The sequence below is a fragment of the Bradyrhizobium sp. 215_C5_N1_1 genome, from assembly GCF_052075935.1.
GTDB classification, from domain to species: domain Bacteria; phylum Pseudomonadota; class Alphaproteobacteria; order Rhizobiales; family Xanthobacteraceae; genus Bradyrhizobium; species Bradyrhizobium barranii.
Genome location: NZ_CP197228.1, coordinates 3348197 through 3402419, shown reverse-complemented (window position 1 = coordinate 3402419; position 54223 = coordinate 3348197). Strand labels below are relative to the sequence as shown.

Genomic DNA, 54223 nt, shown 5'->3' with positions numbered 1-54223 from the left:
AGCGGACCGTCGAGCTTCTCCTGCCAGAACGCCAGGAAATCCTTCAGCGCCGGAAATTTCGGAAACATGTCGTAGTTCTGCCAGACGTAGGTCTGGAGAAGCGAGGGATGATCGGGCATCCGATAGAGAATTTGCGCCGTCGTCAGCCCGTAACCCAAAAGCTGTTTCCGGAAATCTTCGGAAACGCCCCCACTCCGCAAGCCCATGCCAACCTCCTTTGCAGGAGCGCATTCAAAGGGCGGCTTGGTCGGTGTGCGCCTTACGAGCCACCCGGTACTGATGCGCTCACATGAGAGAAATGTGACGCAAACTGACAATCCATCTCAAGCCCAAAAGTTTAACAAGCTGTTGAAATTCAATGCTTTAGCAGCAGAGACGGCTCCGTGCTAATACGGTCACCGAGCGGGTTAACGATGGTAAAGAGATTCTGGCACCCGGGCCTTCAGAGTGCCGAATTTTCTGCTAGAAGCCCTTGCCCCCGCAAAATTCCTGTCCTATTTCAGCTTCGCCTGTGCTAGCACTCGCGGGCACAGACTGCTAACGCCAAAAAATTCCCATACCGTGCAACTACTTAGGAGGACTGCATGAAATTCCGTCCGCTTCACGACCGCGTCGTGGTCAAGCGTATCGACGCAGAAGAGAAGACCGCCGGCGGCATCATCATTCCCGACACTGCCAAGGAAAAGCCCTCGCAGGGCGAAGTCGTCGCCGTCGGCCCCGGTGGCCGCGACGAAGCTGGCAAGCTGATCCCGATCGACCTGAAGGTCGGCGACCGCGTGCTGTTCGGCAAGTGGTCCGGCACCGAGGTCAAGATCGACAACGTCGACCTGCTGATCATGAAGGAAAGCGACATCATGGGCGTCCTCGACGTCCCCGCTTCCAAGAAGAAGGCGGCCTAAGAGCCCCCTCTCCCCACCAGCTAAACACCTAAGGAAAAATCCAGATGTCAGCTAAAGAAGTCAAATTCGGCGTCGATGCACGCGACAAGATGCTGCGTGGCGTCGACATCCTCGCCAACGCCGTCAAGGTGACGCTCGGCCCCAAGGGCCGCAACGTCGTCCTCGACAAGTCGTTCGGCGCTCCCCGCATCACCAAGGACGGCGTCACCGTCGCCAAGGAGATCGAGCTCGACGACAAGTTCGAGAACATGGGCGCGCAGATGGTGCGCGAAGTCGCCTCCAAGTCGGCTGACGCGGCCGGCGACGGCACCACCACCGCAACCGTGCTCGCGGCTGCGATCGTTCGTGAAGGCGCAAAGTCGGTTGCCGCCGGCATGAACCCGATGGACCTGAAGCGTGGTATCGACCTGGCCGTGGAAGCCGTGGTCGCCGACCTCGTCAAGAACTCCAAGAAGGTCACCTCGAACGACGAGATCGCCCAGGTCGGCACCATCTCGGCGAACGGCGATGCCGAAATCGGCAAGTTCCTCTCCGACGCCATGAAGAAGGTCGGCAACGAGGGTGTCATCACCGTCGAGGAAGCCAAGTCGCTCGAGACCGAGCTCGACGTCGTCGAGGGCATGCAGTTCGACCGCGGCTACATCTCGCCCTACTTCGTCACCAACGCCGACAAGATGCGCGTTGAGATGGACGACGCCTACATCCTCATCAACGAGAAGAAACTCTCCTCGCTGAACGAGCTGCTGCCGCTGCTCGAGGCCGTGGTGCAGACCGGCAAGCCGCTGGTCATCGTCGCCGAGGACGTCGAGGGCGAAGCGCTCGCGACCCTCGTCGTCAACCGTCTGCGCGGTGGTCTGAAGGTCGCGGCCGTCAAGGCTCCGGGCTTCGGCGATCGCCGCAAGGCCATGCTGCAGGACATCGCGATCCTGACCGGCGGCCAGGCGATCTCGGAAGATCTCGGCATCAAGCTCGAGAACGTCACGCTCAACATGCTCGGTCGCGCCAAGAAGGTGATGATCGACAAGGAGAACACAACGATCGTCAACGGCGCCGGCAAGAAGGCCGACATCGAGGCGCGCGTGGCCCAGATCAAGGCGCAGATCGAGGAGACCACCTCGGACTACGACCGTGAGAAGCTCCAGGAGCGTCTCGCCAAGCTCGCAGGCGGCGTCGCGGTGATCCGCGTCGGCGGCGCGACCGAGGTCGAGGTGAAGGAGCGCAAGGATCGCGTTGATGACGCGATGCATGCGACCCGCGCGGCGGTCGAGGAAGGCATCGTCCCGGGCGGCGGCGTCGCCCTGCTCCGTGCCTCCGAGCAGCTCAAGGGTCTGCGCACCAAGAACGACGACCAGAAGACCGGCGTCGAGATCGTGCGCAAGGCGCTGTCGGCTCCCGCTCGCCAGATCGCGATCAACGCCGGTGAAGACGGTTCGGTGATCGTCGGCAAGATCCTGGAGAACAAGACCTACGCTTACGGCTTCGACTCCCAGACCGGCGAGTACGTCAACCTGGTCACCAAGGGCATCATCGACCCGACCAAGGTGGTCCGTACCGCGATCCAGAACGCAGCCTCGGTTGCCGCGCTCCTGATCACCACGGAAGCCATGGTCGCCGAGCTGCCCAAGAAGGGCGGCGCCGGTCCGGCGATGCCCCCGGGCGGCGGAATGGGCGGCATGGACTTCTGATCCAGCCGTTCAGATACGATACGGAATGCGAAACCCCGGCAGCGATGCCGGGGTTTTTGTTTTGGGGCGGCGCCCCGATGCAACGCCTTGTGGCGACCTGCGAGCGCACCTACAATTCAAAGGTGTATCCTTCGGATCACTAATGCTGCAGGATCCCGTGGAGCCCTGACGAGAATTGCAATGCCGCACCGCAAGATACGTCCGCTGCTGGCAGCCCTTGTCATCATCTCCGCTGCGGGCCTTTCCGCGCCGACGCCCGTAGACGCGGCGGACAACAATGACGCGATTGGGAAGATGGAAGGGACATGGCCGGATTGGCTTCCGCGAGCCGAGCAATGCCCCGCTGACTCCATGCCGGCGAACGCGGGCGCACCTGCTTTTTCGATCGAAGGATGCTCGGCTGCGGCGGAGCAGTGCCTTGATCGCTGTCGGGCGGGCAACGCGAGCGACTGCTACGCAGCCGCACTCGTCGTCCAGCGGATGATCAAGACCGGGCCGCTCTCCGATGCGCTGTTTCTGAGGGCCTGCAAGCTCGGCGTTGCTTCAGGCTGTACGAACGTTGCCGCCAGCATGGAAGACAGCGGCGACTATGCCTGTCCCAATCGGACGTATGAACTGGCATGCGGCCGAGACGATCCCTGGGCATGCACGATGATGGGATTTCACTTGATCAAAGGTATCGGCGTCGAAAAGAACAACGCCCGGGCGCGGCGTTTCTTGGCGAAATCCTGCCGCTTTGGCGACACGGACGAAGCCTGCGCAAACGCGAAGGCCTTTCTGAAAGAGATTGGCGACTGAAGGGCTCGGCCCGACGACCTTCGGAAAACGAACCTTGCGGACGAATGAATTCCGGGCTCAGCGCTACGCGCCCCCCCGGAATGACGGCGGCGCCCCTCACCACACCTTCCCCAGCCGCTCCATGTGCGGCTCGCCGTCTTCGTCGAGCGACCAGATGATCCGCGTCACCCGCCCGACGAGGTTGTCCATCGGGATGAAACCCATCGTTGCCATCACGCGGCTGTCGCTCGAGTTGTCGCGGTTGTCGCCCAGCACGAAGAAATGGCCGGGCGGCACGGTGTAGACATTGGTGTTGTCGTAGTAGCCGTTCTCGACGCAGTCGTAGGTGATGTAGGAATTGCCATTGGGCAGCGTCTCGCGCCAGCGCTTGACCTTGACGCTGCCATCCAGATCCGCAGGCGGTGCCGGCGAGCCCGTTTGCGAGCGCGACGCGCGTCACCGGTCTGTCATTGAGGACAAGCTGTCCCTGCCGCATCTGGATGCGGTCGCCGGGCAGCCCGACCACGCGCTTGACGTAGTCGACCGAGGTGTCCTTTGGCGCGCGAAACACGACTACGTCACCGTGCTCGGGCTCGGCCGCAAAGACACGGCCCGAGATCCAGGACGGTGCGAAAGGAAAGGAATAGCGGCCGTAGCCATAGGCGTATTTGGCGGCGAAGACGTAGTCGCCGACGACCAGCGTCGGGGTCATCGAGCCGGAAGGAATGTTGAACGGCTGATACAGGAAGAAGCGAAACAGGAACGGCGGCGACCACAGCACCGGGATCAACAGGATCAGGACGACGATCGCTTTCCATTCCCGCGGCCGGGCCGTAGGGCGGATCGTTTGCTGAAGAGTGGTCATTCGCTTGCCATGATCGAGATTGTGGTCGTCACCGTGAGATTACGCAACCTTCGCGCGCGTGCAATACCCACTCATGGTTTTGGTCGCACGGGCGCGCGCACGCGTTCATCGCAAGCGTCGACAATGGAGATGTGAAGGGCCGCCCGTGGGCGGCCCTTCTGCTTCATGCGCTCTCGGGCGCCTTCAGGCGCACGAGCCGGGTCAGGAGGGCATCGAGGCCCTCGCCGTTGCCGGCATGGAGGTCGATGCGGCCGACCTTCTCGACCAGCCGCTCCAGCGACTCCAGCTCCTTGAGCCGCAGCAGCAGGGGGTTCTCCTCCATCAGGCGGGCGGTGTTCAGGAGTGAACGCGTCGCCGCGGTCTCCTCCTGCCGGCGGATCAGGTTCGCCTTCGCGACCCGCTCCGCCTCCACCACCTTGTTCACCAGCTCCCGGATCTCGCCGGGCAGGATCACGTCCTTGACGCCGAGCTCGGTCACCTCCATGCCGGACTCCGCGACGCGTGCACGCACATAGTCGCGCAGCTCCGCATCCAGCGCCGCCTTCGCAGACAGCACCTCGTCCAGCGTCCGGCCCGCCACCGCCTCGCGGATCGCGAACTGCACCAGCCGGTACAGCCACGCATCCACGTCGGGCACGGTCGCAACCGTGCGCTCGGGATCGACGATCCTGCGGAACGCCGTCAGCGTCACCCGCAGCGCGATGCGATCCTTGGTCAGCATCTCCTGCGCGGTGATCTCGACCGCCTGGGGCCGCAGGTCGAGGCGCTTCACCTCGATCTTGCGGCCGACGGTCCAGAAGGCGTGCCGGCCGGGCGCAAGCCGCTCCACGAGCCGGCCCTCGACATAGAGCAGGCCCGCCTCGTGGTTCTCGACCACCGCTTCCATCACGACGGTCGAGCGGTTGCGCTCGATCATGGTCAGGTGCCGCGCGCCAACCCGAGGATCGGCGGAAACATCGATGCGCTCGACATCGATGCGGGTCGCGACCTTCCAGTAGACGCGCGCCTGCCAGGGCGTCATCAGATGCACGGGCCGGCCGTCGAGGCTGACGATGGCGATCTCGTCCGCCTTGGTCTCGATCGCCTCGAACAGCTCAGCGGCCAGATCAGGCCGCGCGGCCTTCAGTACCGCGTAGCGATCCGCGGGGAATTCGCTGCGCACCACGTCGAGCACCTCGGCCTTCAGCTCGTGCAGGGGATCGAACAAGCGATGCTTGCCGGGCGCGAGCACGCGCACGAGCTGTCCGTTGCGCGTGAGCAACGCACGCTCGCCATCCTTCACCGTCACGTTCAACATCAGCAAGTGCCAGGTCATGGCACGCCTCCTTCGTTTGCGCCCGGCCGGATGCCGGACAGCAGGTTTCGTTTGCAAAGGACGTGAGGACGCGGACGACGCTTCCCGGGAAATCAGCGGGCCGGGGCTTGAACTTGCATGATGACGGGCGCACGCGCGCGATCGCTCGACGCGTGTCGAGCGGTCATGCGGAGCCACCCGGCATCAGCGCAAGCGGTATCGACCCGCGGCGCAAAGCCGGTCTCACAGTGTCTAGGTTCGGACGGTAAGCCTTTCGGCAAAACGGCCGGACTGCGACTGAAGCGCGCGTCCGGTCCTCGTCAGAGGTATCAGCTTTTCAGGCTGAAACGGAGCGCTGGAGCGGGATTCGAACCCGCGACAGGATGAGTAACAGTCATCTGCTCTACCAAACTGAGCTATCCTTTGTGCAAGAGACCGGAATCGAACCGATGCCTTCGGGTGTTCAGCCCGACGCTCTCCATGAGCTACGTCCTGCGTTTGCCCTTCATTCGGCGGAACACGAAACCGCAGAGCGGCTCGCGCCAGTCGGGATCTCAGAGAGCCCGAACCCATGGCCTAGCGAAGGAGGGCGCTAATAGACGAAGCACGTTCGGGTTGCAAGGGGGTGGTGCGAGATTTTTTTTGGTTTGTCATTCCGGGGCGCGGCGAAGCCGCGAGCCCGGAATCCATAACCACAGGCCCTAATTGGAGATGCCGCTGTAGAGATCATCCCAATTCGGATTCTGTTCATCGATCAATCGCGTCTTCCAATCCCGCCGCCATTTCTTGAGCTCTTTCTCGCGAGCGATTGCGCTTACGGGGTCATCGAAAGTCTCGAACAGAACCAGCTTGTCGATCCCGTATCGCTTGGTGAAACCCGGGACGATCTTGGTCTTGTGCTCGTAGACGCGTCGAACGAGGTCGCTCGTTACACCGATGTACAACGTGCCGTACTTCCTACTTGCCAGGATGTAGACGTAGTAGGCCATTCCTCCAGCCTGTGGTTATGGATTCCGGGCTCGGCGCTTCGCGCCGCCCCGGAATGACGACCGGATGTTAGAATCACGCGAAGACAATCTCAACCAAAAGATGCAACAAGAGATCTTGCTGTCGAATGACTGAAGCGTGACGTCAACCGCGCGACGTTTCCTGAAAACACGCCCTCACCCAGTCGATCGTCACACGCGTCGCGGGATCGCGCTTGAGGTGGTTCTGCACCAGCAGCCAGGCGTCGCGCCGCTTCGGCAGCAGCGTGGCGCGCAGGCGGCGATCGCCGAGCAAGTCCGCGCAAACATACTCCGGCAACACGCCGGCGGCCCGATGCGCGCGGATCAGGTTACGGATGACGCGAACGTTGTCGGTGACGCAGCGCGCGCGGGCTTGCTTCATGCGCAGGAATTGCATCTCGGGAATGGCACCGAGTTCGTCCGGATAGGCGCACAGCACCGGCTCGCCCTCGGTCGCAACAGGCTCGAAATAATAAAGCTTGACGTCGCCGAGCCTGGAGATCGCGAAGTCACCCTTGTCGGGTTTGCGCAGCCGGATGGCGAGATCGGCTTCCCAGCGCGAGAACTTGACGTTCTCGCTCGAGGTGAGGAATTGCAGCGTCAGGCCGGGATTGGCGCGCAGGAAGTCGCTCGCGCGCGGCGACAGCACCTCCTCAGCGAACGTGTTGGTGGAGGCGATGCGCAGGCGTCCCACCGGACCTGCCAGGCTCGCGCCGACGCGACCGATCTCGGCGGCATGTGCGGCCATCGCCTCGACATGCGCCAGCACCGCCTCGCAACTCCGCGTCGGCCTGCGGACGCCGTCGGCCGCCTCGAACAGACGCAAACCGAGTGCACGCTCGATGCGCGACAGCCTGCGCCCGACCGTGGTTTCGTCGATGCGCAGCCGCGCGCTGGCGCCCGCGTAGGTGCCCTCGTCCCTGACGGCAGCGATGATGCGCAGATCGTCCCAGTTCATTGCGTCAGGTTATACCGGCCGGGAGCAGCCTGCAATATCGCAGCCACCCGCTGCAATATCCCTGCATATCGGCAGGCATTCCCGAGGCTATGTTTGTGCAGCCTCTTGCCCCGGAGATTTCCAGACCATGACGACCGCAAAGACCCTGCTGCAGCTCGCCGGTGCCGATCTCAACCCGCCGCGTCTTGGCGACGCCGCGCTGGTGCTGATCGATATCCAGAACGAATATCTCGCGGGTCCCCTCGCTCTGCCCGACGCGGGACCTGCGATCGCGCGGGCGGCTGCGCTCCTGGCACGGGCACGCGAGAGCGGAGCCGCGATCATCCATATCGCCCATCGCGGCAAGGCCGGCAGCCTGTTCGATCGCGGCGCCGACCGCGGCGCCATCGTCGCCGAGCTGAGCCCCCGTGCCGGCGAGCTGGTGATCGAGAAGGAGTTGCCCAATGCATTTGCCGGCACTGATCTGCAGGCGCGCCTTGCCGCAACCGACAGGAAGAACATCGTACTGGCCGGCTTCATGACGCATATGTGCGTCAGCTCCACCGCCCGTGCCGCGCTCGACCTCGGCTTTCGCACGACTGTTGACGCCGATGCCTGCGCCACGCGCGACCTGCCCGACGGCCGCGGCGGCACGCTGGACGCCCGGACCATCCACGAGGTTGCACTCGCCGAGCTATCCGACCGCTTCGCGATCATCGCGCGCGGCGATGCGCTGAAATAACGGAGCAACGCGATGCTGCAGCTCTATTTCTCGCCGATGGCCTGCTCGCTTGCGAGCCGCATCGCGCTGATGGAGGCCGGCCTCGATGCGCGTTATCATCTGGTGCATCTCCGGACCAAGACGGTCGCCGACGACGACGGCGATTTCCGCGGCGTGTCGCCGAAGGCCGCGGTGCCGGTCCTGGTGCTGGAGAACGGCGAACGGCTGACCGAAAGCGCGGCGGTGCTGCAATACATCGCCGATGCGAAGCCGGAGGCGGGCCTGGCGCCCCGGTTCGGCGATCCCGACCGCTACCGCCTGCAGGAATGGCTGAGCTTCATCGGCGCCGAGATCCACAAGGCCTTCCTGTTTCCGACCTTCTGGTACAAGGACGACGGCTCGCTCGCCAAGCCGCGTGCGAGGATCACGCAGACATTGGCGGTGCCATCAGCACATCTCGCCGACCGCGAATTCCTCGTCGGCGACCGTTTCACCGTCGCAGATGCCCACCTCGCCTGGGCCCTGCTGCTGCTCCGTCCCGCGGGCGTCGACATCGCGCAATGGCCAAGCCTGTCGGCCTATCTCGCGCGCATGCAGGGGCGGCCCAGCGTGCGGGAGGCGATTGCGACCGAGATGGAGCTGCGCAAGACGGTGGCGGCAAACCCGGCGTGACAGGATGTCACGGTCGCTAAATCTGACGGGTCCGCAGCGAGGGCATTGATACCGACGCGGCATGCGCTAATCTGGGTGAATATTTTTCGATATTTCCCTGGAAGGCATTCATGCGTGCTCCTTCTGGAATTTTGCGTCATTTTTTCCTGCCCCTCCTCGCCCTCTGGCTGAGCCTTGGCCCCGCATCGGCGGACACGCGGGTTGCGCTGGTGATCGGCAACGGCGCTTATGTCTCTACGGCGCAGCTACCCAACCCGTCGCACGATGCCGAAGACGTCGCAGCCTCGCTCAAGCGCAGCGGTTTCGAGGTGTTCCAGGGTATCGACCTGCGCCAGGCCGACATGCAGGACCTGACCATCCGCTTCGCGCGCGCCGCGAGCCGGGCCGATGTCGCCATGTTCTACTACAGCGGCCATGCCATGCAGTACAACGGCGTGAACTATCTAATGCCTGTCGACGCCGTGCTGACGGATGAAGCAGACCTCAAGCGCTTCGTGCGGGTCGACGACATCGTGAACGATCTGCAGCAGGCCAAGAATTTGCGAATCCTCGTGCTCGATTCCTGCCGCGACAATCCGCTGGCCGAAACCTTGAAGCGCTCTGCCGGCTCGACGCGCGCCGCCTCGATCGGACGAGGCCTGTCGAAAGTCGAGGCGCCGCGCGGCACGATCGTGTCGTTCTCGACGCAATCAGGGCAGGTCGCCGCCGACGGCACCGGCCGCAACAGCCCCTACACGACCGCGTTCCTCAAGCACATCGAGGAGCCGCAGGAAATCGGCGACGTCTTTCGCGACATCAGCAGCGACGTCTATGACTCCAGCGGCAAGACCCAGCTGCCGGAGCTGTCGCTGTCGATCATCGGCAAGTTCTACCTGAACGGGCCTGTAACGGTCACGGTCGCGCCGGCGCCCCCCCAAGCTGCACCGAAGGCCGATCCCTGCGCGGCCGCCGAGGCGCACTGGAAGGCTGCTGAGGGCATCGGCACGCTGGGTGCCTTTGAGGATCATCTCGCGAGATTCCCGAATTGCATCTTCGCCACCCTCGCCAAGGCACGCATTGAAGGCCTGAAGCAGAAAGTGGCGGTCGCGCCGAGCGGTAACGCCAGAACCACCGGCAGCAAGGATTTTGACGGCAGCTGGGACGTGACGTTGAACTGCCCGGCTTCCGGCAAGGCGCAGGGCTTCACCAGGCCCCTGGTCGCCACCGTGACCAATGGCGTGTTTCACGCCGAGGTGCAGGGTCCGGGCGGTGTCAATCGGCTGGAGATCGACGGCCAGATCCCCGCGGACGGCAAGACGACCTTGAGCGCGCGCGGCACGACGGGGGCGAGCACCTACACACTCAACAACCTCGCACCCGGCTCGCCTTACGCCTTCACGGTCGACGCGCAGTTCGATCGCACCCGAGGCAGCGGCAAGCGCAACGAGGCGCGGGCCTGCAACCTGGTTTTCGTCAAGCGCTAAGCCGCGCGATGATCGCGCGGCCTCGCATGCAACGCCCGCTCACACGCCCGTCTGGCTGATGAACTTGGTGTTGAAGTAGCCTTCCATCGCCTCGGTGCCGCCTTCCGAACCGTAGCCGGAATCCTTGATGCCGCCGAACGGCACCTCGGGCAGCGCCAGACCAAAGCTGTTGATCGACATCATGCCGGCCTCGACCGCCGCGCCGATCGCAGCCGCCGTCTTGGCCGAGCTGGTGAAGGCGTAAGAGGCAAGACCAAAGGGCAGCCGGTTCGCCTCCTCGACCACGTCGTCGAATGACGAGAAGCGGGAGATCAGGGCGAGCGGGCCGAACGGCTCCTCGTTCATCGCGCGCGCATCCTTCGGCACATCGCTCACCACGGTCGGCTCGAAGAAATGGCCCTTGTTGCCGACACGCTTGCCCCCGGTCTCGAGCCTGGCGCCCTTGCCGACGGCATCCTGCACCATGCCTTCGATGGCGGTGACGCGGCGGGGATTGGCGAGCGAACCCATTTTGGACTCGGGATCGAGGCCATTGCCGACCTTGAACGCCTTGGCGCTGTCGACGAATTTGTCGACGAATTCGCGGAACACGTCGTCCTGCACCAGCATCCGCGTCGGCGAGATGCAGACCTGGCCGGCGTTACGATATTTCGCCGCCGCCAGGATCTTCGCGGCCGAGGTGACGTCGGCATCCCCAAAGACGATCGCCGGCGCATGGCCGCCGAGCTCCATGGTGGCGCGCTTCATGTGCAGGCCCGCGAGCGCGTTGAGCTGCTTGCCGACATGGGTCGAGCCGGTGAAGGAGATTTTCCGGATCACCGGATGCGGGATCAAATATTCGGAGATATCCGACGGCACGCCGTAGACGAGGTTGATGACGCCGTCGGGCACGCCCGCGTCTGCAAACGCGCGGATCAGTTGCGCGGGCGAAGCTGGTGTCTCCTCCGGCGCCTTGACGATGATCGAGCAGCCGGCGGCGAGCGCTGCGGAAAGCTTGCGCACGACCTGGTTGATCGGGAAATTCCACGGCGTGAACGCGGCGACCGGGCCGACCGGCTCCTTCATCGCGATCTGGTAGATGCCGGGGCCGCGCGCGGGGATCAACCGGCCATAGGCGCGCTTGGCCTCCTCCGCGAACCACTCGATCACGTCAGCGGCGGCCATTGCCTCCATTTTGGCTTCGCCCAGCGTCTTGCCTTGCTCCATCGTCAGCAGCGGCGCGATCTCGTCATTGCGCTCGCGCATGATCGCGGCGGCCTTGCGCATGATCCGGCAGCGCTCGAACGGCGCGACATTGCGCCAGACCTTGAAGCCGGCGGAAGCGGCGGCCAGCGCCTCGTCGAGATCGGACTGGCCCGCATGAGCGACGGTGCCGATTACCTCCTCGGTCGCGGGATTGCGCACCTCGATCACTTTGCCAGAATGGGCCGGGCGCCATTTGCCGGCAATGAAAAGCTGCGTGTTCGAATAGGCCAACGGAGTCTCCTTTTACGTCGAGCTGTGACAGATGGCATCCGCGGCGCGCGTCATCTCCGGTCCGAGATAGAGGCGGAAGCGCGGCTCGGCGGCGAGCGTGCGGAAGTCCGCCATCCGCGTCACCCCGCCGCCGGCGACGAACAGGAATTGCCCGGCGATTTCGGCGAGGATGTCGAGGTGCCAGCTGGCTGTCGGATGCATGCAGAGGATGACCAGCCTGCCCTCGTCGCGCAGCTTGCGGAAGAAATCGAGCATGAAGCCGATATAGCCGTCCTGCAGGTTGAACTGCGGTTCGTCGAACAAGTGAACCAGCGGCGTCCGGGTCGGCGACGGCGCCAGCAAGGCGGACGGAACGCGCTTGCGAAACCGCCGGACCTGATAGGACTGGTGATAGTGGATCGCGAGCCGGTCGCGCTCGCGATATTTGACGCCATGGATATCGGTGCCCGCGACCAGCACGCGCCCCGAGGTCGGCGCGTTGGAACCGGTCATCATCTCGAACAAGGTCGTCTTGCCGGCGCCGTTCGGCCCGACCACGCCGACGATACCCGGCTCCTCCAGCGACAGGTTTGCCTGAAGCGTGAACGTCGGACGGCGGATGACGCGGCCCCTTGTGTAGACCTTGCGAACGTCATCGAGGACGAGCAGCGGTGCGGCCACTTATTGTACTCCCAGCAAGCGCTGACGAAGGGCGCGGTCATCGCGCAAGGTCGCGGCCTCGCCGGTCCAGACGATCCGGCCGCGATCGATCACCGCGGCATGGTCGGCCACCGACAGCGCGATCTCCGCATTCTGTTCGACAACCAGCGAGGCGATCCCCTCCTCTTTCATGCGCAAAATGGTGGCGAGCACGTCGCCGACGATCTTTGGCGCAAGACCCTGGCTCGGCTCGTCGAACAGGACCAGTCCCGGCGAGCCGACCAGCGCGCGCGCAATGGCGACCATCTGCATCTCGCCACCCGACAGGTTCTCGCAGTCGCGCTCCATGAGATATTCGAGCGGCGAGAAGATCGCGGCGGCCTCCTTGACGCTCCAGTTGCGAAAGCGCGTGCGCTTCTGCGCGATGGTGAGGTTGCGCGCCACCGACAAGGTCGGGCACAGCCGCCGGTCGTCGGGCACCCAGCCGATGCCGGCGCGCGCGATCTCGTGGGTCGGATCGCGCGTCACGTCATGCCCGTCGAAGCGAACCGCGCCGCGGCGCGGGCGGGTCAGCCCGAGAATCGAACGGAGCATGGTGGTCTTGCCGGCGCCGTTCGGCCCGAGCAGTGCAAACACCTTGGCGTGCTCGATAGCGAGCGAGGCGCCGAACAGCGCCTGGGTCTCGCCGTAGAAGGTATCGACCCCATCCACTTCGAGGATCATGCGAATTTCCCGAGATTGGAGCGACGCACCCATTCGTTCTGCTGCAGCTCGTGCGGCGTGCCGCGCGCCACCACCTGGCCCCAATGGATGACCGAGATGCGATCGGCGAGCGAGAACAGGAACTCCATGTCGTGCTCGATGGCGACGATGGTCAGCCGGCCCTTCAGGCGCGCCACCAGAGCGGCCAGCCGCTGCACGCCGTCGGAGCCGAGGCCGGAGGTCGGCTCGTCCAGGCACAGCACGCGCGGGGCCTGCGCCAGCGCGACCGCGATCTCGAGTGCGCGGCGGTCGCCATAGGACAGGTCCTTGGCACGGACATCGCCCTTGTCGGCAAGCCCGACCGCGGCGAGCGCTTCGGATGCCTGCTCGGCAAACCTGCGATCTCCAGCTGCCGCCCGCGCGATATCGAGGCCACGGGCGCGAAACGCGGGCAAGCCCATCATGACGTTGTCGCGGGCGGAGAATTCGTCGAACAGGGTCATGATCTGAAACGAGCGGGCGATGCCCTTGGCGGCGATGCGGTGCGGGCTCAATCCCGTGACATCCTCGCCGCCGAGCAGGACTCGGCCGCGGCTCGGTTTCACCCGGCCGGTGAGGACGTTGAAGAACGTGGTCTTGCCCGCGCCGTTCGGGCCCATCACGCCGTGAAACTCGCCCTCGGCAACCGCGAGATCGACGCTTTCCAGCACGACGCGATCGCCGAAGCGAACGTGCACACCTGCGGCCTCGATCATGCTCATCGCCCGCCCCCGACCAGCAGTCGCATCGCGGACGTGCCGCGCCGCCGCAGCGCGTTGAGGGAATGCTGCTGCGCGGCGGCCGAGAGCGCGCCCGCGATGCCCTCGGGGCGGAACAGCACGATCGCAATGAACAGCAGACCAAAATAGAGCATCCAGGCATTGGTCAGGGCGCCGATCACGTCGCGCGCGGTGAGGAAGAGAAAAACGCCGATCACCGGCCCCCAGAAGCTGACGAGCCCGCCACCGACCAGCGTCATCATCACGACGTAGCCGGATTGATGCAGGCTCATGACATCAGGGAATGCGGCGAGCTGCGCCATCGCGAACAGTCCGCCGGCAAAGCCGGACACGGCCGCCGACAGCGCGAACACCGACGCCTTGTAGAGCCACACGTTATAGCCGAGATGGGCGGCGCGAACCTCGCTCTGCCTGATCGCAGCGACCACGCGGCCGTAGGGCGAGTGCACCAGCCGCCACAAGACGGCGGTACCGACCGCGAACACCGCGAGCACGAAATAGTAGAACGCGACATTGTCGGTGAGATCGAACGACACCAGCCCGAAATCGGCCGGCAGCCGCTTGATCTTGAGAAGCCCATCCTCACCGCCGGTGATGCGGTGCGACTTGATCGCCAGCGTCCAGAAGATCTGGCCGAAGGCGATGGTCATGAAGGCATAGTAGATGCCGCGCCGGTGCGAGATGAACAGCGCCACCAGCACGCCGGCAAGCCCCGCGACCACGGCCGCGGCAGCGAGACAGATCCAGAGATTGGCGACAATGTCGAGCTGGCAGAGCCCGAACGCATAGGCGCCGATGCCGAAATAGGCGCCATGTCCGAACGAGGGAAGTCCGGCCGTGCCCAGCACCAGGTTGAACGCAAGCGCATAGAGCGACCAGATCAGGATCTCGATCCCGAGATAGGGATAGAGCCCGATCCGCGTGATCCACAGCGGCACCGTTGCAAGCACCAGCCAGAGCACCAGCATCGTCGGCGTGACGAGGCGCGCGGCATCGGATGAAGATCTTGATCCCACAATCATTCCCTAGGCCTCGAGCACGCTTTTCTTGCCCCACAGCCCGCGTGCACGGAACGTCACGACGGCGACGAGCAGGATGTACATCGACAACAGCGACCATTCGGACGCGTAAGCGCCGGCAAGGCCGACACAGAGTCCGACCAGCAGCCCGGCCACGACGGCGCCCCAGAAACTCCCGACGCCGCCGAGCACGATCACCAGGAACGCGGGGATGACGGCATCGACGCCCATATGCGGACGAATGCCCCAGATCGGCGCGACGATGATGCCCGCGATCGCGGCCAGCATCGTGCCGAACACGAAGACCAGCAGCCGCAATCGCGACAGGTTGATGCCGAGCGCGCGGACGATCTCGCTGTCATGAGCGCCGGCCTTGACGGTTGCGCCGAATGAAGTCTTTTCGATCAACAGCCAGACCAGGCCGATGATCCCGGCCGCGATGCCCGCCGCGTAGAAGCGATAGGTCGACCAGATCAGGTCGCCGAACAGGAAGCCGCCGTTGATGGCGGACGGCACCTGGAGCACATAGTCACGCGTGCCCCAGACCAGGCGGATCAACTCCTCGATCACCATCGCGGCGCCGAAGGTCAGGAGAAGCCCGTACAGCGGGTCCTTGCCGTAGGTCCGCCGCATGCAGAGCTCGATCAGCATGCCGACGAGGCTCACGATCACGGGCGCGATCACGAGCGTCGCGGCATAGCGCCAGCCCAGCGGCAGCGCGAGCCACGCTTTCGCAAGATCGGCCGGCAATGGCGGGCGCGGTCCGGTGAGCTGCATGGCGACATAGGCCCCGAGCGCGAACAGGGACCCATGCGCAAGGTTGATCTGCTCCATCAGCCCGACAATGAGCATGAAGCCGAGCGCGATCAGCGCGAACAACAGGCCAAGCGTCAGGCCATTCAGGAGATGCGGAAGAAGGTCGAACAAGGTTTTGACTCTCGCAACTGGTATTGCTCCCCCAAGCCCTCGATGGCCCGGGCCTGCGGCGCGCGACATGCGCGCCGCTCGTTCCACGACGCGACGCACCGTCTCTAGGAGTCGACGGTCGGCACCTGCTCGTAGGGCGTGAGCTTGCACTTGCCGGGCGCAGCGTCATCGGCAGCCGATTTCGGCTCCGTCCAGCTGATGATCTCGAACAGATCGGTGTTGTCGGCCGGCTTGGCGTTGCGCCGCGCCAGATAGATCGTCTGCTGCATCTGATGCGTCACGGGATCCATGTAGGCGTCGAAGTGCTGCATGCGATCGGTTGCCGAGACCTTGAGGTTCTCGATCTCCTTGATGATCTTGACGTTGTTGGTCGACCCTGCCCGCTCGATTGCACGGAGCAGTTCGCGCGTGCTCATATAGCCGTTGTAGGAGACGTTGCCCGGCACCGGGATCGGGCCGTCCTTGTTGGCCGCCTGCCATTTCCTAACGAACTCGGCGACGCCGGGCAGCTGCAGCTTGTGATACCAGGTCGTGCCGAACACGCCGAACAGGCTGTCGGGCGCGCCCCAGACATCGGGCCAGTCCTGCTGGTTGTTGATCCAGGCGGGCTTGCCGTCGAGCTTGAGCTGCGCCACCTGCTCGCGCAGTGCCTTGATGTCGTCGCCGCCGATCGCAGTCGCGACCACGTCGGGTTTTGCTTGTTGGATCTTCAGGAGGTAGGCGGTGAAGTCGCGGGTGTTCTGCGGCACCAGCAGATTATCGATGATCTTGCCGCCGGCAGCCTCGACCTGCGCCTTGGTCGCGGCAGACGTCGTGTGACCCCAGACGTAGTCATTGGTCAGCAGCATCCAGTTCTTGCCGATGGAATCGACTGCGTTCTTGACCGATGCCTTGGAGAAATTGGTGCCGTTGCCGTCCCAGACGAATTTCACACGCGAGCAATTCTCCCCGGCTTCGCTCGGCGCGGAGGAATTGGTGTTCATGTAGATCACGCCGTATTTGCTGGCGACCTGGGTGATGGCGTTGGCGACGCCGGAATGCAGCGCGCCGATCAGGATGGTGCAGTCCTCGCGGGTGATGAAGCGTTCGGCAACGCGGCTGCCGGTGGCCGGCGTCGTCTCGGTGTCCGCGGTGATGAACGAGACTTGGCGGCCGAGCACGCCGCCTTTGGCGTTGAACTCGTCGATCGCCATCTTGATGCCGCGGAAATCATCCTGGCCGCTGTTGCCGTATTGGCCGCTGGCATCGCAGGTCAGGCCGAGCTTGATCGGCTTCGCGCCTTGCGCCCAGGCATGATTCTCTTTCCACGGGCCAAAGAAGCTGCCGGTGCCGCCGATGACGCTGGCCATCAAGCTGCCCTTCAGAACGCTTCGCCGTGAGATCTGACGCTCTCTCATCGTTTCCTCCCGTTTTCGAAGTCTTTTGCTTTTTTCTGCGATTAGAATATTCATTCCAATTATGATGTAAAGTGGAATATTTGATCCAAACGGTGAAATGCCGTTAAACAGGCGACCGATCCGGAGACCCGAGACGATGAACAAGGCACAAGGCGCGATGAGCTACGACGAGCTGCGCGGCGCCATTGCGCAGCGGCACCGGGCGCTATCCGGCCGGCTGCAGCAGATCGCGGAGTTCGTGCTCGATCACCCGACCGATGTCGCGCTCGGCACCGTGGCCGAGGTGGCGCAGCGCTCGGGCGTGCCGCCCTCGGCGATCGTTCGCTTCGCCCATGCGCTCGGCTTCGGCGGCTTCACCGAGATGCAGCAGGTATTCCGCTCACGCCTCGTTGCCGGCGTAGCACCAAGCTACAAGGCGCGGCTCGCCCGCATGAAGAGCGAGGAGAAATCGGTACTCGGCCGCCAGCCGGCCGCGGTGCTGTCCCGCTTCGTCTCGGAGGCGCAATCGTCGCTGGTGACGCTGAGCCAGTCGGTGCATGCGCGCGAGCTCGACGCGGCAACTGCGATCCTTGCGAAAGCGCGCGACATCTATCTGCTCGGGCTCGGCGGCTCGTTTCCGGTTGCGACCCACCTCGCCTACGTGCTGCGCAAGCTCGGACGCCGCGTCGTCCTGCTCGACGGCACGGGCGGCAGCATCCACGAGCAGTCGCATGCCGCAACCACGGAGGACGCGCTGGTCGCGATCAGCTTCCGGAACTACTATCCGGATACGGCGCGGCTGTTTCCCGAACTCGTTGCGCGAGGCGTGCCCACGATCTCCATCACCGACAGCCTCCTGAGCCCGATCGTCGAAGGCGCGAGCGTCGTGTTCGAGATCCAGGACATGCCCGAGCCGGCACTGCGCACGCTGGTCGCACCGATGTGCCTCGTGCAGGCGATGGCGATCGGGCTCGATCTCGCGGCGGACTGACGTTTCATAACAGGAGAAGATCATGGCTGCACATGACGGGAAAGTATTGTCAGGACAGGTGGCGCTGGTGACCGGCGCGGGACGCGGGCTCGGACGCGCCTTTGCGGAGAAGCTCGCCGCGCTCGGCGCCGATGTCGCCATCCACGGCATGCGCGAGAACGGGCCGGCGGAATATGGCGAGGGCACCACCCTCACCGCGGTCGCCGCAGAGATCGGCCAGCAATTCGGCGTCCGCAGCCAGCGCGTGCTCGGCGACCTCACCAGGGGCGAGGACATCGCGCGCGTGATCGCCGAGACGGAGGCCGCGCTCGGCCCGATCGACATCCTCGTGCACAATGCCGGCGGCGACATCGCAGCCGCCGGTGGCAAGCCCGACCCGAACGACGCGGTGAACATCAAGGAGGCCGATGTGCGCGCGGTGCTGGAGCGCAATCTGCTCTCGACCATCCTGACCTGCCAGGCGGTCGCGAAGGGCATGATGGAGCGGCGCCGCGGCCGCATCGTCACGCTCGGTTCGGTCGCCGCGTTCAAGGGCCGCACCCAGGGCTCGATCTATGCGGTGTCGAAGGCCGGTGTGACCCACTACACGCGATGCCTCGCCGACCAGCTCCGCGCTTACGACATCGCCGTCAACTGCATCGCGCCCGGCGATACCCGCACCGGCCGTTTCCTCGGCACGCGCGCGGTGGACCCTGGCAGAATGGTCGAGACCGGCACGCTCGACCGCATCGCGACCGTCGACGAGGTCGCGCGCGTCGTCGAATTCTTTGCAGGTCCCATGGGCGCCTTCGTCTCGGGCCAGGTGCTCAGGATCGACGGCGGCGGACAATGCTGGCCGGGCTAAATCAGAAAAGAAAAGGGCCGCTGCAAGCGGCCCTTTGAGATCATCGCGAATTGACTGAGATTACTCGACCCGCGCCAGCACCGCGAGCTTGCGGATGCCCTTGTTACGGTAGGCGTCGAGGAACGCGTAATAGTCCTTGAACGACACACAGCCGTTGGAATCGCCGTTCGGCCCGAGCATGAAGGTGTGGGCGAGCAAGCCGTCGCGGCCGTAGATCGCGCTCTCGCCGCCGATCGGGGTCAGGCGCAGCGCCGGCACGCCATGGAACAGCGCTTCGCGCGGCTTCAGCGTGTAGATGTGCGGCGGCGTCACGCCGCGCATGCGGACACGCGAGGAGCGCGGATCGTCGAGATTGGAGCCGAGGCCGGAATGCGCCTCGAGCTTGGTGCCGTCGGGCAGGTAAACCATCTTGGCGGTGATGTCGTAGACCGCCGTGTCGCGCTCATAGGGCGCCGAACCGCCGAGCATGGGGTTCTGCTCCCTCGGCGCGATGGACGCGGTCACGCTGGCATCGGCCGAGGCATAGGCCAGCAGCCCGCCGGACGGCTCGCGCTTGCCCCATAGCTTCTCGACCATCGACTGGCGCGGACCGGTGATCGACATCACCGCGGCCTTGGCGCGATCGGCAAACGATTTCGGCTTCGCCTCAGGCGCCGGCACGATCTCGGCCGGATCGGCCGAAGCCAGTTGCATCTGCGCATCCGGCGCGCGCTTGGCCTTGTCCGCAGTCTTGTCGGCAATCTTGGCCGGTGCTGCCGGCTTCAGCGCGTCCGCGACCTTCGCGATCACGCTCTGCTTGGGGGCGTCCTTCGACGCTTCCTTGGCGACGGCGACCTGGGTTGCGGGCGCGGCGCTCGCATTCGACGCCACGCCCTGGGTCGCGGCCGCGGCAAAGCGCTCGTTGAACATCTCGCGCGAGATCGGGGCTGCGACCTGGAGCCGGTCGGGCAGCAGCGCAAAGGTGTCCCTGATGGCCTCGCCGGCCTCACGCAGCGCCACCCTGGGCGCGCGCTTGATCACGGGCTCGTCGTAGCCAATGCTGCCGACGGTCGGATAGACGCTGGCGCCGAGGACGTTGCTGTAGATGGTCCAGCCGGCGCCCATCACGACGCAGCCGATCGCCGCAGCGCCCAGCCAATTGGTGGTGGTCATTTTCCGGGAAGGCTTCCGAAGAGAATTCTTGGACTTCCGTGCCGCGTTACTCTGCGCAGCGATACTCGTACTCATTCGCCTTGCGTCCAGGACGGTGTCACTCAGTCCCCCTTCGAAGTGCCGCTGGTCACGATCCGGGAACAGCATCTCGCAGGAGGTCGGAGCGTCATTAAGGCGACTTTTAGTTAAATGCAGATTAAGTTCGGGCAGATGTGAGGCACCGCGTTAACGCTGTCCCATTTCGAGAAAAAAGTCCGCAGAACTACGGACTTAGGAGCGTCTGTTAACTATAATTCTCGGCCGGTTCGGCGCGTTCGACGGACGTCACAAGCCGCCCCTCTAAGGCCATCCAACCAAGTCGTTTTCGTGGTCTTCAATACCCGGACAATAGCGGGGAAGCGTTGCGCGAGGCTGGTGCACGCTGCGCCCTCTCGAGCGTGTGTCAGCAGGCTGGCGGCAAGCCCGTCCCACATCACACATCGCGCACAGAGTGCTCACGCGGCACGGCGCCCTGACTGAAAGTTGATCGCGCCGGACTGGAAAAGACCGCACCGAGGAAATAGCTCCGAGAGCGGCGCTTTTCAGCAGCCTCTGCGTGTGATACGGTACCGTATCAACATCGCTTTGAACTGTGCCAAGCACGCAAACGGAGGCTGGCATGAGAGGGATCGCGGGCGCCGGTATTTTCGCTCTGGCGTGGTTGTTTCAGTTGATCGGGTCTGCGAATGCACAGCCGGCTGTCAATGTCGGCTGCACGGCATCGCCAGCGGCTGCGGGCACGCAAGTGTGGCGCTGCGACAACGGCATCACCATCGTTGCGGAAAACGGCGCCAGATTTGAACTTAAGGACGCCAACCGCGACGGACATATTGACTCCGTGGAGTTGAGCAGCAAGGCGCTGCTGATCGAGGTGCCCAAGAAGCCCGGCGGCAATCCCTTCAAGGTGCTGACGCCGCAGGCGATCGCCGCAGTGCGCGGGACCAAATGGGCCGTCGATGTCGCTGAGGCCAAGACCGCGGTCTTCGTTGCTGACGGCCGTGTTGGTGTGAGCCGCAGGGCTCGTGGACGCGGCGTCGTGCTCGGACCGGGCCAAGGCGTCGATGTCGAGGCAACGGGCCCGTTGACCGTCAAGACCTGGGGCCAGCCGCGCGTCGACGCGCTGATGGCAAGACTGGGTCAATAGACCGGGTAAGGCTCGGCCACCAATAAGGCTCGGCCAATCGCATTTGGATGACAGAGAAAATTGCAGACCGCATGAGTAGCCGACGCGTTCAGATCCTGGTGGCACTCGTCCTCACCGCACTGTGGGGTGCGGGCATCTATGCTGGCCACGCCAACGGTCATCTGCGCTTTCTCGATCGGCTCGAGGCGACGCTGACGGATTGGCGGACCCAGGTCCGCGGCGTGCAGGCGCCGCCCGATCTCGTCACCATCGTCGCGATCGACGACACCGTCGTGAAGCGCGGCGGCAGCTATCCGCTGCCGCGCGCCGATCTCGCGCGCGTGGTCGACACCATCGTGCAGTTCAAGCCGAAGGTCGTCGCGATCGACCTGCTGCTGGTCGACCGCAGCGCGGCGATCGGCGATGCGACGCTGGCCAACACGCTCGCAACCGGACCCATGGTGCTCGCCGCCGCCGCGATCTTCCCGACCGCCAGCGAGACTGTGGCACCGGACAGCGAAGGCCCCCTCGCCGCGCTGCCGCAGGCCGAGCGTTTCCTGCTGCCGCTGCCCGCCTTTGCCGATCACGCCGAGGTCGGCGTCGTCAACGTCGCGACGGGGCAGTCGGGCTCGCCGCTTTCGGTGCCGATGCTGTTCCGGACCCGCGACAAGGTCGAGCTGTCGTTTCCCTTGCGGGTCGCGGCGCGCGCGCTCGACAAGCCGCTGACGATCGCGCCGGATCATCTCATGCTCGGCGATCGCGCGGTCTCGACCGACAGCGATTTCGCGCTGCCGATCACCTATTACGGCCCGCGCCGCACCATCCGCACCGTCAGCGCGCAGAGCATCTTCGACGGCACGCTCAATCGCGCGGCGATCGAGAACCGCATCGTCGTGATCGGCGCCGCGGTCGCCGGCGGCGGCGACTTCTATCCGACACCGTTCGATTCCCTGATGCCCGGCGTCGAGGTGATCTCGACCGCGATCACCCATCTCGTCTCCGGTGACGGCATCGTGCGCGACCGCAAGGTCCACATCGCCGACGCGCTCACCGCGATCCTTTTGCCGATGCTGCTGGTCGGCCTGCTCGCCTGGCGGCGCAGCGCGCCCGGCATCATCGCGGCAGCCGCGGTGATGATCGCCTGGGCCGGGCTCAATCTGTTCGCCTTCACGCACGGCGTTTGGCTGAACGCCGCCACGACGCTTGCCGCCGCGGTGCCGCCGGTCGCGGTCTTTGCCGGCGTGCAGCTGTGGGCCGGCGGCCGCCGCACGCAATATTTTGCCGCCAAGAGCAGGTCGCTGGCGCAATTCCAGGCGCCCGCCGTGCAGGAATGGCTGACGCGCGATCCGAATTTCCTGTCCAGGCCGGTCCGGCAGGATGCGGCCGTCGTCTTCATCGATCTCTCCGGTTTCACGACGCTCAGCGAACGGATCGATCCGGACGAGCTGCAGCATCTGCTGAGGGCATTTCACGCGCTGATCGACAAGGCCGCGGTCGATTGCGGCGGCCTGATCACCGGCTTTCTCGGCGACGGCGCCATGATCCTGTTCGGACTGCCACACGCGATGCCCGACGACGCGGCGCGCGCGCTGCAATGCTCGATCGACCTGTATCGCAGCGTCGATCGCTGGATCGTTTCGCTGCCGCCTGCCCTCCGCGGCCAGCTCGGTTTCAAGATCGGCGTGCATTTCGGTCCGATCGTCGCCTCCCGCCTTGGCGAAAGCCACCAGCACATCACGGCGACCGGCGACACGGTCAACGTCGCGAACCGCTTGATGGAGGTTGCCGCCCAGAACTGTGCGCGGCTCGCGCTCAGCGATACGCTGCTGGATGCGGCCGACTTCCACGGCGCTCCCGACGGCATTCTGTCAGGTCCCCTGCTCACGCAGGTCCGCGGCCGCTCCGGCGTCGTGACCGTCTGGTTCTGGCGCGACCAGAACGGGCCGAGCCAGGCCACCGCCAGGGCCGAGATGATCGACTGATTTTTGGGGCCGCCTACCGCGCTTCCGGCGGCGGCGAGCGGTCGAGCACGTCGCCCTTGGCGCCTTCGAGCAGATCAATGCCGTAGGTCTCGATCACGAGCGGCCCGCGCTTGCGCTGCAATTGCGCAATTTGCGTCACCTTCGCGAAGAGCTCGTCGAGGGCGGTATGGCCGTCCGGGCGCAGCTCGTCGACAGAGATCAGCTTGCCGGCAAGCAGCTTTGGATCGGGCTCGGGCATGTTGACCCAGCGGATGCGCTGGTTCTGCTGCAGCACGCAGGTGCCGCGCGGCAGATAGAAGGCGAGCCAGCCCGTGGTGCCGTAGTCCTGCGCGAGCACGCAGGTCGCGCCACTGCGCGCGCGCACCGCTTCGATCTCGGCGGCGAGCTCGCGCCAGCCGACGCCGACGCTGCGCACCGTCGCGTCGCGGCGATAGCCCGACAGCCAGCCGGTGTTGGCCTGCACGATCAGCGCCGCAAACATCACGATGCCCACGGGCGCGGCCCAGCGCAGGCAGAAATCCGCGAGGCGCCGCGCGCGTGGTTGCCACGGCACGAGATTGGCGGCGGCGGCCGCGGCAACGATGAAGGGCGGATAGACCGGCGCGAACCAGTTGGCCTCGACGCGGGCATGCAGCGAATGCCAGACGAAATAGACGACGATGGTCCAGAACAGCGTCTCGATCAGCACACGCGAGGCCAGCGCGCCGGCCCGGCGCCAGGTCAGCGCGTGCAGGCCCATCGCGCCGAGGATGAAGACGAGCGGCGTTGCGAAGGCGATCTGGGTCGGGATCAGCTCGGCGATGAAGACGGGACGGAAGTCCTCGATCTTCGCGCGGCCGAGCTGCTTTACGAACGAGACCCATTGATGATCCGCATTCCACAGGATCACCGGTGAGAACAGCGCGAACGCAACGAGACCGCCGAGATAGGGCCAGGGCGAGAGGAACCAGCGCCGCAGTTTCGGCACGGCCGCAAGCCAGATCAGGATCGCGGCGCCAAAGAACATCGCGGTGTATTTCGACAGCAGCGCCGCGCCGACCGCCGCGCCGACGGCGAGCCACCAGACGCCGCGGCCGGTCTCCAGCACCTTGGCGAGGAAGAACAGCACGAAGCTGGAGGCAACCAGCAGCGGCGCATCCGGCGTGACGATCAGCGTGCCGACCGAGGCCATCATCGTCACGTTGAGCAGGATGGCGCTGGTCGCCGCCACCCGCACGCCGCCGAACAGGATGGCGGCGGAGCGATAGATCGCATAGCTCATCGGCAGTGCGAGCAGGATCGAGAACACGCGGACGCCGAGCTCGGTGTCGCCGGCGATCATGGTGCCGGCGCGGATCACATAGGCGACCATCGGCGGGTGGTCGTAATAGCCCCCGGCGAGGTTCTTCGACCACATCCAGTAATAGGCTTCGTCGAAGGTGATCGGCGTGAACGCGGCCGCAACCAGCCGCAAGCCGACCAGCGCAACGATCACCAGCGCGGTATTGCGGACGATCCGCGCGTCAGCCCCGCCCATGTCGAGCTATTTCTTGCGCCAGACGAACAGTCCGGACATCGCGTAGTTCCACACCACGCCCATCAGCGCGCCGGCCATGCCGGCCAGCCACCAGATCGGCTCCTGGTCGTAGACCGAGAAGGCGACGCCGACATTGGCGAGCAGGCCGACGCTGCACACGATGTAGAAGGCGATCAGGCCGCGCAGCAGCGCAAAGCCCTTCAGCCGCTGGTCGCGATAGGTCAGGAAGTTGTTGAGGGCGAAGTTGCTGGTCATGGCGACGATGGCGCCTGCGGCCTGCGCCTCCGCGAACGGCGCCTTGAACAGCTGAAGGGCGATGAACAGCGTGGTCAGATGCACCACGAGGCCGATGCCGCCGACCATCGCGAACAGGATGAAGCGAAGCGAGACGGCATCGTTGGTGAACTTGGCCAGCACCAGGCCGAGAAAATCCAGCGCGACCATGGAATCGAGCTTGCTCTCGCCGTGCTGGCGCTCGCCGAACGTGTAGGGAATTTCAACAGCTCGCAAGCTACCGTTCGCGCTCGCGACGAGGTCGAGCAGGATCTTGAAGCCGTGCACCGACAGTTTCGGCGCGAGTTCCTCGAAACGGTCGCGGCGAACCATGAAGAAGCCGCTCATGGGATCGGCGATCTCGACCCGCAGCGCCTTCCTGGCGAGTTCGGTCGCCAGCGCGCTGGCGCCGGCGCGCTGCTTGTTGAAGCCTTCGCTCTTGTAGCCCTCGATGTACCGGCTGCCGACGACGAGATCGGCCTGGTCGCTTGCGAGCAGCAACAGCATCTTCGGCAGTTGCGTCTCGTCGTGCTGGAGGTCGGCATCGATCACGGCCACATAGGGCGCGCTGGAGGCCAGGATGCCCTCGATGCAGGCGCCCGATAGGCCGCGGCGGCCGATGCGCCGGACACAGCGCACGCGGTTGTCGCGCTGCGCCAGCGCGCGCACGACGTCCCAGGTGCCGTCGGGCGAATTATCGTCGACGAACACGACTTCCCAGGCGACGTTGGCGAGCGTCGCCTCCAGCCGCCGGTACAGCACCGTGACGTTGTCGCGCTCGTTGAACGTCGGGACGATGACCGACAGTTCCGGCGCCTCTTGAGCCTGCGGGGGAGTGCCGGAGCCCGGTCTGATCGCTTCATTCATGACGGCAGCGTATATCCGCCGCATCCTGCGCTGCCAAGACGTTGCGCTGCCAAGATCTACCGAGCGGGGGGTCTGTGGGGAAAGGCCCAAAAAGGGCCCAAAAATGCCAACGACCCCGGAACGGCGGACCGCGCGTACATCCGGCGCAAGCCCAAGCTATTCCAAGGTCGTTCCAGCGCCGGAGGTTTCGCTCAACGTCGCCGTTACAAACTAGATAGGAACGGTAAAACCGCTTTGCAAGGGGGCATAGCGGCCCTTTTTCAGACCCTTGCTAATTCGGGACTTCCTTGATCACCGGCCCACGCGGCACGGGGGCGGCCGGGACAGCGGGCGCCGCCGCCGGAGCCGGCTCGGCCTTTGCCGGCCTGGGCGGCTTGCCGTACTGGCCGATCGGCCCCAATACGACGGCGACCGCAAGCACGACCGCCGCGACGATCGCGCCCAGAATGCCACCCACCGACTCAGACGACATGGAAGCCCATCCCTGTTCCAGATGCCTCCAGTGATACCATGGATGCGCGCGGAGCTGGAAGAGCCCCCCGCGGAGGGGCGAGTAGCGAATGGCTCGTCGCGCATGAGGAGCGCCGGCTTACGTGCCCTCTTCGCGATTGGCCATTCGCCACTCCCCCTACTTTGCGGGCGGCCTGTGCTTGACGAAGGCCGTCACGATGTCCTTCTGCGCCGACTCGACCGCCCTGTTCGCGGTGGCGAGATGAGCGCCGGCATCGATGTTCGGATATTGCGTGGTGAGATAGTCGAGCAACGCCACCCGGTAATATTGCCGCTCCGACGGACAGGCGCCCGCGACCGAGCGGCCGAAATCCTGTTCCGACATTCCCTGATTGGAGTCGCGCGAATATTCCCGCGCCAGGCAATGCCAGTAATCGTCGCGGCCCTGCATGGCGAGCTTCTGCGCACCCTTGGCATCGTCATCATCGTCGGCCATGGCACCAAACGTCATGGCAGCAGATGTCATCATGACGAGCGCCGCTCCCACCATCAGCATCCGCATTCTTGTTCTCCTTTTGCGCGGGTCCCGTTGCGACCTTAGACGGGACGGCGCAACTGGCCAATCACATCTGGTTTGATTAGGATGAGGTCCCTCCCCGTCGATGCGAGACCCTCCCGTGGCCAAAGCAAAAACCGCGTCCAAAAAATCCGGCAACATCTTCATCGGCGTCGGCGGCTGGACCTTCGAGCCCTGGCGCGGCGTGTTCTACCCGGAGAAGCTCACGCAGGCCAAGGAGCTGTCCTATGCCGCCTCGAAGCTGACCTCGATCGAGATCAACGGCACCTATTACGGCTCGCAGAAGCCGGAAAGCTTTCGCAAATGGGCCAGCGAAGTGCCCGATGGTTTCGTGTTCTCGGTGAAGGGACCCCGCTTCGCCACCAACCGCCGCGTGCTCGCCGAGGCCGGCGATTCCATCAAGCGGTTCTATGATTCCGGCGTGCTGGAACTCGGCGACCATCTCGGACCGGTGCTGTGGCAGTTCGCGCCGACGAAAAAGTTCGACGGCGCCGATTTCGGCAAATTCCTCGAGCTGTTGCCGCGCAAGCTCGAGGGGCGCGTGCTGCGCCATGTCGTCGAGGTCCGCCACGACAGCTTTTGCGCGCCGGACTTCGTCGCGCTGATCCGCGAGTTCGAGACGCCTGTCGTGTTCGCCGAGCACGGCAAATATCCGGCGATCGCCGACGTCGCCGGCGATTTCGTCTATGCACGGCTCCAGAAGGGCAATGACGAGATCAAGACCTGCTATCCGCCGAAGCAGCTCGATGCCTGGGCCAAGCGCTTTCAGGACTGGGCCGAGGGGAGTGAACCCGACGATCTGCCGAAGGTAGACAAGGCCAAGCCGAAGAAGGAGCCGCGCGACGTGTTCGCCTATGTCATCCACGAGGGCAAGGTGCGCGCACCGGCCGGCGCCATGGAACTGATCGCGCGGGTGAGCTGAGGATGGTTCATGGCAAAGGCGAAAAAGCTCTTCACCATCGGTTATGAACAGACGCCGCCCAAGGCGGTGCTCGACGAGCTCGTAGAGGCCGGCGTCAAGCTCGTGGTCGATGTGCGCGCGGTGACCTCATCGCGCCGGCCCGGCTTTTCGAAGAAGCAGCTTGCCGCGGGCCTCGATGAGCGCGGCATCGCCTATGTCCATCTCGCCGCGCTCGGCACGCCGAAGGAAGGCCGCCTCGCCGCGCGCAGCGGCCAATACGATGTGCTGGAGAAGATCTATTCAAAGCACCTGAAGACGCCGCAGGCCCGGGAAGAGATGGACGAGCTCTCGGCGCTGGTGATGAAGGCCGGCCCGGTCTGCCTGCTCTGCTACGAGCGCGATCACACCCACTGCCACCGCCAGATGATCGCGGAGATCATCGAGGAGCGCGATGGCGTGGCGGTGAGGAATTTGGCGGGGCGGCAGGTGTGATCGTCACGGGCTTGTCCCGGGCATGGAGGAGAGACCCTACCCCTCTCCCGCCAGCTCGAACGTCCCCTCCATCATCTGTACGCAATGGCCGCCGACATAGGCATCAAGAAGGGCGCCGCCCTCCTTTTCCACTGTCGTCCGCAGGATGCTCGGCCGGCCCATGTCAAAACCCTGGCCGATGGTGAGCTTCAGCTCGCCGTCGCGGAGTGGATCGAGCGTGGCGAGCAGCGCGGCGGCGGCGACCGTTGCGCTGCCGGTGGCCGGATCCTCGGCGAAACCGCTGGCACCGCGCATGAACATCCGTGCCTGGAGGTCGCAAGGCGCCTGCGCCGCCGCGATATCGCGCGTGTAGAAATAGATCGAGAACGCGCCGTCGCGCGGCAGTGTCCGGCCGAACGCCGCAGCATCGGGCGCCGCCCGCCGCAGCGCGTCGCGCGAATGCAATTCCGCGACGACGAACGGCGTGCCGACGCCGACGACCTCCGGCACATGACGATCGGTCCTGATGTCGTCCGCGGTCAAAGACAGGCACGCGGCGACCTCGGCGGCGGACAGCTTTGCAAGTCGCGCCAGCGGCTGCGGCGCGGTCAGCTCGGCGCCGACGACCTTGCCCTGCTCCCGCCAGATCTCGACCGGCACGATCCCGGCTTTCTCTTCGAACAACAACCGCGGCCAGGGCTCATTGCTGCGCCGGGCCAGCACGAAAGCGGTGCCGACATTGGGATGACCCGCGAAGGGAAGCTCCCTCACCGGCGTGAAGATGCGGACCTCCGCGTCGTGGCCGGGGTTGCGCGGCGGCAGCACGAAGGTCGTCTCGGAATAGTTGAACTCGGTCGCGATCGCCTGCATCTGCTGCGTCGTGAGCCCGCCGGCATCCAGCACCACGGCGAGCTGGTTGCCGCCGAAGGCGCGGTCGGTGAACACGTCGACGGTGATGTAGCGGCGCTGCATCTTCACTTCCTCATGAAACTCGCGGCCTCAACCGGCCGCATCGCCGGCAGTCTACAAGCCGGCGACATCGCTCGTCATGCCCCAAAATTCGGAGCATTCGGAGCAATCGCGCGCGAGGAGATCAGAAGGGAGAATCAGAAGCGGAACAGCTGATGCGGCGATGCGAGTACCCGCGCGCGCTCGCTGTCGTCGACGATCAGCGCATCGAGAAACTGCCGGTTTTTCGCGTAAGCCTGCGACGCCTCGAACTGCGTGTGCGGCCAGTCGCTGCCCCACAGCAGGCGGTCGAGGCCGTAAGCCTCGCGCAGCAGCGGATAGGCCTCCTTCGCAAAACTCTCGCCGCTCGCGCCGTTGCGATACGGCGCCGAGATCTTGACCCAGACATTTCGCGTCGCGCCGAGCTTCAGCACCGACTGGAAGCCGGGATCGGCGACACCGAGTTTCGGATCCGGCAGCGCATAGTGATCGAGCACGACGGTGACGCCATGATCAAGCAGCTGCGGCGCAAGCAGTGCGAGGTCGGACGCGTTGCGCTGGAGCTCGACCTGCCAGCCCATCGATTTCACGTTTCCGAGCAGCACCTTCCATTCGCTGGCAGCGAGATCGGGCAAGGGCTGGCCGACGAGATTGAGGCGAATGCCGACGACGCCGGCGCGATCGAGCGCGCGGAGTTCGTCCGCGGTCACAGAAGGATCGACCACCGCGATGCCGCGCAGGCGTCCGCCGGAAGTCTTCAGGCTCTCGACCAGATAGGAATTGTCGGTGCCGAGAAAGCTCGGCTGCACCAGCACGCCGTTGCTCATGCCATTGCGGTCGAGCTGCTCCAGATAGAGCGCCAGCGGCGCATCGTAATCGGGGGCATAGCGCCGGCCGGGCGCGAGCTTGAGGCCGCGGTGGAAGACATGGGCATGGGTATCGATCGTCGGCAAGCTCGTCTCACTCTTCGCTCGGCTCGCGGCGGCCGTGGCCGACACGAGAGATACAAGGCCTGTGCCGAATTGGCGGCGCGTCAGGCCGCGCGCGCGGGACATCATGGTGACTGCTCCCCATCCGGCGTCAGGCGCGCGTCGCGGCGGTTTGTTCAAAAACCTTGCCGCGGGTTTCGGGCAGCAGCACCACCGCGATCAGCACCAGCGAATAGGCGAAGGCCGCATCGATGCCGATCGCCGGTCCGAGCCCGATATGGTCGCTGAGATAGCCCACGAGGAAGGGGAACGCGGCGGAGACGATGCGGCCGAAATTGTAGCAGAAGCCGACACCGGTGCCGCGCACGCCGGCCGGATAGAGCTCGCTGAACAGCGCCGCCATGCTGGCGGGAATGCCGGCCGAGAAGAAGCCGAGCGGAAAGCCGAGCACCAGCATCTCGCCGTTGGTCAGCGGCGCGAAGATGTAGATCAGCACGGTGACGATGCAGGCGCTGGCGAAGAAGGTGACATTGGCCCTGCGGCCGATGCGGTCACTGATGATGCCGCTCGCGATGCAGCCGCAGAAGAAGGCAACGATGATGACTGCGAGATAGCCGCTGGAGCCCAGCACCGACAGATGCCGCACTTCGCGCAAGTATGTCGGCAGGAACGTGGTCAGGGCCGCGTAACCGCCGTGGGCGCCGATGCCAAACAGGCCTCCGATCAGCGTCGAGCGCAGCACGTCACGATGGAAGATGCCCGAGAGCGTGGCGAAGAATGGCGTCTTGTCGGCTGCGACCGCGCGCGGCGGCTCCTTCAAGCCGCGGCGGATGAAGATGATGAGGAGCGCGGGCAACAGCCCCAGCGCAAACAGCAGCCGCCAGGCGATGTCGGCGGGTGCATAAGTGAACACGAGGGCCGAGAGCAGCACAGCTGCGCCCCACCCCACGGCCCAGGCGCTCTGCACCGAGCCCAGCGCCTTGCCGCGATGCTCGGGGCGAATGATCTCGGCCATCAGCACCGCGCCGCAAGCCCATTCGGCGCCGAAGCCGAGGCCCTGAATCGCCTTCAGGATCAGGAGCTGGTTGTAAGTCATCGCGAACGCGCAGGCGAAGGTCGCGAGCGCAAAGGTCGCAACGGTAATCTGAAGCGCCTTGACGCGGCCAAAACGGTCGCCGAGCGCGCCGCCGAGCCAGCCGCCGAACGCGCCGAAGAACAGCGTGACCGAGCCGAGCAGGCCCGCATCGGCCTTGCTGATGCCGAAGGCGGCGATCAGCGCGGGAATGGCAAGGCCGAACATCTGGACGTCGAGCGCATCCAGCGCCCAGCCGCCAAAGCTTGCCCAGAACGTGCGCCGCTCCAGCGGCGAGCTTTCGCTGTACCAGTTTGACATTGTTTCTCCCTTGAATTCGTTATTGCTTGATGTCGTTGAAAGGTCGCTCTCACCTGATCTCGGCGTGGTAGCGGAACCGGTCGGCCGGCCCCCTCGACCTGCGCCATTCGATCGGCCGCCGCTCCAGATCGAGCGCGAGGCGCTCGATCACGATCAATGGTGCGTGCGCTTCGAGGCGCAGCAGGCGGGCCTGCATCTCGTTGGCCATTTCGACCGTCAGAATTTCCTCGGCCGACACCACCACCTCCCCGCAGCGCTCCTCGTAGAGCGGATAAAGCAGGTCGCCGAATTCGGCGGTGTCGATCTCCAGGATCGGCGCGAAGCGCGATTGCTGGAGCCAGATTTCTTCGGCGAGCAGCGGTACATCGTCGATCAGGCGCAGACGCGACAGGCTAATCACGGGCTCGCCGACAGGGATGCGCAGCGCCGACGCAACGGCCGAATTCGCCGGAACGCTCTTGCGCCGGATGATGCGGCTCTTCGGCACGCGCCGCTCGCCGCTCTCGGACTGGAAGCGGAAGAAGCGGAATAGCGAGGAGTTGAAGCGCGCCCGGCGCACGAAGGTGCCGCGGCCCTGCTGGCGCTCCAGCACGGTATCGGCAACGAGCTGATCGATCGCTTTGCGCACGGTGCCGATGGCGACGCCGTAATGCGCCGCGAGCTCGGCCTCCGACGGGATCGGCTCGCCCGGCCGCCATTCATTGCGGTTGATCCGCGCGGCGAGGTCGTCGCGCAGGCGCTGGTAGCGTGGCAGGCGGTCGTCGTGCGGGGCTGCATTCATATAGTCATATAGATGACTAGATGAGATGGGAGTCAAGCACTACCAAGGTACCGCAATCGAGAAACCGGCGATGCCCGCGGGGGACGCGAGGTCGGGCCGGCGGACGTTGCCAACCCGACCTCGCCTTGCGCGTTAATTCGCTGCCCTCGGCGTGCAGGGCGGCTGCTTGTAGGGCGCTGAGGCAAACGCGCCCTGTGCCGGAGCCCTCACGCAATCCGCAGCCGCCTGAGGCGAGGCGCGCCGCGGGGCGACGTCGCGAGCGGCTGCGGCCTGGGTTTGATAGACGGCGGCGGCGATCAGGGCGGCCGAGACAAGGGTCAATCGGGTCATGGGTTCTCTCCGCGTGGCAAACGGAAGCCGAGAGGTTTCGGCGTCCTGACAATATGAGCGGAAATCGCCGTGAGATATTTCATCACGCGCCTTCAACGAAACGCGAGCCCCTCACCCCAGTTGAAACACCGCCACCTTGTGCTCGTAGCCGCGAATCGCGACCTCGCCGAGCGCGACGGCGTCCTCACCGTCGTCGCCGAGCGCCTCGCGGACGGACGCGGAGATCAGGAGGTGCGAGCCGAACTCCTTGTTGAGTGCCTCCAGCCGCGAGGCGAAGTTCACGGTGTCGCCGATGACCGTGTACTCCTTGCGCCGGGGCGAGCCGATATTGCCGGCAACGACCTCGCCGAAATGGATGCCGATGCCGATCCGCAGCGGCCAGCTCGTTTGCGCGTTGATGCGGTCCATCGCGGCCAGCATCTCGCGGCCTGCGGCAACCGCGCGGTGCGCGGCGTCGGAGGCCTCCAGCGGCGCGCCGAACAGGGCGAGGAAGCCATCGCCCAAAAACTTGTTCACGATGCCGCCCTGACGATCGAGGATGTCGACCAGCACGGCGAACGCACCGTCGAGCCGGTCAACCACCTCCTGCGGGGTGCGCAACCGCGCGCTGGCGGTGAAGCCGCGGAAATCGACGAACATCACCGCGACGCGGCGAAGGTCGCCGCCCGCGCTGGGCCCCGCCGCCATCAGCCGTTCCACCACCTGCGGCGAGACGTGCTGGCCGAACAGGTTGGTGACGCGATCACGCGCGGTGGCGGCCGCGATGCTCGCGGCAAATTGCCGCCGCAGCCGCGCGCCGACGGAGCCGGCGAGCACGCCGCAGATCAGGATGATGGTGCTGCGCACAGCGTGAAAGTAGATCAGCGGTTCGCCAGCGTCGCTGGCCGAATTGTAGTACAGCGCGACGGCCAGGAGTTCGGCTGCGGCCACAAATCCCGTGAAGGTGGACAGCCAGAAATCGAGCCGCAGCGTCGAAAGAATGATGAAGATGAAATAGGCCAGTGGCAGCACGAAACCGAGCGCGGGCCCAGCGCCCATGCTGCGAATCTGGAGGATCAGGATGATCGTCGGCAGCGACGTTTCGATGAGAGCGCCGATATAGCGCCTGATCACCGGCAGGTCGCGATCGAGCTTGAGGTTTCGCCTGATCTGGCTGTGGACCCAGACCTCGAAGAGGATGAAGCCCCCCAAGAGCATGTATTCGCGGACCAAGCCCTCCGTCCCGCGCCAGACCCGGTTCACGATGGCAGGGTCGATCAGGTAGGTTGCGGTGAGGAACAGGATCATGACGCAGCCCGTCGTGATCAGCGCCCTCACCCGCAACAGCTCGGTCCGCAGCACTTCTCGCGTCAGCTCGCGCTCGAACTCGTCCGACATCACGGCATGCTGCCGGGTCTTCCTGCTGGCAAACCTGACCATTTCTCCCCTCGATTCAGGGGCATTGTGCCTCAATCCAGCGTGCGGCGGAAGCGCGTCACCGCGATGGTCATGGCGACCAGCATCAGGATCGCCAGCGCCAGCGCGTCGAAGTGCAAATTCTGCATGGTCGCGCCCTTCAGCATGATGGCGCGGACGATCCGCAAGTAGTGGGTCAGCGGCAGGCATTCGCCGAGATATTGCGCCCAGACCGGCATGCCGGCGAACGGGAACATGAATCCGGAGAGCAGAATGCTCGGCAGGAAGAACATCATCGCCATCTGCATGGCCTGGAGCTGGTTCTGCACCACGGTCGAGATGGTGTAGCCAATCGACAGATTTGTAGCGATGAACAAGGTCGACAGCAGCGCGAGCAGGAACAGATTGCCGAGCAAGGGCACGCCGAACAAGCCGACACCGATGCCGATGATGAGGAAGGCCTGAAGGAAGCCAACCAGCACATAAGGAACGATCTTGCCGAACATCACCTCGACCGGCTTGATCGGCATCGACAGCAGGCTCTCCATGGTACCGCGCTCGACCTCGCGGGTGACCGAGAGCGCGGTGAAGATCAGCATGGTCATGGTGAGGATGGTGCCGACGAGGCCCGGCACGATATTGAGGCTGGACGACGCGGCCGGATTGTAGCGCGCATGCGCGCGGATCTCGAACGGCATCTCGGGCGGATTGCCGATATAGAGATCGTGCGCAAGCGCGGTCTGCACGACCATGCCGAGCGAGCCGAGCGCGGCACTGGCCGCAACGGGATCGGTGGCGTCGGCCGCAACCAGCAGCGCCGGCCGGTCGCCACGCCGCACCGCCCGCTCGAAGCCCCGCGGAATCTCGACGCCGAACAGCACCTTGCCCGATTTCAGCAGGTTGTCGAAATCGTCGACGTCGTGGACCTCGTAGATGAAGCGGAAATAGGCGGTGTTCTCCAGCGCCTTCAACACCGAGCGGGCAAGATCCGAATCCTCCTGGAGCAGCACCGCGCTCGGCAGATTGTGCGGCGTGGTGTTGATGGCATAGCCGAACAGCAGAAGCTGCATCACCGGCAGCATCACGATCATCGCGAACGAGACGCGGTCGCGCTTGAGCTGGATGAACTCCTTGACCAGCATCGCATAGGAGCGCTTCCAGAAGCCGAAGCGCTCGCGGATCTCGTGCGCGGGTGCGGGATGATCGGCGGCGCTCATTGGAAATTGTCCTTGGAACGGCTCATCAATTCGATGAACACGTCTTCGAGCGAGGGCGATGATTTGTGCCAGTGCAGGCCGCCCTTCTCGCGCCACGGCGCGATGCTGGCCTCGAGCGCGGCGACGTCGCGCCCGGAAACGTGGAGCGAAGTACCGAACGGCGCCACCATGTCCACGCCGGGCTTGCCGGTGAGCGCGGCCGTGAGCCCGTTGAGGTCCTCGCCCGTCACGGTGTAGGTCGTCAGGGCGGACTTCGCGATCACCTCCTCGACCGTGCCGTGCGCCAGCAGATGGCCGTAGGCGATATAGGCGATCTCGTGGCAGCGCTCGGCCTCGTCCATGTAGTGGGTCGAGACCAGGACGGTGAGGCCGTCGGCCGCGAGCGCATGGATCTCGTTCCAGAAATCGCGCCGCGCCTTGGGATCGACGCCGGCGGTGGGCTCGTCCAGCAGCAGCAGTTTCGGACTGGGCAGCGTGCAGGCCCCGAGCGCGAGCCGCTGCTTCCAGCCGCCGGAGAGCTCGCCCGCAAGCTGCTCCTCGCGCCCCGACAGCCCGAGCCGCTTGATCATGTCGCGCGCAGCGCCCCGTGCATCGGCGAGGCCATAGAGCCGCGCGACGAATTCGAGGTTCTCGCGCACCGAGAGGTCCTGGTACAGGCTGAAGCGCTGGGTCATGTAGCCGACCTGGCGCTTGATCTTTTCGGCATCGCGCCTGATGTCGTAGCCGAGGCAGGTGCCCTCGCCGCTGTCGGGCGTGAGCAGGCCGCAGAGGATGCGGATGGTGGTGGTCTTCCCCGAGCCGTTCGGCCCGAGGAAGCCGTAGATCGAGCCGCGCTTCACCTGCATCGACAGATCGTGCACGACCTCGCGGCCGCCAAACGACTTGGTCAGGCCCTTGACGTCGATCGCGATGCCGTTGCCGCCGTTCATCGCTTGTCCGCCACCGGCGTTTTTGGATGGAGATAGACGTCGATCGGCTGTCCGACCCGCAGGGCATCGGGCCGCGAGGGGCGCGCCTGGATCAAATAGACCAGCTTGTTGCGCTCATCGAGGCTGTAGATGACAGGCGGAGTGTATTCGGCCGAGGTCGCGATGAAATAGATCTTTGCGGTGAGATCCGCCGCGCAATTATCGCAAGAGATGCGCACCGTGTCGCCGATCGCGAGCTTCGGCAACTCGGTCTCGGGCACGAAGAAGCGCAGCTTCATGTTGCCGGGCGGCATGATCGAGAGCACCGGCCGCTGCGCCGCCACCATCTCGCCCTCGCGGAAATAGATCTGCTGGATGGTGCCGGCAACGGGCGCAAAGCCCCTGCGCCGCGCCATTCGCGTCTCCGACGTTGCGACCCGCGCTTCGGCGACACGCAAGGACGACACGGCGGAATCGAGATTGGCCTGCGTACCGGAGCCGGTCTTGTTCAGCGAGGCCGCGCGATCATAGGTCTGCTGCGCATTGGCCAGTGTCGCCTTGTTCTGGTTGAGGTCGGCAAGCTGAAGATCGTCGTCGACGGAATAGAGGGCATCGCCGACCTTCACCTCGTCGCCCTCGCGGACATTGAGCTTCGTCACCCGGCCCGCTTCGTCCGGGCTGACGAAGATCATGTCGGCCTCGACCCAACCCTGAAATCCGGGATCGCGCTTGTCCTTGCAGCCGGCAAGGCCGGTTGCAAGGACGAGGGCCAATGCAAACACAGAAATTGCTCGTGACGACCTCATGTCGTCCTCCGTTCGCCAAAAATCAGATCGAGATGGACGCGCAGCATGTCCTGGGCGTCGAGCGGCGCGTGCCGCGCAAACAGGCTCTGCCAGATCACCGCGATCATCGCCGGTGCGACCAGGATCTGCGGATAGCGCGCGAGGTTCTTCTCGCGGATCTCGCCGCGGGCAATGCCGAGCTCGATCAGCGCGCGCATGCCGGCGATCCCGCGCGAGACAACCTCGCGATAGTAGAAATCGGCGACGGACGGAAAGCGCGGCCCTTCCGCCACGATCAATCGCACGAGATCGCCACGCCTCGTGCCGATGACCTCCTTGAGGAAGTTACCGGCAAAGGCCTCGACGAGATCGCGCACCGAGCCCGTCGGCGGCGGCAGCGCATTCAGCTTGGCCACGACCGGCACGATCACCGTGCGCACCAGCTCCTCGAACATCGATTCCTTGTCCTTGAAGTGCAGGTAGATCGTGCCCTTGGCCACGCCCGCCCGCTTGGCGATGTCGTCGAGCCGCGTCGCGGCAAAGCCGCGCGCAATGAACTCCTCCATCGCCGCTTCCACGATGGCCGACCGACGCTCGGCCGCACGTGTGGCACGGTTCGAAGTGGGCGCGGCGTCGGCGGGCGCACGGCCCTTCGCATCGGCGCGAGTTGCGGTTGGCGTGGCTGCTTTGGTTGGCTTCTTTGTCATCTCCCATTTATGACTGACTAGTCAGTCATAATCAAGACAGCGAGTCAATCCAAGCAACAAATTAGCATTGACTAATTCATTAGCGCATGCTAATCGAATATCCATGATCGAAGCCGCCCCAAATCCCGTCACCACCGTGATGCGTGCCCTCGCCGATCCGACCCGCCGGGCCGTGTTCGAGCGCGTGTTCGAGAGCAAGGAGATCAGCGTGGCCGAGCTCACCCGCGGCAGCGGCGTGACGCAGGGCGCGATCTCGCAGCACCTGAAGTCGCTGAAGCAGGCCGGCCTCGTCGCCGAGCGCGCCGAGGGCCGCAATGTCTATTACCGCGCCGCGCCGCAAGGGCTCGAGCCGCTGGTCACCTGGATGGACCATTACGGCGTGTTCTGGCGCGAGCGCTTCCAGAATCTGCGTGACCTCTTGAAGGAGATCGATCCGTGAGTGCAGCCGAGTTCAAAGCCGAGACTAAAGACATCGTCCAAGACATTGTTTTGGAGGAGGTCTTCCCTCACGCGCCCGAGACGATCTGGAAGACGCTGACCAGCGCCCAGTTGATCGCGCGCTGGCTGATGCAGCCGACCGGCTTCGAAGCCATCGAAGGCAAGGCCTTCACGTTCCAGACCACGCCCGGCGGCAACTGGGATGGCGTCATCCATTGCCGGGTTCTGGAAGTCGTACCGAACCGGCGCCTCGTCTATGCCTGGAAGGGCGGCGACGAACGCAACACCGGCTACGGCGCGCCGCTCGATACCGTCGTGACGTGGTCCCTCACCCCGGTCGAAGCCGGCACGCGGATCCGCCTGGTGCATGCGGGCTTCGTCATGCCGAGGAACGAGTCGGCCTACACGGTCATGAGCGGCGGCTGGAAGAAGGTCGTGCGTCAGCTCGACGAGATCAGTGGCGAGAAGTGAGTGGGAGATCTTCCGATGACCAGGCCTTTTACCGGCGGCTGCGCCTGCGGCGCGATCCGCTATTCGATTCTCGGTGAGCCGCTGTTCAGCAATCACTGCCAATGCCGGGATTGCCAGCGCGAAAGCGGCGGCGGTCACGGCTCGTACATGACCTTCGCGCGCGAAGGTGTCACGCTGACCGGCGAGGCGAAGCATTGGGACATGGTCGGCGACAGCGGCAACGTGAAGACGCGCGGTTTCTGCACGCAGTGCGGCTTGCCGGTCTACATGACCTTCGCCGCAATGCCCGACATCTTCACCATCCGCGCCGCGAGCCTCGACGAGCCCGCCCGCTACAAGCCGCAGGTGGTGACCTACGCGGCGCGCGGACATGGCTGGGACCACCTCGATCCGGACCTGCCGAAATTCGAGACCATGCCGCCAGCGTGAGGCACTAGAGCCACTTCCGTTCCGATGGAAGTTCCGATGGAATCGGAACGGGGCTCTAGATTCTTGTCTTGACGCGTTTTCCTTACGCGAACCGGTATCGACTTCGCTCGAAAACGCTCTAGCCAAAGTCGAGCACCATGCGGCCGTCGATCTTGCCGGCCTTCATCCGGTCGAAGACGTTATTGATCTCCGCGAGCGGCACCTTGGCTACTTCGGCCTTGACCTTGCCGTCCGCGGCGAATGCGATGGCCTCGTCGAGATCCCTGCGGGTGCCGACGATGGAGCCACGCACGGTGATACGCTTGAGCACGACATCGAAGATCGGCGTCGGGAATTCGCCCGGCGGCAGGCCGACCAAGCTGACGGTGCCCTTGCGACGCACCATCTTCAGCGCCTGCGCGAACGCCGAGGTCGAGACCGCCGTCACCAGCACACCGTGGGCCCCGCCCCCGGTTGCTGCCACAACCTTGTCCACCGCATTGGCCTCCAGCGCGTTGACCGCGAGATCGGCGCCGGTCTCGCGTGCGAGCTTGAGCTTGTCCTCGGCGATGTCGACGGCTGCGACCTTGAACCCCATCGCCTTGGCGTACTGGATCGCGACATGGCCGAGCCCGCCGACGCCGGAGATCGCGACCCACTCGCCGGGCCGAGCGTCGGTCTCCTTCAATCCCTTGTAGGTGGTGACGCCGGCACACAGGATCGGCGCGACGGCGGCGAAATCGATCGTTGCCGGGAGCTTTGCGGCGAAGGCGGCCGAGGCGATGACATATTCGGCAAAGCCGCCGTTCACGCTGTAGCCGGTGTTGTGCTGGTGCTCGCACAGCGTTTCCCAGCCGGTCTCGCAATATTCGCAAGCCATGCACGCGTCGTGCAGCCAGGCGACGCCGACGGCATCGCCGACCTTCAGATTTTTCACACCTGGCCCGAGTGCAGCGACGGTTCCCGCCACCTCATGCCCGGGAATGAAGGGCGGAACCGGCTTCACCGGCCAGTCGCCGGAAGCTGCGTGCAGATCGGTGTGGCAGACGCCGCACGCTTTCACCTTGACCAAAACCTCGCCGGGACCGGGCTGCGGCACCGGCACGTCCTCGATCACCAGCGGCTTGCCGAATTGTTTGACGATGGCGGCTTTCATGGTCGGCATGTGTCTGCTCCATTGCAATACGGAGGGCAGACTAGCGATGCCGGGCGGCGCATCCTTGATTGGAGTCAAAGAACGCAAGTTTCCGTCGCAGGAACCATCACGACACCGCGAAGACGAGGCTGCTTGAAGTACCGCTAGCTATGGAACTTCAGACCGTCGACGATCTTGTCGATCACCTTGCGCTCGGCGCGCATCGCGATGCCGACGAGATTGAGATCGGTGCGCTCAACCGCCCTCACCGCTTCGCGATTGGCGGCATCGTGCGTGGTCTTGAACATGTCCTCGGTGTAAAGGGCCGCCGTCACATTGCGCGAGAGCGCACGGTCGAGCGCGCGTGACAGCGCGGCACCATCGGCACCGTAGATCAGGATCGGCTGGCCGATCAGCGCGTGGTACTTCGTGCCCGAACCGTCCTCATGGGGCTCGCCGACACAGTCCGGAAAGGCCGCGGCAATTCCGCTGGTCAGAAACGACGCGACGTTGAGCTTCTGCCAGGCCTGAAGATCGGTGCGGATCACGACCGCGATCTTGGTGTCGAGCTGCATGCATACCTCGAACTGTCATTCCGGGGCGCGCCGAAGGCGCGAGCCCGGAATCCATCAGGCCACAGAGCCGGTGGACGAATTGATTCCGGGTTCGATGCTACGCATCGCCCCGGAATGACAGCAAGAGAAATTCACCCCTTGGCGTCGCAGGCCCAGGCGCGGATCACGCATTCCTTGCCGCCGTATTTGTAGCATTCGCGCGTGGCGGCGTTGAGCGAGGCCGAGATCTTCGGCTTGACGGCATAGCCATAGGCGCCGCACGGGTTGGCCATATCGACCGACATCGCGGCGCAAGCGCGCTTCATGGTCACCGTCGTGCAGTCGCCCTTGCACTGCTTCTGTGCGGCGGCACGGGCCTCGCGCTCGGCGCCGTAATCAAAAGCCTGGCCATAGGCTCCGCACTTGCCGACCGCAAACGCACCGGCAGCATGCGCATCCGTGATGTAGCGAGCGCCGGCGACACAAACCGACAGCGCAAAGAAAAACATCGCGCAACGGCGCGCGACGACATTCGAAGCCATGGAAAAACCCCTCCCCCCAAGGCAGGTGGAGAGGACTCTAGGCGGTGGACGTTTCCAGATGGTGAACGAGGGGTGAAATCGAACGAATGAGAGTGCCGTAGGGTGGGCAAAGGCGCAAAGCGCCGTGCCCACTATCCATCCACACCATCATTCAAAATTAGTGGGCACGCTTCCGCCTTCGCTCTACGAGCTACGGCGGACAAGTCGTTTTGCCCACTCTACGGCACCGTCATCCGCGTCTTGCGGCTTCCAGCGCCTGCGGCGTGTCGATGTCGAGGAAGGCACTCTCACCATCCACGGGGACTTCGGCCACCGCTTCGGTGTGCTTGGCGATCAGATGGCGCGCGCCGACGTCGCCGTCGAGCGTCATCAATTCCTTGAAGAAGCGGCGCGACCACAGCACGGGATTGCCGCGGCGCCCGTCACTGACGGGCACGACGATGAGGTTGCCGCGGTCCGGCGCAAAGCCGTCGATGAGACGGTCGATCAGGCCGGCATCGATCAGCGGCATGTCGCCCAAACAGACCACGGCGCCGTCGCAAGCCTCAGGCACAGCCGCGATGCCGGCCTTGACCGAGCTCGCGATGCCGCCGGCGAAATCCGGGTTGCGGACGAACTTCACCTTCAAGCCTTGCAGCGCCTGCTCGACCAGCTCGGTCTGATGGCCGGTGACGACGATCACCTCGGAGGCCTTGGAGGCCAGCGCCTGCTCGGTCGCGATCCGCACCAGCTTCTTGCCGTCGAGCTCGGCGAGCAGCTTGTTCGGTCCGCCCATCCGGGTCGAGCGGCCCGCTGCGAGCACGATGGCCGCGACATGGCTGTTGCCCTCGATCGCGGGTTCTGCGCGCGGCTGCGGCCGCGTGACGATCTCCATCAGGAGGCCGCCGACGCCCATGCCCATCAACTCGGAGCGCGTCACCTTGATGCCGGCGAGCAGCCGCATCAGCACCCAGTCAAAACCGTTCTCGACCGGCGAGCGTGCGCAGCCCGGCGCGCCCAGCACCGGCACCCCGCCGGCACGCGCGATCAGCAGCAAATTGCCGGGGTCGACCGGCATGCCGAAATGCTCGATCTCGCCGCCGATCCCGGTGACGGCCGCCGGAATCACGTCGCGGCGGTCGGCAATCGCAGAGGCGCCGAACACGATCACGAGCTCGGCGCCAAGCGCGAGCAGCTCCTTGATCGCGGCCGACAGCGCCCGCTCCTCGTGCTGGACCCGGCGCTCGGCAATGATGCTGGCGCCGGCCGGCGCGAGCCGCTCGGCGGTGACGCGCAGCGTCTTGTCGATCACCTTCGACGAGAGGCCCGGCAGCAGCGTCGAAACGATGCCGACGCGCTTGATGACGTAGGGCGCGATCTTCAGCACGTCCCGGCCCGCCGCCTTCACCGCGGCATCGCGCAAATTGCCTTCCACGCCGAACGGGATGATCTTGACGGTGCCGACCATCTCACCCTCGACCACCGGCTTGTAGGCGGTGAGCGTCGCAAAGGTGATGGCCTCGTCGATATTGTTGATGCGGTCGACCGCGGCGCGGTCGATCACCAGCACGCCCGGGCGCGCGGCGAACAGATTGGCGCGGCCGGTGAAGGCGCGCTCGACATGAATGCCCTCGCCGCCGACGGCCAGCGCAATACTGGCGGCGGCGACATCCTCGGAGACGTCGCCCTCCTCCATGCGCACCACCACGACGTCCTTGATGCCGGCGCGCGTCAGCGCCTCGACCTCGGCCGGGCCGATCGTCGTGCCTTTCTTCAGCACCAGCGGTCCCTGGCGCAGGGTGTGGACGGTCACCCCGCCGATCGCATCCTTGGGGCTCGCCGGTCCGAATTTCATGCCGCTTCTTCTTTTTCTTTTGGAGGCAGGCGCAGCACCGCCGTGATCTCGGCCATGATCGACACAGCGATCTCGGACGGCGAGACAGCGCCGATCGCCAGCCCAATGGGCGCGTGGATGCGCGCGATGTCGCTGTCCTTGGCGCCCTGCGCGCGCAGCCGGTCGCCGCGCTTGGCATGCGTCTTTCGCGAGCCGAGCGCACCGATATAGAAGCACTTGCGTTCAAAGGCGTGCAGCAGCGCGGGATCGTCGATCTTCGGATCGTGCGTCACGGCGACGAAAGCCGTGTAGGCATCGACATTGAGCGGCGGCAGCGCCGTGTCGGGCCATTCGGCGACCAGGGGAATATCAGGGAAGCGCTCCGCGCTCGCAAACGCCGTGCGGGGATCGACCACGGTGACGTCGTAGCCGAGCGAGCGCGCCAGCGGCGCCAAGGCCTGGCTGATATGGACCGCGCCGACGATGACGAGCTTTGCGGTCGGCGCGTAGACGTTGAGGAACAGCTTCTTGCCGCCGGCTTCGACACTGGCGCTCTTGCCCATGCGAAGCTGCTTGTCCAGTTCGGCGCGCAGCGGGTCTTTTGCAAAATCCGCAGCCTTCACCAGGCGCTGCTCGCCGCTCTCGGTGTCGGTCACCAGGATCACCGGCCGGCGCGCGGCGCGCTCGGCATTGAGTTCGTGCAGGATCGCGAGCTTCACGGCTAACCGACCTTCTCGACGAAGACGCGGATGGTGCCGCCACAGGACAGCCCGACATTCCAGGCCGTCTCATCGGCAACGCCGAACTCCAGCATCCTGGGCTTGCCGCTCTGGATCACGTCCATGGCCTCGGTGACCACGGCGCCTTCGACGCAGCCGCCGGAGACCGACCCCAGAAACGTGCCCTCATCGTTGATGACGAGGCTCGAGCCCGCCGGGCGCGGGGCCGAGCCCCAGGTCTCGACAACGGTGGCCAGCGCGACCCCGCGGCCGGCCTTCTGCCAATCCTCCGCCGCTTTCAGAATATCCTCGTCGCGATCGAGCATGGCTTAACCTCTCAAGCTGCGGAACGGATCAGGCTGCGGTGATGCGGCGGCAGCGGCCGGGAGAGCGTCGTGATCAGCTCCTGGATCGAACTCAAATTATGTACCGGGCGGAATTCGTCAACGTGCGGGAGCATCATTTTGATGCCCTGGGCCTTGGCCTCGAAGCCGCCGAACCGCAGAAGCGGGTTGAGCCAGATCAGCCGCCGGCAGGACCGGTGCAACCGGTCCATCTCGAAGGCGAGCTTGGAATCGGCCTCCCGCTCCAGCCCGTCGGAGATCAGCAGCACGATGGCGCCCTGGCTCAGCACGCGCCGCGCCCACAATTTGTTGAAGTTGTGCAGCGAGGCCGAAATCCGGGTGCCGCCGGCCCAGTCCTCGACCGAGGCCGAGCAGCTCGCCAGCGCCTCATCGGGGTCGCGCTGGCGCAGCGCCCGGGTGACGTTGGTCAGCCGGGTGCCGAACAGGAACACCGAGACGCGCTTTCGGGCATCCCCGATGGCATGCAGGAAATGCAGGAACAGGCGGGTGTACTCGCTCATCGAGCCCGAGATATCGAGCAGCGCGACGATCGGCGCCGGCTTCTCGATGCGCCCGAGGCGATGGATGTCGATGATGTCACCGCCGGTGCGCAAGGACGCGCGCAGCGTGCGGCGCAAATCGAGACGAAGCCCGCGGGGATCGGGCCGGTGCCGGCGCGTCAGAAGCTCGGCCTGCGGCAGCCGCATCCGCTCGACGGCGCGGAGCGCTTCGGTGATCTCAGCCGCGCTCATCTGCGCAAAATCCTTCTTCTGAAGGATCTCCTTGTCGGAGACCGACAGGCGCAAATCCTGCTCCTGGTGCTGCGGCGTCTCCGTCATCCGTGGCTGCGACATCGCCTCCTGCACGCGGCGCGAGCCGGCCTGCGGCTTCTTCTTGGCCTGCTCCGGCAACGGCACCGAATCCAGCATGTGCTTCCACTCTTCCGAGGCGCGGAAGAACAGGTTGAAGGCCTGCCTGAAGATCAGCGCATGCTCGTGGCGCTTGACGAAGATCGCCTCCAGCGTGGTGAAGACGTCGGCGCGGTTGCCGATGTCGATCACCTGGAGCGCGCTCATGGCATCGATGACGGCGCCCGGTCCGACCGGCATGCTGGCTGCACGCAACGCGCGGGCAAAGCCGACGATGTTGTCGGCGAACTGCTCGGTCTGGTCGGGCGCAAGGTGGTTGATGGCCATGGTCTCGTATCCATCCCCTCGTCATTCCAGGGCGCGCCACTTGGCGCGAGCCCGGAATCCATACTCCCGATCGTGGTTATGGATTCCGGGCTCGACGCTGCGCGTCGCCCCGGAATGACCGGAGTACTAGTGGCGCAAGATCAATTCTCGCTCGTCGCTTCCTTCAGCACCTTTTGCAGGGCGTCGCCCTGCATCCGGGTGATATCGTCCTGGTACTTGAGCAGCGCCCCCAGCGTGTCGCCGACCACTTGCGGGGTCAGCGAGCGGGCGTCGAGCTCCGACAGCGCGGTGGCCCAATCGATGGTCTCGGCGACACCAGGCGACTTGTAGAAATCCTGGTTGCGCAGCGCCTGGACGAAACGCACGACCTGCTGCGACAGCTTGGCGGAGATGCCGGGCACGCGCGTCTTGACGATCGCGAGCTCGCGCTCGGCTTCTGGATAGTCGACCCAGTGATAGAGACAGCGCCGCTTCAGCGCGTCATGGATCTCGCGCGTGCGGTTGGAGGTGATGATGACGATCGGCGGATGCGGCGCCTTCACGGTGCCGAATTCGGGAATGGTCACCTGGAAGTCGCTGAGGATTTCGAGCAGATATGCCTCGAACGCCTCGTCGGCGCGGTCGAGCTCGTCGATCAGCAGCACCGGCGGTCCCGCGACGTCGGGCTCCAGCGCCTGGAGCAAAGGCCGCTTGATCATGTAGCGGTCGGCGAAGATATCGGACGAGAGCTGATCGCGGTCGGTGTCGCCGGCGGCTTCCGCCATCCGGATCGCGATCATCTGCGCGGCGCTATTCCACTCGTAGACGGCGGAGGAGACGTCGAGGCCCTCGTAGCACTGCAGGCGGATCAGCTTCCGCCCCAGCGCCGCCGACAGCACCTTGGCGATCTCGGTCTTGCCGACGCCGGCTTCGCCCTCCAGGAACAGCGGCCGGCCCATGCGCAGCGACAGATAGGTCACCGTCGCCAGCGATCGCTCCGCGAGATAACCGCGCGAAGTCAAGAGTTCGAGCATCGCATCGACCGATGCCGGCAGGGCCGTGAGAGTCATGAAAAAGCCAGTCTCGCTACGCCCTCACCGGGGACAAGTTTGGGCCGAGGCGTGAGGTTCACTCACTCCTTGGCGTTGGCGGCATCGAGGGCACGCCGCGTCAGCACCCCGATGAGATGCGCACGGTATTCGGCGCTGCCGTGGATGTCGCTGTTGAGGCCTTCCGCAGGCACCTCGATGCCGTCGAGCGCCTTCGCGGCGAAGCGCTTCTTCAGGGCTTCCTCGAACGCGGTGACGCGGAACACGCCTTCGGAGCCGGCACCGGTGACGGCAACGCGCACGTCCGAAGGACGCCGCGCCACGAACACGCCGACCAGCGCGTAACGCGAGGCCTGGTTGCGGAACTTGATGTAGGCCGCCTTCTTCGGCAGCGGGAACATCACCTTGGTGATGATCTCGTCGGCTTCGAGCGCCGTCGTGAACAGGCCCTGGAAATACTCTTCCGCCTTGAGGCGGCGCTTGTTGGTGACGATGGTGGCGCCGAGCGCGAGCACCGCGGCCGGATAGTCCGCGGTCGGATCGTTGTTGGCGAGCGAGCCGCCGATCGTGCCCTTGTGGCGCACGGCGGGGTCGCCGATCTGGCTGGCAAGATTGGCCAGCGCCGGGATCGCCTCACCGACGATCGCAGAGCTTGCGACCTCGGCATGCCTGGCGGTGGCGCCGATCACGAGCGCGCGGCCCTTCATCTCGATCGTGTTGAGCCCCTCGATGTGGGAGAGGTCGACCAGATGCGGGGGGCTGGCGAGACGCTGCTTCATGACGGGAATCAGCGTGTGGCCGCCGGCGATCACCTTGGCGTCTTCGTTCTTCACCAGGAGGTTGGCCGCCTGGCGAACGGTCCCGGGGCGATGGTATTTGAATTCGTACATCTGAATGTCCTGATCGCAGAATGCGCGCGCGGTTAGGCGAGATCGGATTTCGCCATCGCCTTGGCGCCGGCGGAGATCGAAGCGACGATGTTCTGGTAGCCGGTGCAACGGCAGAGATTGCCTTCCAGCTCCTCGCGGATGGTGTGGTCGTCGAGCTCGTGGCCCTTGCGATGGACGATGTCGATCGCCGTCATGATCATGCCCGGCGTGCAGAAGCCGCACTGCAGGCCATGGTGCTCGCGGAAGGCCTCCTGCATCGGATGCAGCGGAGCGCCGTCGGCGGCCAGTCCCTCGATCGTCTTGACCTCGTGGCCGTCGGCCATCACGGCCAGCGTGGTGCAGGACTTCACGGCCTTGCCGTCGAGATGCACGACACAGGCGCCGCACTGCGAGGTATCGCAGCCGACATGGGTGCCGGTCAGGCGCAGATTCTCGCGCAGGAACTGCACCAGAAGGGTGCGGGGATCGACGTTGGCCGTGACAGGATTGCCGTTCACGATGAGGGAGATTTTTGCCATAAGCACTCTCTATCAGCGCCCCGACGGGTCCCGTCGAAGCGGTTCTTATAATTATTCCAACCCATCATATGGGCCATTATGCCCGGGGGCAACATCGCCCCGGACGCAAGGCGCCATGCCGAAAGGCGATAGCCTTCAGCCCTGTACCGCCTTGGCGAAGTTCGCGAAAAATTCGTCGGCCAGTTTCTTGGCGGTGCCGTTGATGAGGCGCTGGCCGAGCTGCGCCAACTTGCCGCCGATCTGCGCCTCGACCTCGTAGGAGAGCAGCGTACCGCCGTCCTTCTCCGCGAGCTTGACCACGGCGCCGCCCTTGGCGAAGCCGGCCACCCCGCCCTCGCCTTCGCCGGAGATCTTGTAGCCGTTCGGCGGGTCGAGATCGGAGAGTGTGACCTTGCCCTTGAAGCGCGCCGACACCGGCCCGACCTTCATTTTCGCGGTCGCGCGAAAGCCGCCGTCGTCGGTCTTCTCCAGCTCCTCGCAGCCGGGGATGCAGGCCTTCAGCACCTCGGGATTATTGAGCTTCTCCCACACGGCCTCGCGCGGCGCCGCAAGCTGGACTTCGCCGTTCATCGTCATGGCCATGGGGTACCTCCCGGATGCTTCTCTATAATGTGCTCAAGTAACGCACGGAGGCCGCAAAGGAAAGGGCAGCCCCCGGCCACGTGCAATGCATATTCGCAACTGCAAAAAGCTTTGCGCCGATGGTTTGGGATTGGCAGAGCCGGGGCATGGTGATTAGGTCCCGCGCAACATGAGCACAGCCCTCTCCCCCCTGCTCGCGCCGATGCTGTCGAGCCCAGCCATGCGCGCGGTCTGCGACGACCGGTCGACCCTCCAGAACATGCTCGATTTCGAGGCAGCCCTGGCACGCGCCGAGGCCGCCACGGATGTGATTCCCGCATCCGCGGTGGGCCCGATCGAAGCTGCGTGCAGGGCCGATACCTTTGACATGGCCGCTCTGGGCGAGGCCGCGACGCGATCCGGCAATCTCGCGATTCCCCTGGTCAAGGCGCTCACGGCCAATGTCGGCAAGGCCGATGCGGAGGCCGCGCGCTACGTCCATTGGGGCGCGACGAGCCAGGACGTCATCGACACCGCGACCATGCTCACGCTTCGCGCCGGCATCGATGCGCTCGATGCCGATCTCAGCCGCGCCATCAAGGGCTTTGCCGCCCTGGCGCGGAGCCATCGCAACACCGCCATGGTGGCGCGGACCTGGCTCCAGCACGCGCTGCCGATGCCGTTCGGGCTCAAGGCCGCGGAATACGCATCAAGCCTCGCCCGCGCCCGCTGCCGCCTGCGGCGGCTCTCCCGCGAGGGTCTTGCGCTGCAATTCGGCGGCGCGGCCGGCACGCTCGCGGCCCTCGGCGACAAGGGGCTCGTCGTTGCAGAGCGATTGGCGCAGGAGCTCAACCTGCCGCTGCCGGAAGCGCCCTGGCACACCCATCGCGACCGGATCGCGGAAGCCGCATCATGCTTTGCGATTCTCGCCGGAAGCTGCGGCAAGATCGCGCGCGACGTCTCGCTGATGATGCAGACCGATGTTGGCGAAGCGTTCGAGCCTGCCGGCGAAGGCCGCGGTGGCTCCTCGACCATGCCGCACAAGCGCAACCCGGTCGCGGCCGCGAGCGCGCTGGGCTGCGCGACCATGGCGCCGCAGCTCGCCGCGACGATCTTTGCAGCCCAGGTGCAGGACCATGAGCGCAGCGCCGGCCCCTGGCACGCGGAATGGCCGACGTTGCCGCAATTGATGCTGGTCACCTCGGGCGCGCTCGCCGCCATCCTCGACATCGCCGAGGGCCTCGACGTCGATGCCGCGCGCATGCGCAGCAATCTCGATACGACGCATGGGCTCATCATGGCGGAAGCGGTCACGTTTGCGCTGGCCGACAAGATCGGCAAAAGCGATGCGCATCATTTGATCGAGGCCGCGAGCAAGCGCGCGGTCGCCGAAAAGAAGCATTTGCGCGAGGTTCTCGCGGCCGATTCGCAGGTCACCGCGCATCTGCCGCCGGAAAAAATTGCGGCATTGTTCGAGCCGATGGCCTATCAAGGGGCTTCCCAAGCCCTGATCGACCGGCTGCTCGACAGCCTCGAGCGCGATTAATTGTTTGAGCATGATCTTTTTCGGAAAACCGCTCCACACTTTTCCGGATCATGCTCCAGAACGGAGACGCCCAGCATGCCCATGATCGATGCCGACGGTTGCCTGATCAACGTCTCCGTCGAGGGCCGCGACGGCGGGCCGACGCTGATGCTGTCCAATTCGCTCGGCTGCACGCTGCAGATGTGGGAGCCGCAGATGAAGGCTCTGACGCAGGTGTTCCGCGTCATCCGCTATGACCGCCGCGGCCACGGCAAGTCCAACGTTCCGCCCGGCCCCTATACGATGGAGCGCTTCGGCCGCGACGTGCTGGCGATCCTCGACGACCTCAACATCGAGAAGGTGCATTGGTGCGGCCTCTCGATGGGCGGCATGGTCGGGCAGTGGCTAGGGGCCAATGCGCCGGAGCGCTTCGGCAAGCTCATCCTCGCCAACACCTCCTGCTACTACGCCGAGCCGACCAAATGGCTGGAGCGCATCGACGCGGTGAAGAAGGGCGGCATCACCGCGGTCGCCGATGCCGTGATCGCTGGCTGGCTGACGCAGGATTTCCGCGAGCGCGAGCCGCAGATCACGGCGAAGATGAAGTCGATGCTGCTGGCTTCCCCCGTCGAGGGTTATCTCGCCTGCTGCGAGGCGCTGTCGACGCTCGATCAGCGCGAGATGCTCGCCAAGATCAAGAGCCCGACACTGGTGATCGCCGGCCGCCACGACATGGCGACGCCGATCTCGGCGGGTGAATTGATCCGCTCAAACATTCCCGGCGCCAGCATGACCATCATCGATGCCGCGCACATTTCAAATGTCGAGCAGCCGCACGCCTTCACCGACGCGGTGGTGGGTTTCCTGACGCAGCGCTGAGGCCGTCCAATTCAGCGCGGTTCGGCGGAGGGCTGCGGCATCGCCCCCTGGGCGGGCGCGGGCGGTGCGGGCACGGGTGTCGCCGGCTCAGCGGACTGCAGTGACGGCTGTTGAGAGGTTCGCGGTTCATCCGGTGTGCCCGGCGTTTCGGGCTTCGGTGGTCCCGGCTCACGCGAGGACCGCGTCCGCCCGCCGCCGTCCGATTCCGGCTGGTGATGTTCGGATTGCGGCGGCGCGATCAGCGTCATTGCGACCAGCGCAATCTCGGCCAACGCGAATGGCAGCAGGATCAAGACGAGCCCGCGCCGCGTGAAGGTTTGATTGAAGGCGCGGTAGATCGCGAACGCGATGCTGAGCAGCCAGACGCCACCAGCTGCCCGCGACTTCAAGGTCCACCCCTCTCCCATAATCAGGACGAGCAGGTGAGAGACGTAGTAGGGCACGAGACAGCTCAGCAGGATGAATTCGCCCCAGCGCTGGATCAACCCGATCTCCGATTGGATCGTCTTCGTCTCCTCGTCGATCTTAGTGGCCCGCTCCACCAGCGAGTTCTGCGTGATCGACAGGTAGTTCTGGTCGAGACTAACGATGCTCGACATCGCGCGCTCGTAGCGGACACCCAGCCGGTCGATGAAATCGAACTCCGGACCCAGCCGGCGCCGGATGAACTGATCATAGGGCTGGTCGCCTTCGAGGCGCAGAATGCGCAAGAGCTTCACATTTTGCTCGAACTGCCGCACGTAGTAGCGGGACCGTTCGATTCGGTAGAGCGGGCCGCTCCCGGTCTTCAGCAGAAATTTGCCCGTAATCTCGTTGAGCTGCGCATGCGCCTTGGCGATCTCGGCCATGGCCACGCGGTTACGCTGGTTGGCGGTTGCGGGGACGCTTTCACCCGGGCGCGTCCCGTAGGCTTCCGTCTGCGCGATCGCGCGGCGCGCCCTCTGGGTGGCCTCCTCCAGATCGGCCAACTCGAGTCCGGCATTGTGCAACCACCTGACGTCCTTGAGCGCGCACAGCCGGAACGTGCCGAGCTGAAGGATCTGGCTGACGAGACGGCCGAGTTGCCACTTGTTGACCACGGTCCTGTCGCCGACCCTCTGGTGGGCATAGACGATGAATTCCACTGGAATGCGCTCGCCGTCCGATATCTCGGGCAATTGTGGGCCGAGCGTGCTCAGATAGAGCGCCCGGCCATCGAGCATATAGTTAGCGGCGCATTCGTAGCGGGTGTGATCGGCGCGGATGCGATGCTGGATCAGGGGCAGTAGCGCCTGCTTGGCCTCGGCGCCCCAGCTCGGCGGCCCGTTGAACTTGAAGAAGCGATCGTCCCCGAAGGTCACGGCCCGCTCGGAGGCGACGAAGCCGCGAAAATCCGCACATACACGCTGAAAGATGGCGTCGTTCCGAAAGGATCCGCCCAACGACAGCACCTCCTCGTCAAAGGCACGCCAGAACTCGTGGAATGAATAGCGGTTGATATCCTTGGCGAGTTGGTCGACCGCCTGCTGCGACAGCGAAGCCGCAGGTTGGCCGCCAGTGGAGAGGTGCCGGTCCGGATCGAGATAGGCGACGATCCGATTCATCGTCTCGTTCAGCTCGGCGATGCCTGTGGGCGTGTTGTTGCGCGGCCGATCCAGCTCGACGAAGACCGACATCGTGAAATACTCAGCCTGGGTCTCGAAGCGGATCGTGACGTCGAGCAATTGCCAGACGAATTGCAGGCTGACGACGCGGTTGGTGCTCGCAAAGATGTCGTTCTGGCGCCGCGTGAGCTTATCGACTTGGTCGTCTTGCGGCTTGCGGTAGGCACTGCCAAACAGCAGGTTGACGCCGCCAATCCGGGGCGTGACCTCGATCGGGATGCCTCGCTTCGTTTCCAACCCGATCCAGAGCTCCCGGATGAAGCGATCGAGCGCCGTGTTGATCTCCTCGGGCCGCTTGTTGGGCGCCCATTCCGGATTGACCGGCTGCTCCCGCCTGTCCCCCTCCTCCTGGAAATTGGTCCAGAACGCCAGATGCCAGACCAGGGACGGCGCGCTCAGCACCTTCGGCGGCTTACGGTGGGCGCCCGCGTTCAGCTCGTGGTAGTCGCCGGCCGTGTTGAACATGGCAATCTGGCCGGTGGCGGTCTCGTCCATGGCAATTCACTCCCTCGAAACGAAGGCCTCAGGCGCACGCAATGACCGATACTACCGCAGATAGAACAGTACCGAAAGATGTGAGCGTCGCCTCAACGGCCTGTCAGCCCCGGCCGGGGTACGCTAGATTGGCTCGAAGATCATTTTGACAAGGGATGCCCATGGACGACCAGAAGCGCCGCGATGCCGGCATGAACGTGCGCCGGAAGGTTTTGGGCAATGCCTGGGTCGACAAGTCGATCGCGGGCCGCAATGCCTTCAACACCGACTTCCAGGACATGATCACGCGCTACGCCTGGGGCGAGATCTGGACGCGGCCGCATTTCGACGAGCGCACGCGGCGAGTGCTCGTGATCGGCACCATGGTCGCGCTGGGGCAATGGGACGAATTCCGCCTGCATGTGCGCGCGGCGCTCGCCGAGGGCGGCTTCACCCCCGACGACATCAAGGAAATCCTGCTTCAGCAGGCAATCTATTGCGGCGTGCCGGCGGCGAACCACGCCGTCAAGGAAGCCTCAGCGATTGTGCAGGAGCTCGGCCTGCTCAAGAGCTAGCGGCGCGGCGGTCTCGACGGCCTCCCGAACGTTCTTGGGCGCCGGCGCGGGCCGTTCAATCACCACCACGATGGCAGCGCCGAGCAGCAGCAGCAGCTCGGTGGCATGCAGCCGGAGCGCGGCCATCTCGCCGACCTTCGACGCCATCAACATGCTCGTAAACGAGATGAGGCTGCCGATCGCAAGCGCAATGCCGAGCGCCTCGTCGCTGCCGCCATTCTTGCGGACGCGGGGAATGCACAGAAGCGCGAGATAGATGGCAAAGAACGCCACCACCGTCAGCCGGCCCAGCGCCAGCAGCCAGGCGGCACGCACCGTGCTCATCCCCGCCATCTGAAGATGATCGCTGAGGAACAGCGCCACCGCGACGCTCGGCCGCTCGTAGAGGCCGTGCACCGGTGCCACCATGATGTTGAAGGCCACGAGCGTCCAGGCCGGGATGAAATAGGCCGCCAGCAGGGCGCCGTTGACCGAACCGATCCGCCAATTCCTGAACATGCCGCTTCCCGCTTCGCTCGCTGCGCGCCTTCCATGGAAAGGCTTTGCCGGGGAGCTAACTCGCATCAGACCATGGCGGCAATTTAAACCCTTTGTTTACCTTAACCGGCCCGCCGGGCGGCGCGCCCAAGGAAAAAGGGCCCCGCCTCCCGGCGGGGCCCTCTTCACGTCTAGGCTCCGAAACTACTTGTCCTG

58 protein-coding genes, 2 tRNA genes and 1 pseudogene (2 of these 61 cut by a window edge) are annotated in these 54223 nt (G+C 65.0%); 18 read left to right on the top strand and 43 right to left on the bottom strand.

All coding sequences use genetic code 11. The features are described 5' to 3' along the window. On the bottom strand, window positions 1-206 hold the 5' portion of the coding sequence (locus AB7G19_RS16005) for an usg protein (RefSeq protein WP_014494242.1). 82 nt of this gene lie to the left of the window's left edge; only the first 206 of its 288 coding nucleotides appear in the window; the start codon lies at window positions 204-206; its stop codon lies off the left edge, out of view. 378 nt (window positions 207-584) lie between these two features. Here AB7G19_RS16005 and AB7G19_RS16000 point away from each other — a divergent pair, with 378 nt between their 5' ends. From AB7G19_RS16000 to AB7G19_RS15990, 3 genes are all read left to right on the top strand, one after another. Then, the gene (locus AB7G19_RS16000; protein WP_008139213.1) at window positions 585-899 is read left to right on the top strand and encodes a co-chaperone GroES; all 315 of its coding nucleotides are present in this window, start codon (window positions 585-587) and stop codon (window positions 897-899) included. Window positions 900-943: 44 nt separating this feature from the next. After that, window positions 944-2584, top strand: a complete 1641-nt coding sequence (gene groL / locus AB7G19_RS15995; protein WP_071912538.1) for a chaperonin GroEL — start codon at window positions 944-946, stop codon at window positions 2582-2584. A 180-nt stretch (window positions 2585-2764) separates the two neighbouring features. Further along, entirely contained in the window at window positions 2765-3382 is a 618-nt protein-coding gene (locus tag AB7G19_RS15990) for a hypothetical protein (RefSeq protein WP_283016957.1), read from the top strand. 96 nt (window positions 3383-3478) lie between these two features. Here AB7G19_RS15990 and lepB read toward each other — a convergent pair. From lepB to AB7G19_RS15960, 6 genes and pseudogenes are all read right to left on the bottom strand, one after another. Then, window positions 3479-4226, bottom strand: a pseudogene (lepB, locus tag AB7G19_RS15985) (signal peptidase I). Window positions 4227-4389: 163 nt separating this feature from the next. Further along, window positions 4390-5541: a slipin family protein gene (locus AB7G19_RS15980; protein ID WP_283016959.1), complete on the bottom strand. Its 1152-nt coding sequence runs from the start codon at window positions 5539-5541 to the stop codon at window positions 4390-4392. Window positions 5542-5876: 335 nt separating this feature from the next. Further along, a tRNA-Asn gene (locus AB7G19_RS15975) sits at window positions 5877-5942 on the bottom strand. A gap of 4 nt (window positions 5943-5946) precedes the next feature. Next, window positions 5947-6016, bottom strand: a tRNA-Phe gene (locus AB7G19_RS15970). 205 nt (window positions 6017-6221) lie between these two features. Next, window positions 6222-6509, bottom strand: a complete 288-nt coding sequence (locus AB7G19_RS15965) for a GIY-YIG nuclease family protein (RefSeq protein ID WP_071912533.1) — start codon at window positions 6507-6509, stop codon at window positions 6222-6224. 142 nt (window positions 6510-6651) lie between these two features. Further along, window positions 6652-7485, bottom strand: coding sequence for a LysR family transcriptional regulator (locus tag AB7G19_RS15960; RefSeq protein WP_283016960.1), 834 nt, complete (start codon window positions 7483-7485; stop codon window positions 6652-6654). 127 nt (window positions 7486-7612) lie between these two features. Here AB7G19_RS15960 and AB7G19_RS15955 point away from each other — a divergent pair, with 127 nt between their 5' ends. The 3 genes from AB7G19_RS15955 to AB7G19_RS15945 all read left to right on the top strand — a co-directional run bounded on the left by AB7G19_RS15955 (window position 7613) and on the right by AB7G19_RS15945 (window position 10320). Further along, window positions 7613-8206 (top strand): cysteine hydrolase family protein, encoded by a 594-nt coding sequence (locus AB7G19_RS15955; protein ID WP_283016961.1) that lies wholly within the window; start codon window positions 7613-7615, stop codon window positions 8204-8206. A 12-nt stretch (window positions 8207-8218) separates the two neighbouring features. Next, complete coding sequence (locus tag AB7G19_RS15950) at window positions 8219-8857, top strand: glutathione binding-like protein (protein WP_283016962.1); 639 nt, start codon at window positions 8219-8221, stop codon at window positions 8855-8857. Between the two features lie 110 nt (window positions 8858-8967). Continuing rightward, window positions 8968-10320 (top strand): caspase family protein, encoded by a 1353-nt coding sequence (locus tag AB7G19_RS15945; RefSeq protein ID WP_283016963.1) that lies wholly within the window; start codon window positions 8968-8970, stop codon window positions 10318-10320. A gap of 39 nt (window positions 10321-10359) precedes the next feature. Here AB7G19_RS15945 and AB7G19_RS15940 read toward each other — a convergent pair whose 3' ends face one another. From AB7G19_RS15940 to AB7G19_RS15910, 7 genes are all read right to left on the bottom strand, one after another. Next, on the bottom strand, window positions 10360-11796 hold the full coding sequence (locus AB7G19_RS15940) for an NAD-dependent succinate-semialdehyde dehydrogenase (RefSeq protein ID WP_283016964.1): 1437 nt from the start codon (window positions 11794-11796) through the stop codon (window positions 10360-10362). Between the two features lie 12 nt (window positions 11797-11808). After that, on the bottom strand, window positions 11809-12456 hold the full coding sequence (locus tag AB7G19_RS15935; protein ID WP_135215471.1) for an ATP-binding cassette domain-containing protein: 648 nt from the start codon (window positions 12454-12456) through the stop codon (window positions 11809-11811). Beyond that, window positions 12457-13158 (bottom strand): ABC transporter ATP-binding protein, encoded by a 702-nt coding sequence (locus AB7G19_RS15930; RefSeq protein ID WP_283016965.1) that lies wholly within the window; start codon window positions 13156-13158, stop codon window positions 12457-12459. It lies immediately after the preceding gene. Then, window positions 13155-13898: an ABC transporter ATP-binding protein gene (locus AB7G19_RS15925; RefSeq protein ID WP_028158494.1), complete on the bottom strand. Its 744-nt coding sequence runs from the start codon at window positions 13896-13898 to the stop codon at window positions 13155-13157. The genes AB7G19_RS15930 and AB7G19_RS15925 overlap by 4 nt, the downstream gene beginning before the upstream one ends. Continuing rightward, window positions 13895-14938: a branched-chain amino acid ABC transporter permease gene (locus tag AB7G19_RS15920; RefSeq protein ID WP_283016966.1), complete on the bottom strand. Its 1044-nt coding sequence runs from the start codon at window positions 14936-14938 to the stop codon at window positions 13895-13897. Before AB7G19_RS15920 ends, AB7G19_RS15925 begins: the two co-directional genes overlap by 4 nt. A gap of 3 nt (window positions 14939-14941) precedes the next feature. Next, a complete protein-coding gene (locus AB7G19_RS15915) occupies window positions 14942-15862 on the bottom strand; it encodes a branched-chain amino acid ABC transporter permease (protein WP_014494228.1) in 921 nt (306 codons plus the stop codon). 104 nt (window positions 15863-15966) lie between these two features. Next, on the bottom strand, window positions 15967-17259 hold the full coding sequence (locus tag AB7G19_RS15910) for an ABC transporter substrate-binding protein (RefSeq protein ID WP_224517354.1): 1293 nt from the start codon (window positions 17257-17259) through the stop codon (window positions 15967-15969). A 136-nt stretch (window positions 17260-17395) separates the two neighbouring features. On the opposite strand from AB7G19_RS15910, the gene AB7G19_RS15905 reads away from it, so the two are divergent. Together AB7G19_RS15905 and AB7G19_RS15900 are read left to right on the top strand one after the other, a co-directional pair. Further along, window positions 17396-18229: a MurR/RpiR family transcriptional regulator gene (locus AB7G19_RS15905; protein ID WP_071912511.1), complete on the top strand. Its 834-nt coding sequence runs from the start codon at window positions 17396-17398 to the stop codon at window positions 18227-18229. Between the two features lie 22 nt (window positions 18230-18251). Further along, on the top strand, window positions 18252-19073 hold the full coding sequence (locus AB7G19_RS15900) for an SDR family NAD(P)-dependent oxidoreductase (protein WP_283016967.1): 822 nt from the start codon (window positions 18252-18254) through the stop codon (window positions 19071-19073). Between the two features lie 60 nt (window positions 19074-19133). On the opposite strand, the gene AB7G19_RS15895 is transcribed toward AB7G19_RS15900, so the two are convergent. Then, a complete protein-coding gene (locus tag AB7G19_RS15895; RefSeq protein WP_166342460.1) occupies window positions 19134-20225 on the bottom strand; it encodes a DUF2778 domain-containing protein in 1092 nt (363 codons plus the stop codon). A gap of 658 nt (window positions 20226-20883) precedes the next feature. Here AB7G19_RS15895 and AB7G19_RS15890 point away from each other — a divergent pair. Then, entirely contained in the window at window positions 20884-21408 is a 525-nt protein-coding gene (locus AB7G19_RS15890) for a FecR domain-containing protein (RefSeq protein ID WP_166342461.1), read from the top strand. Between the two features lie 71 nt (window positions 21409-21479). Beyond that, window positions 21480-23369 (top strand): CHASE2 domain-containing protein, encoded by a 1890-nt coding sequence (locus AB7G19_RS15885; RefSeq protein ID WP_283016968.1) that lies wholly within the window; start codon window positions 21480-21482, stop codon window positions 23367-23369. 13 nt (window positions 23370-23382) lie between these two features. Here the strand turns inward: AB7G19_RS15885 and AB7G19_RS15880 are convergent, their stop codons facing one another. From AB7G19_RS15880 to AB7G19_RS15865, 4 genes are all read right to left on the bottom strand, one after another. Next, window positions 23383-24885, bottom strand: a complete 1503-nt coding sequence (locus tag AB7G19_RS15880; protein ID WP_166342462.1) for a glycosyltransferase family 39 protein — start codon at window positions 24883-24885, stop codon at window positions 23383-23385. Between the two features lie 6 nt (window positions 24886-24891). Then, a complete protein-coding gene (locus AB7G19_RS15875; protein ID WP_283016969.1) occupies window positions 24892-26025 on the bottom strand; it encodes a glycosyltransferase family 2 protein in 1134 nt (377 codons plus the stop codon). A gap of 271 nt (window positions 26026-26296) precedes the next feature. Beyond that, entirely contained in the window at window positions 26297-26497 is a 201-nt protein-coding gene (locus AB7G19_RS15870; protein WP_071912499.1) for a hypothetical protein, read from the bottom strand. A gap of 156 nt (window positions 26498-26653) precedes the next feature. Then, complete coding sequence (locus AB7G19_RS15865) at window positions 26654-27037, bottom strand: hypothetical protein (RefSeq protein ID WP_063982423.1); 384 nt, start codon at window positions 27035-27037, stop codon at window positions 26654-26656. Between the two features lie 100 nt (window positions 27038-27137). On the opposite strand from AB7G19_RS15865, the gene AB7G19_RS15860 reads away from it, so the two are divergent. Together AB7G19_RS15860 and AB7G19_RS15855 are read left to right on the top strand one after the other, a co-directional pair. After that, on the top strand, window positions 27138-27974 hold the full coding sequence (locus tag AB7G19_RS15860; protein ID WP_175627368.1) for a DUF72 domain-containing protein: 837 nt from the start codon (window positions 27138-27140) through the stop codon (window positions 27972-27974). Window positions 27975-27983: 9 nt separating this feature from the next. Beyond that, the gene (locus AB7G19_RS15855; protein ID WP_166342466.1) at window positions 27984-28445 is read left to right on the top strand and encodes a DUF488 domain-containing protein; all 462 of its coding nucleotides are present in this window, start codon (window positions 27984-27986) and stop codon (window positions 28443-28445) included. A gap of 36 nt (window positions 28446-28481) precedes the next feature. Here AB7G19_RS15855 and AB7G19_RS15850 read toward each other — a convergent pair whose 3' ends face one another. The 10 genes from AB7G19_RS15850 to AB7G19_RS15805 all read right to left on the bottom strand — a co-directional run bounded on the left by AB7G19_RS15850 (window position 28482) and on the right by AB7G19_RS15805 (window position 37817). After that, the gene (locus AB7G19_RS15850; RefSeq protein ID WP_071917365.1) at window positions 28482-29396 is read right to left on the bottom strand and encodes a PhzF family phenazine biosynthesis protein; all 915 of its coding nucleotides are present in this window, start codon (window positions 29394-29396) and stop codon (window positions 28482-28484) included. A gap of 134 nt (window positions 29397-29530) precedes the next feature. Further along, window positions 29531-30430, bottom strand: coding sequence for an amidohydrolase family protein (locus tag AB7G19_RS15845; protein ID WP_166342467.1), 900 nt, complete (start codon window positions 30428-30430; stop codon window positions 29531-29533). A gap of 22 nt (window positions 30431-30452) precedes the next feature. After that, entirely contained in the window at window positions 30453-31694 is a 1242-nt protein-coding gene (locus AB7G19_RS15840; RefSeq protein ID WP_166342468.1) for an MFS transporter, read from the bottom strand. A gap of 49 nt (window positions 31695-31743) precedes the next feature. Beyond that, window positions 31744-32475: a GntR family transcriptional regulator gene (locus tag AB7G19_RS15835; RefSeq protein ID WP_085404341.1), complete on the bottom strand. Its 732-nt coding sequence runs from the start codon at window positions 32473-32475 to the stop codon at window positions 31744-31746. 132 nt (window positions 32476-32607) lie between these two features. Then, the gene (locus AB7G19_RS15830; protein WP_085404340.1) at window positions 32608-32805 is read right to left on the bottom strand and encodes a hypothetical protein; all 198 of its coding nucleotides are present in this window, start codon (window positions 32803-32805) and stop codon (window positions 32608-32610) included. A gap of 111 nt (window positions 32806-32916) precedes the next feature. After that, a complete protein-coding gene (locus AB7G19_RS15825; protein WP_166342469.1) occupies window positions 32917-34224 on the bottom strand; it encodes an adenylate/guanylate cyclase domain-containing protein in 1308 nt (435 codons plus the stop codon). 29 nt (window positions 34225-34253) lie between these two features. After that, window positions 34254-35417, bottom strand: coding sequence for an ABC transporter permease (locus AB7G19_RS15820; protein ID WP_135215457.1), 1164 nt, complete (start codon window positions 35415-35417; stop codon window positions 34254-34256). Continuing rightward, window positions 35414-36346 carry an ABC transporter ATP-binding protein gene (locus AB7G19_RS15815; RefSeq protein ID WP_166342470.1) on the bottom strand — a complete coding sequence of 311 codons (933 nt, stop codon included), beginning with the start codon at window positions 36344-36346 and terminating at the stop codon, window positions 35414-35416. Before AB7G19_RS15815 ends, AB7G19_RS15820 begins: the two co-directional genes overlap by 4 nt. Beyond that, on the bottom strand, window positions 36343-37131 hold the full coding sequence (locus AB7G19_RS15810) for an HlyD family secretion protein (RefSeq protein WP_166342471.1): 789 nt from the start codon (window positions 37129-37131) through the stop codon (window positions 36343-36345). Before AB7G19_RS15810 ends, AB7G19_RS15815 begins: the two co-directional genes overlap by 4 nt. Further along, on the bottom strand, window positions 37128-37817 hold the full coding sequence (locus tag AB7G19_RS15805; protein WP_175627369.1) for a TetR/AcrR family transcriptional regulator: 690 nt from the start codon (window positions 37815-37817) through the stop codon (window positions 37128-37130). The genes AB7G19_RS15810 and AB7G19_RS15805 overlap by 4 nt, the downstream gene beginning before the upstream one ends. Before the next feature lie 103 nt (window positions 37818-37920). Between AB7G19_RS15805 and AB7G19_RS15800 the strand changes: the two genes are divergently transcribed. Genes AB7G19_RS15800 through AB7G19_RS15790 form a run of 3 tightly spaced genes read left to right on the top strand, consistent with a single transcriptional unit; the run spans window position 37921 to window position 39155 of the window. Further along, window positions 37921-38256 carry an ArsR/SmtB family transcription factor gene (locus AB7G19_RS15800; RefSeq protein ID WP_011088398.1) on the top strand — a complete coding sequence of 112 codons (336 nt, stop codon included), beginning with the start codon at window positions 37921-37923 and terminating at the stop codon, window positions 38254-38256. Further along, window positions 38253-38726 (top strand): SRPBCC family protein, encoded by a 474-nt coding sequence (locus AB7G19_RS15795; RefSeq protein WP_063982412.1) that lies wholly within the window; start codon window positions 38253-38255, stop codon window positions 38724-38726. The genes AB7G19_RS15800 and AB7G19_RS15795 overlap by 4 nt, the downstream gene beginning before the upstream one ends. Window positions 38727-38741: 15 nt before the next feature. After that, window positions 38742-39155 (top strand): GFA family protein, encoded by a 414-nt coding sequence (locus tag AB7G19_RS15790; RefSeq protein WP_166342472.1) that lies wholly within the window; start codon window positions 38742-38744, stop codon window positions 39153-39155. 118 nt (window positions 39156-39273) lie between these two features. Here the strand turns inward: AB7G19_RS15790 and adhP are convergent, their stop codons facing one another. From adhP to AB7G19_RS15735, 11 genes are all read right to left on the bottom strand, one after another. Beyond that, window positions 39274-40299 (bottom strand): alcohol dehydrogenase AdhP, encoded by a 1026-nt coding sequence (gene adhP / locus AB7G19_RS15785; RefSeq protein ID WP_166342473.1) that lies wholly within the window; start codon window positions 40297-40299, stop codon window positions 39274-39276. A 134-nt stretch (window positions 40300-40433) separates the two neighbouring features. Then, window positions 40434-40844, bottom strand: coding sequence for a DUF2000 family protein (locus AB7G19_RS15780; protein WP_166342474.1), 411 nt, complete (start codon window positions 40842-40844; stop codon window positions 40434-40436). Between the two features lie 131 nt (window positions 40845-40975). After that, window positions 40976-41365, bottom strand: coding sequence for a DUF4189 domain-containing protein (locus AB7G19_RS15775; RefSeq protein WP_028158473.1), 390 nt, complete (start codon window positions 41363-41365; stop codon window positions 40976-40978). 229 nt (window positions 41366-41594) lie between these two features. Further along, a complete protein-coding gene (locus AB7G19_RS15770; RefSeq protein WP_166342475.1) occupies window positions 41595-43199 on the bottom strand; it encodes an NTP transferase domain-containing protein in 1605 nt (534 codons plus the stop codon). After that, window positions 43196-43897, bottom strand: coding sequence for an XdhC family protein (locus AB7G19_RS15765; RefSeq protein ID WP_166342476.1), 702 nt, complete (start codon window positions 43895-43897; stop codon window positions 43196-43198). Before AB7G19_RS15765 ends, AB7G19_RS15770 begins: the two co-directional genes overlap by 4 nt. Before the next feature lie 2 nt (window positions 43898-43899). Beyond that, window positions 43900-44223, bottom strand: a complete 324-nt coding sequence (locus AB7G19_RS15760) for an XdhC family protein (protein WP_007602422.1) — start codon at window positions 44221-44223, stop codon at window positions 43900-43902. A gap of 11 nt (window positions 44224-44234) precedes the next feature. After that, window positions 44235-45437 carry a vWA domain-containing protein gene (locus tag AB7G19_RS15755; RefSeq protein ID WP_166342477.1) on the bottom strand — a complete coding sequence of 401 codons (1203 nt, stop codon included), beginning with the start codon at window positions 45435-45437 and terminating at the stop codon, window positions 44235-44237. Between the two features lie 140 nt (window positions 45438-45577). Next, a complete protein-coding gene (locus tag AB7G19_RS15750) occupies window positions 45578-46486 on the bottom strand; it encodes an AAA family ATPase (RefSeq protein WP_028147443.1) in 909 nt (302 codons plus the stop codon). A 62-nt stretch (window positions 46487-46548) separates the two neighbouring features. Next, window positions 46549-47355 (bottom strand): FAD binding domain-containing protein, encoded by an 807-nt coding sequence (locus AB7G19_RS15745; RefSeq protein WP_014494195.1) that lies wholly within the window; start codon window positions 47353-47355, stop codon window positions 46549-46551. 32 nt (window positions 47356-47387) lie between these two features. Further along, complete coding sequence (locus AB7G19_RS15740; RefSeq protein WP_014494194.1) at window positions 47388-47873, bottom strand: (2Fe-2S)-binding protein; 486 nt, start codon at window positions 47871-47873, stop codon at window positions 47388-47390. 135 nt (window positions 47874-48008) lie between these two features. Further along, window positions 48009-48455, bottom strand: coding sequence for an SRPBCC family protein (locus tag AB7G19_RS15735; protein WP_071912467.1), 447 nt, complete (start codon window positions 48453-48455; stop codon window positions 48009-48011). A gap of 169 nt (window positions 48456-48624) precedes the next feature. On the opposite strand from AB7G19_RS15735, the gene AB7G19_RS15730 reads away from it, so the two are divergent. Continuing rightward, the gene (locus AB7G19_RS15730) at window positions 48625-49980 is read left to right on the top strand and encodes a 3-carboxy-cis,cis-muconate cycloisomerase (RefSeq protein WP_166342478.1); all 1356 of its coding nucleotides are present in this window, start codon (window positions 48625-48627) and stop codon (window positions 49978-49980) included. Window positions 49981-50055: 75 nt separating this feature from the next. Next, a complete protein-coding gene (pcaD, locus tag AB7G19_RS15725) occupies window positions 50056-50838 on the top strand; it encodes a 3-oxoadipate enol-lactonase (RefSeq protein WP_166342479.1) in 783 nt (260 codons plus the stop codon). An 11-nt stretch (window positions 50839-50849) separates the two neighbouring features. On the opposite strand, the gene AB7G19_RS15720 is transcribed toward pcaD, so the two are convergent. Beyond that, window positions 50850-52976, bottom strand: coding sequence for a DUF3422 family protein (locus AB7G19_RS15720; RefSeq protein WP_166342480.1), 2127 nt, complete (start codon window positions 52974-52976; stop codon window positions 50850-50852). 161 nt (window positions 52977-53137) lie between these two features. On the opposite strand from AB7G19_RS15720, the gene AB7G19_RS15715 reads away from it, so the two are divergent. After that, window positions 53138-53530, top strand: a complete 393-nt coding sequence (locus AB7G19_RS15715) for a carboxymuconolactone decarboxylase family protein (RefSeq protein ID WP_039152041.1) — start codon at window positions 53138-53140, stop codon at window positions 53528-53530. Here AB7G19_RS15715 and AB7G19_RS15710 read toward each other — a convergent pair. Together AB7G19_RS15710 and AB7G19_RS15705 are read right to left on the bottom strand one after the other, a co-directional pair. Beyond that, a complete protein-coding gene (locus AB7G19_RS15710; protein ID WP_085404328.1) occupies window positions 53492-54028 on the bottom strand; it encodes a hypothetical protein in 537 nt (178 codons plus the stop codon). The two genes, AB7G19_RS15715 and AB7G19_RS15710, sit on opposite strands and share 39 nt — an antisense overlap. Window positions 54029-54211: 183 nt before the next feature. Continuing rightward, window positions 54212-54223, bottom strand: the final stretch of a protein-coding gene (locus tag AB7G19_RS15705; RefSeq protein WP_166342481.1) for a hypothetical protein. It continues 147 nt past the right edge of the window; only the last 12 of its 159 coding nucleotides appear in the window; its start codon lies beyond the right edge, outside the window; the stop codon is at window positions 54212-54214.

Coding starts and splice junctions, on each gene's coding strand:
- groL (WP_071912538.1), top strand. CDS start 944: ATGTCAGCTAAAGAAGTCAAATTCGGCGTCGATGCACGCGACAAGATG.
- AB7G19_RS15835 (WP_085404341.1), bottom strand. CDS start 32,475: ATGAATGCAGCCCCGCACGACGACCGCCTGCCACGCTACCAGCGCCTG.
- AB7G19_RS15890 (WP_166342461.1), top strand. CDS start 20,884: ATGAGAGGGATCGCGGGCGCCGGTATTTTCGCTCTGGCGTGGTTGTTT.
- AB7G19_RS15745 (WP_014494195.1), bottom strand. CDS start 47,355: ATGTACGAATTCAAATACCATCGCCCCGGGACCGTTCGCCAGGCGGCC.
- AB7G19_RS15815 (WP_166342470.1), bottom strand. CDS start 36,346: ATGAACGGCGGCAACGGCATCGCGATCGACGTCAAGGGCCTGACCAAG.
- AB7G19_RS15960 (WP_283016960.1), bottom strand. CDS start 7,485: ATGAACTGGGACGATCTGCGCATCATCGCTGCCGTCAGGGACGAGGGC.
- AB7G19_RS15920 (WP_283016966.1), bottom strand. CDS start 14,938: ATGATTGTGGGATCAAGATCTTCATCCGATGCCGCGCGCCTCGTCACG.
- AB7G19_RS15910 (WP_224517354.1), bottom strand. CDS start 17,259: ATGAGAGAGCGTCAGATCTCACGGCGAAGCGTTCTGAAGGGCAGCTTG.
- AB7G19_RS15945 (WP_283016963.1), top strand. CDS start 8,968: ATGCGTGCTCCTTCTGGAATTTTGCGTCATTTTTTCCTGCCCCTCCTC.
- AB7G19_RS15990 (WP_283016957.1), top strand. CDS start 2,765: ATGCCGCACCGCAAGATACGTCCGCTGCTGGCAGCCCTTGTCATCATC.
- pcaD (WP_166342479.1), top strand. CDS start 50,056: ATGCCCATGATCGATGCCGACGGTTGCCTGATCAACGTCTCCGTCGAG.
- AB7G19_RS15790 (WP_166342472.1), top strand. CDS start 38,742: ATGACCAGGCCTTTTACCGGCGGCTGCGCCTGCGGCGCGATCCGCTAT.
- AB7G19_RS15735 (WP_071912467.1), bottom strand. CDS start 48,455: ATGGCCATGACGATGAACGGCGAAGTCCAGCTTGCGGCGCCGCGCGAG.
- AB7G19_RS15775 (WP_028158473.1), bottom strand. CDS start 41,365: ATGGCTTCGAATGTCGTCGCGCGCCGTTGCGCGATGTTTTTCTTTGCG.
- AB7G19_RS15830 (WP_085404340.1), bottom strand. CDS start 32,805: ATGACCCGATTGACCCTTGTCTCGGCCGCCCTGATCGCCGCCGCCGTC.
- AB7G19_RS16000 (WP_008139213.1), top strand. CDS start 585: ATGAAATTCCGTCCGCTTCACGACCGCGTCGTGGTCAAGCGTATCGAC.
- AB7G19_RS15885 (WP_283016968.1), top strand. CDS start 21,480: ATGAGTAGCCGACGCGTTCAGATCCTGGTGGCACTCGTCCTCACCGCA.
- adhP (WP_166342473.1), bottom strand. CDS start 40,299: ATGCCGACCATGAAAGCCGCCATCGTCAAACAATTCGGCAAGCCGCTG.
- AB7G19_RS15850 (WP_071917365.1), bottom strand. CDS start 29,396: ATGCAGCGCCGCTACATCACCGTCGACGTGTTCACCGACCGCGCCTTC.
- AB7G19_RS15755 (WP_166342477.1), bottom strand. CDS start 45,437: ATGGCCATCAACCACCTTGCGCCCGACCAGACCGAGCAGTTCGCCGAC.
- AB7G19_RS15840 (WP_166342468.1), bottom strand. CDS start 31,694: ATGTCAAACTGGTACAGCGAAAGCTCGCCGCTGGAGCGGCGCACGTTC.
- AB7G19_RS15870 (WP_071912499.1), bottom strand. CDS start 26,497: ATGTCGTCTGAGTCGGTGGGTGGCATTCTGGGCGCGATCGTCGCGGCG.
- AB7G19_RS15750 (WP_028147443.1), bottom strand. CDS start 46,486: ATGACTCTCACGGCCCTGCCGGCATCGGTCGATGCGATGCTCGAACTC.
- AB7G19_RS15720 (WP_166342480.1), bottom strand. CDS start 52,976: ATGGACGAGACCGCCACCGGCCAGATTGCCATGTTCAACACGGCCGGC.
- AB7G19_RS15805 (WP_175627369.1), bottom strand. CDS start 37,817: ATGACAAAGAAGCCAACCAAAGCAGCCACGCCAACCGCAACTCGCGCC.
- AB7G19_RS15845 (WP_166342467.1), bottom strand. CDS start 30,430: ATGATGTCCCGCGCGCGCGGCCTGACGCGCCGCCAATTCGGCACAGGC.
- AB7G19_RS15760 (WP_007602422.1), bottom strand. CDS start 44,223: ATGCTCGATCGCGACGAGGATATTCTGAAAGCGGCGGAGGATTGGCAG.
- AB7G19_RS15930 (WP_283016965.1), bottom strand. CDS start 13,158: ATGATCCTCGAAGTGGATGGGGTCGATACCTTCTACGGCGAGACCCAG.
- AB7G19_RS15780 (WP_166342474.1), bottom strand. CDS start 40,844: ATGCAGCTCGACACCAAGATCGCGGTCGTGATCCGCACCGATCTTCAG.
- AB7G19_RS15715 (WP_039152041.1), top strand. CDS start 53,138: ATGGACGACCAGAAGCGCCGCGATGCCGGCATGAACGTGCGCCGGAAG.
- AB7G19_RS15800 (WP_011088398.1), top strand. CDS start 37,921: ATGATCGAAGCCGCCCCAAATCCCGTCACCACCGTGATGCGTGCCCTC.
- AB7G19_RS15875 (WP_283016969.1), bottom strand. CDS start 26,025: ATGAATGAAGCGATCAGACCGGGCTCCGGCACTCCCCCGCAGGCTCAA.
- AB7G19_RS15965 (WP_071912533.1), bottom strand. CDS start 6,509: ATGGCCTACTACGTCTACATCCTGGCAAGTAGGAAGTACGGCACGTTG.
- AB7G19_RS15865 (WP_063982423.1), bottom strand. CDS start 27,037: ATGCGGATGCTGATGGTGGGAGCGGCGCTCGTCATGATGACATCTGCT.
- AB7G19_RS15710 (WP_085404328.1), bottom strand. CDS start 54,028: ATGTTCAGGAATTGGCGGATCGGTTCGGTCAACGGCGCCCTGCTGGCG.
- AB7G19_RS15980 (WP_283016959.1), bottom strand. CDS start 5,541: ATGACCTGGCACTTGCTGATGTTGAACGTGACGGTGAAGGATGGCGAG.
- AB7G19_RS15925 (WP_028158494.1), bottom strand. CDS start 13,898: ATGAGCATGATCGAGGCCGCAGGTGTGCACGTTCGCTTCGGCGATCGC.
- AB7G19_RS15900 (WP_283016967.1), top strand. CDS start 18,252: ATGGCTGCACATGACGGGAAAGTATTGTCAGGACAGGTGGCGCTGGTG.
- AB7G19_RS15860 (WP_175627368.1), top strand. CDS start 27,138: ATGCGAGACCCTCCCGTGGCCAAAGCAAAAACCGCGTCCAAAAAATCC.
- AB7G19_RS15880 (WP_166342462.1), bottom strand. CDS start 24,885: ATGGGCGGGGCTGACGCGCGGATCGTCCGCAATACCGCGCTGGTGATC.
- AB7G19_RS15810 (WP_166342471.1), bottom strand. CDS start 37,131: ATGAGGTCGTCACGAGCAATTTCTGTGTTTGCATTGGCCCTCGTCCTT.
- AB7G19_RS15895 (WP_166342460.1), bottom strand. CDS start 20,225: ATGACCACCACCAATTGGCTGGGCGCTGCGGCGATCGGCTGCGTCGTG.
- AB7G19_RS15730 (WP_166342478.1), top strand. CDS start 48,625: ATGAGCACAGCCCTCTCCCCCCTGCTCGCGCCGATGCTGTCGAGCCCA.
- AB7G19_RS15955 (WP_283016961.1), top strand. CDS start 7,613: ATGACGACCGCAAAGACCCTGCTGCAGCTCGCCGGTGCCGATCTCAAC.
- AB7G19_RS15825 (WP_166342469.1), bottom strand. CDS start 34,224: ATGGTCAGGTTTGCCAGCAGGAAGACCCGGCAGCATGCCGTGATGTCG.
- AB7G19_RS15855 (WP_166342466.1), top strand. CDS start 27,984: ATGGCAAAGGCGAAAAAGCTCTTCACCATCGGTTATGAACAGACGCCG.
- AB7G19_RS15905 (WP_071912511.1), top strand. CDS start 17,396: ATGAACAAGGCACAAGGCGCGATGAGCTACGACGAGCTGCGCGGCGCC.
- AB7G19_RS15820 (WP_135215457.1), bottom strand. CDS start 35,417: ATGAGCGCCGCCGATCATCCCGCACCCGCGCACGAGATCCGCGAGCGC.
- AB7G19_RS15950 (WP_283016962.1), top strand. CDS start 8,219: ATGCTGCAGCTCTATTTCTCGCCGATGGCCTGCTCGCTTGCGAGCCGC.
- AB7G19_RS15740 (WP_014494194.1), bottom strand. CDS start 47,873: ATGGCAAAAATCTCCCTCATCGTGAACGGCAATCCTGTCACGGCCAAC.
- AB7G19_RS15770 (WP_166342475.1), bottom strand. CDS start 43,199: ATGAAATTCGGACCGGCGAGCCCCAAGGATGCGATCGGCGGGGTGACC.